At 60.6% G+C, this 57671-nt stretch carries 51 protein-coding genes (1 of these 51 cut by a window edge); 41 read left to right on the top strand and 10 right to left on the bottom strand.

Annotated features, from left to right (window positions below; genetic code table 11):
• The 3 genes in view from FBY04_RS14710 to FBY04_RS14700 are tightly spaced (each overlapping or abutting the next) and all read left to right on the top strand, a layout consistent with a single transcriptional unit that may run on beyond the window.
• Window positions 1–444, top strand: the final stretch of a protein-coding gene (locus FBY04_RS14710) for an efflux transporter outer membrane subunit (RefSeq protein ID WP_145315652.1). Its footprint begins 1083 nt before the window's first position; 444 of the gene's 1527 nt are visible here — the last part of the coding sequence; its start codon lies beyond the left edge, outside the window; its stop codon occupies window positions 442–444.
• Window positions 437–1573: an HlyD family secretion protein gene (locus tag FBY04_RS14705; protein WP_145315651.1), complete on the top strand. Its 1137-nt coding sequence runs from the start codon at window positions 437–439 to the stop codon at window positions 1571–1573. Before FBY04_RS14710 ends, FBY04_RS14705 begins: the two co-directional genes overlap by 8 nt.
• Entirely contained in the window at window positions 1563–2588 is a 1026-nt protein-coding gene (locus FBY04_RS14700) for a DUF2955 domain-containing protein (RefSeq protein WP_145315650.1), read from the top strand. Before FBY04_RS14705 ends, FBY04_RS14700 begins: the two co-directional genes overlap by 11 nt.
• On the opposite strand, the gene FBY04_RS14695 is transcribed toward FBY04_RS14700, so the two are convergent.
• Window positions 2573–3025 (bottom strand): YMGG-like glycine zipper-containing protein, encoded by a 453-nt coding sequence (locus FBY04_RS14695; RefSeq protein ID WP_084322935.1) that lies wholly within the window; start codon window positions 3023–3025, stop codon window positions 2573–2575. The genes FBY04_RS14700 and FBY04_RS14695 overlap by 16 nt on opposite strands.
• 64 nt (window positions 3026–3089) lie before the next feature.
• Window positions 3090–4001 (bottom strand): helix-turn-helix domain-containing protein, encoded by a 912-nt coding sequence (locus tag FBY04_RS14690; protein ID WP_145315649.1) that lies wholly within the window; start codon window positions 3999–4001, stop codon window positions 3090–3092.
• 161 nt (window positions 4002–4162) lie between these two features.
• Between FBY04_RS14690 and FBY04_RS14685 the strand changes: the two genes are divergently transcribed.
• The 17 genes from FBY04_RS14685 to FBY04_RS14605 all read left to right on the top strand — a co-directional run bounded on the left by FBY04_RS14685 (window position 4163) and on the right by FBY04_RS14605 (window position 24132).
• On the top strand, window positions 4163–5521 hold the full coding sequence (locus tag FBY04_RS14685; protein ID WP_084322910.1) for a glutamine synthetase family protein: 1359 nt from the start codon (window positions 4163–4165) through the stop codon (window positions 5519–5521).
• 150 nt (window positions 5522–5671) lie between these two features.
• Window positions 5672–6760, top strand: a complete 1089-nt coding sequence (locus tag FBY04_RS14680) for a polyamine ABC transporter substrate-binding protein (protein WP_145315648.1) — start codon at window positions 5672–5674, stop codon at window positions 6758–6760.
• On the top strand, window positions 6757–8058 hold the full coding sequence (locus FBY04_RS14675) for an FAD-binding oxidoreductase (protein WP_145315647.1): 1302 nt from the start codon (window positions 6757–6759) through the stop codon (window positions 8056–8058). The genes FBY04_RS14680 and FBY04_RS14675 overlap by 4 nt, the downstream gene beginning before the upstream one ends.
• A gap of 244 nt (window positions 8059–8302) precedes the next feature.
• On the top strand, window positions 8303–8899 hold the full coding sequence (locus tag FBY04_RS14670; protein WP_084322913.1) for a paraquat-inducible protein A: 597 nt from the start codon (window positions 8303–8305) through the stop codon (window positions 8897–8899).
• A complete protein-coding gene (locus FBY04_RS14665) occupies window positions 8896–9546 on the top strand; it encodes a paraquat-inducible protein A (RefSeq protein WP_084322914.1) in 651 nt (216 codons plus the stop codon). The genes FBY04_RS14670 and FBY04_RS14665 overlap by 4 nt, the downstream gene beginning before the upstream one ends.
• Window positions 9527–11182, top strand: a complete 1656-nt coding sequence (locus FBY04_RS14660; protein ID WP_084322915.1) for an intermembrane transport protein PqiB — start codon at window positions 9527–9529, stop codon at window positions 11180–11182. The genes FBY04_RS14665 and FBY04_RS14660 overlap by 20 nt, the downstream gene beginning before the upstream one ends.
• 17 nt (window positions 11183–11199) lie before the next feature.
• Window positions 11200–11760: a membrane integrity-associated transporter subunit PqiC gene (locus FBY04_RS14655; protein ID WP_145315646.1), complete on the top strand. Its 561-nt coding sequence runs from the start codon at window positions 11200–11202 to the stop codon at window positions 11758–11760.
• Window positions 11761–11850: 90 nt separating this feature from the next.
• The gene (locus tag FBY04_RS14650; protein WP_145315645.1) at window positions 11851–13095 is read left to right on the top strand and encodes an MFS transporter; all 1245 of its coding nucleotides are present in this window, start codon (window positions 11851–11853) and stop codon (window positions 13093–13095) included.
• Window positions 13096–13171: 76 nt separating this feature from the next.
• The gene (locus FBY04_RS14645; RefSeq protein ID WP_145315644.1) at window positions 13172–13687 is read left to right on the top strand and encodes a sigma-70 family RNA polymerase sigma factor; all 516 of its coding nucleotides are present in this window, start codon (window positions 13172–13174) and stop codon (window positions 13685–13687) included.
• The gene (locus tag FBY04_RS14640) at window positions 13688–14665 is read left to right on the top strand and encodes a FecR domain-containing protein (protein WP_145315643.1); all 978 of its coding nucleotides are present in this window, start codon (window positions 13688–13690) and stop codon (window positions 14663–14665) included.
• A 102-nt stretch (window positions 14666–14767) separates the two neighbouring features.
• A complete protein-coding gene (locus FBY04_RS14635) occupies window positions 14768–17197 on the top strand; it encodes a TonB-dependent receptor (protein WP_145315642.1) in 2430 nt (809 codons plus the stop codon).
• A gap of 65 nt (window positions 17198–17262) precedes the next feature.
• Entirely contained in the window at window positions 17263–18450 is a 1188-nt protein-coding gene (locus FBY04_RS14630; protein WP_145315641.1) for an ABC transporter substrate-binding protein, read from the top strand.
• Complete coding sequence (locus FBY04_RS14625) at window positions 18447–19508, top strand: iron ABC transporter permease (RefSeq protein WP_145315640.1); 1062 nt, start codon at window positions 18447–18449, stop codon at window positions 19506–19508. The genes FBY04_RS14630 and FBY04_RS14625 overlap by 4 nt, the downstream gene beginning before the upstream one ends.
• Window positions 19502–20257: an ABC transporter ATP-binding protein gene (locus FBY04_RS14620; protein ID WP_145315639.1), complete on the top strand. Its 756-nt coding sequence runs from the start codon at window positions 19502–19504 to the stop codon at window positions 20255–20257. The genes FBY04_RS14625 and FBY04_RS14620 overlap by 7 nt, the downstream gene beginning before the upstream one ends.
• Window positions 20258–20448: 191 nt before the next feature.
• Complete coding sequence (locus tag FBY04_RS14615) at window positions 20449–21462, top strand: iron ABC transporter substrate-binding protein (RefSeq protein ID WP_145315638.1); 1014 nt, start codon at window positions 20449–20451, stop codon at window positions 21460–21462.
• A gap of 4 nt (window positions 21463–21466) precedes the next feature.
• The gene (locus FBY04_RS14610; protein WP_145315637.1) at window positions 21467–23065 is read left to right on the top strand and encodes an iron ABC transporter permease; all 1599 of its coding nucleotides are present in this window, start codon (window positions 21467–21469) and stop codon (window positions 23063–23065) included.
• The gene (locus FBY04_RS14605) at window positions 23062–24132 is read left to right on the top strand and encodes an ABC transporter ATP-binding protein (protein WP_145315636.1); all 1071 of its coding nucleotides are present in this window, start codon (window positions 23062–23064) and stop codon (window positions 24130–24132) included. Before FBY04_RS14610 ends, FBY04_RS14605 begins: the two co-directional genes overlap by 4 nt.
• Here the strand turns inward: FBY04_RS14605 and xerC are convergent.
• Window positions 24129–25019, bottom strand: coding sequence for a tyrosine recombinase XerC (gene xerC / locus FBY04_RS14600; protein WP_084322920.1), 891 nt, complete (start codon window positions 25017–25019; stop codon window positions 24129–24131). The two genes, FBY04_RS14605 and xerC, sit on opposite strands and share 4 nt — an antisense overlap.
• Before the next feature lie 403 nt (window positions 25020–25422).
• Between xerC and arnB the strand changes: the two genes are divergently transcribed.
• From arnB to FBY04_RS14555, 9 genes are read left to right on the top strand one after another with little or no spacing between them, the layout of a single operon-like run.
• Complete coding sequence (gene arnB, locus FBY04_RS14595) at window positions 25423–26571, top strand: UDP-4-amino-4-deoxy-L-arabinose aminotransferase (protein WP_145315635.1); 1149 nt, start codon at window positions 25423–25425, stop codon at window positions 26569–26571.
• Complete coding sequence (gene arnC, locus FBY04_RS14590; RefSeq protein ID WP_145315634.1) at window positions 26568–27587, top strand: undecaprenyl-phosphate 4-deoxy-4-formamido-L-arabinose transferase; 1020 nt, start codon at window positions 26568–26570, stop codon at window positions 27585–27587. The genes arnB and arnC overlap by 4 nt, the downstream gene beginning before the upstream one ends.
• On the top strand, window positions 27584–29575 hold the full coding sequence (gene arnA / locus FBY04_RS14585) for a bifunctional UDP-4-amino-4-deoxy-L-arabinose formyltransferase/UDP-glucuronic acid oxidase ArnA (protein ID WP_145315633.1): 1992 nt from the start codon (window positions 27584–27586) through the stop codon (window positions 29573–29575). Before arnC ends, arnA begins: the two co-directional genes overlap by 4 nt.
• A complete protein-coding gene (arnD, locus tag FBY04_RS14580; RefSeq protein WP_145315632.1) occupies window positions 29575–30459 on the top strand; it encodes a 4-deoxy-4-formamido-L-arabinose-phosphoundecaprenol deformylase in 885 nt (294 codons plus the stop codon). The genes arnA and arnD overlap by 1 nt, the downstream gene beginning before the upstream one ends.
• Window positions 30456–32105: a lipid IV(A) 4-amino-4-deoxy-L-arabinosyltransferase gene (gene arnT / locus FBY04_RS14575; protein ID WP_145315631.1), complete on the top strand. Its 1650-nt coding sequence runs from the start codon at window positions 30456–30458 to the stop codon at window positions 32103–32105. Before arnD ends, arnT begins: the two co-directional genes overlap by 4 nt.
• Window positions 32102–32446, top strand: coding sequence for a 4-amino-4-deoxy-L-arabinose-phosphoundecaprenol flippase subunit ArnE (gene arnE, locus FBY04_RS14570; protein ID WP_084322926.1), 345 nt, complete (start codon window positions 32102–32104; stop codon window positions 32444–32446). Before arnT ends, arnE begins: the two co-directional genes overlap by 4 nt.
• Complete coding sequence (arnF, locus tag FBY04_RS14565) at window positions 32443–32844, top strand: 4-amino-4-deoxy-L-arabinose-phosphoundecaprenol flippase subunit ArnF (protein ID WP_145315630.1); 402 nt, start codon at window positions 32443–32445, stop codon at window positions 32842–32844. Before arnE ends, arnF begins: the two co-directional genes overlap by 4 nt.
• Entirely contained in the window at window positions 32841–34220 is a 1380-nt protein-coding gene (locus FBY04_RS14560; RefSeq protein ID WP_145315629.1) for a UDP-glucose/GDP-mannose dehydrogenase family protein, read from the top strand. The genes arnF and FBY04_RS14560 overlap by 4 nt, the downstream gene beginning before the upstream one ends.
• A 56-nt stretch (window positions 34221–34276) precedes the next feature.
• A complete protein-coding gene (locus FBY04_RS14555; protein WP_145315678.1) occupies window positions 34277–35806 on the top strand; it encodes a glycosyltransferase family 39 protein in 1530 nt (509 codons plus the stop codon).
• A gap of 141 nt (window positions 35807–35947) precedes the next feature.
• Here the strand turns inward: FBY04_RS14555 and FBY04_RS14550 are convergent, their stop codons facing one another.
• A complete protein-coding gene (locus FBY04_RS14550) occupies window positions 35948–36913 on the bottom strand; it encodes a LysR family transcriptional regulator (RefSeq protein WP_084322930.1) in 966 nt (321 codons plus the stop codon).
• 296 nt (window positions 36914–37209) lie between these two features.
• Between FBY04_RS14550 and argH the strand changes: the two genes are divergently transcribed.
• The 11 genes from argH to FBY04_RS14490 all read left to right on the top strand — a co-directional run bounded on the left by argH (window position 37210) and on the right by FBY04_RS14490 (window position 49348).
• The gene (argH, locus tag FBY04_RS14545) at window positions 37210–38637 is read left to right on the top strand and encodes an argininosuccinate lyase (protein WP_084322931.1); all 1428 of its coding nucleotides are present in this window, start codon (window positions 37210–37212) and stop codon (window positions 38635–38637) included.
• 144 nt (window positions 38638–38781) lie between these two features.
• Window positions 38782–39660 carry an amino acid ABC transporter permease gene (locus FBY04_RS14540; RefSeq protein WP_084322932.1) on the top strand — a complete coding sequence of 293 codons (879 nt, stop codon included), beginning with the start codon at window positions 38782–38784 and terminating at the stop codon, window positions 39658–39660.
• 10 nt (window positions 39661–39670) lie between these two features.
• Window positions 39671–40435, top strand: coding sequence for an amino acid ABC transporter ATP-binding protein (locus FBY04_RS14535; RefSeq protein ID WP_084322933.1), 765 nt, complete (start codon window positions 39671–39673; stop codon window positions 40433–40435).
• A 38-nt stretch (window positions 40436–40473) separates the two neighbouring features.
• Window positions 40474–41298 carry an ABC transporter substrate-binding protein gene (locus FBY04_RS14530; RefSeq protein WP_084322934.1) on the top strand — a complete coding sequence of 275 codons (825 nt, stop codon included), beginning with the start codon at window positions 40474–40476 and terminating at the stop codon, window positions 41296–41298.
• A 267-nt stretch (window positions 41299–41565) separates the two neighbouring features.
• Window positions 41566–42414 carry a polysaccharide deacetylase gene (locus FBY04_RS14525; RefSeq protein WP_145315628.1) on the top strand — a complete coding sequence of 283 codons (849 nt, stop codon included), beginning with the start codon at window positions 41566–41568 and terminating at the stop codon, window positions 42412–42414.
• On the top strand, window positions 42407–43294 hold the full coding sequence (locus tag FBY04_RS14520) for a polysaccharide deacetylase (RefSeq protein WP_145315627.1): 888 nt from the start codon (window positions 42407–42409) through the stop codon (window positions 43292–43294). The genes FBY04_RS14525 and FBY04_RS14520 overlap by 8 nt, the downstream gene beginning before the upstream one ends.
• Window positions 43291–44640 carry an MmgE/PrpD family protein gene (locus FBY04_RS14515; RefSeq protein ID WP_145315626.1) on the top strand — a complete coding sequence of 450 codons (1350 nt, stop codon included), beginning with the start codon at window positions 43291–43293 and terminating at the stop codon, window positions 44638–44640. The genes FBY04_RS14520 and FBY04_RS14515 overlap by 4 nt, the downstream gene beginning before the upstream one ends.
• Window positions 44641–44791: 151 nt before the next feature.
• Window positions 44792–45970 (top strand): MFS transporter, encoded by a 1179-nt coding sequence (locus FBY04_RS14510; protein ID WP_145315625.1) that lies wholly within the window; start codon window positions 44792–44794, stop codon window positions 45968–45970.
• 159 nt (window positions 45971–46129) lie between these two features.
• Window positions 46130–46837 (top strand): HPP family protein, encoded by a 708-nt coding sequence (locus FBY04_RS14505; protein ID WP_145315624.1) that lies wholly within the window; start codon window positions 46130–46132, stop codon window positions 46835–46837.
• 249 nt (window positions 46838–47086) lie between these two features.
• Window positions 47087–48193 carry an enoyl-CoA hydratase/isomerase family protein gene (locus FBY04_RS14495; protein WP_145315622.1) on the top strand — a complete coding sequence of 369 codons (1107 nt, stop codon included), beginning with the start codon at window positions 47087–47089 and terminating at the stop codon, window positions 48191–48193.
• A gap of 3 nt (window positions 48194–48196) precedes the next feature.
• Complete coding sequence (locus FBY04_RS14490; protein WP_145315621.1) at window positions 48197–49348, top strand: acyl-CoA dehydrogenase family protein; 1152 nt, start codon at window positions 48197–48199, stop codon at window positions 49346–49348.
• Between the two features lie 124 nt (window positions 49349–49472).
• Here FBY04_RS14490 and FBY04_RS14485 read toward each other — a convergent pair whose 3' ends face one another.
• The 6 genes from FBY04_RS14485 to FBY04_RS14460 all read right to left on the bottom strand — a co-directional run bounded on the left by FBY04_RS14485 (window position 49473) and on the right by FBY04_RS14460 (window position 56515).
• Entirely contained in the window at window positions 49473–50246 is a 774-nt protein-coding gene (locus FBY04_RS14485) for an enoyl-CoA hydratase (RefSeq protein WP_145315620.1), read from the bottom strand.
• Window positions 50247–50369: 123 nt separating this feature from the next.
• Complete coding sequence (locus FBY04_RS14480) at window positions 50370–51497, bottom strand: acyl-CoA dehydrogenase (RefSeq protein WP_145315619.1); 1128 nt, start codon at window positions 51495–51497, stop codon at window positions 50370–50372.
• A 101-nt stretch (window positions 51498–51598) separates the two neighbouring features.
• Window positions 51599–52792, bottom strand: coding sequence for an acetyl-CoA C-acyltransferase (locus FBY04_RS14475; RefSeq protein WP_084320698.1), 1194 nt, complete (start codon window positions 52790–52792; stop codon window positions 51599–51601).
• Window positions 52793–52804: 12 nt separating this feature from the next.
• Window positions 52805–53566 (bottom strand): SDR family NAD(P)-dependent oxidoreductase, encoded by a 762-nt coding sequence (locus FBY04_RS14470; RefSeq protein WP_145315618.1) that lies wholly within the window; start codon window positions 53564–53566, stop codon window positions 52805–52807.
• A 16-nt stretch (window positions 53567–53582) separates the two neighbouring features.
• A complete protein-coding gene (locus FBY04_RS14465; protein ID WP_145315617.1) occupies window positions 53583–55247 on the bottom strand; it encodes an AMP-binding protein in 1665 nt (554 codons plus the stop codon).
• Window positions 55248–55498: 251 nt separating this feature from the next.
• A complete protein-coding gene (locus tag FBY04_RS14460; RefSeq protein WP_145315616.1) occupies window positions 55499–56515 on the bottom strand; it encodes an AraC family transcriptional regulator in 1017 nt (338 codons plus the stop codon).
• A 235-nt stretch (window positions 56516–56750) separates the two neighbouring features.
• Between FBY04_RS14460 and efeU the strand changes: the two genes are divergently transcribed.
• Complete coding sequence (efeU, locus tag FBY04_RS14455; RefSeq protein ID WP_145315615.1) at window positions 56751–57590, top strand: iron uptake transporter permease EfeU; 840 nt, start codon at window positions 56751–56753, stop codon at window positions 57588–57590.
• Window positions 57591–57671: the final 81 nt, after the last annotated feature.

Here is a 57671-nt window from a genome sequence, read left to right as displayed (position 1 = left end):
GTGCGTGTGCAGGATGCGCGATTGCAGCAGTTGATCGAAGCCTACCGCGACAAGGTTCGCCAGGCCGCGCGCGAGGCCGATGATGCTGCCAGCGGGTTGATCAAATCCCTGGAGCGAGAACGCATCCTGAGTCAGGCCGAAATCGCTGCCAAACGCTCGCTCGTGCTGGCCAGCGCGCAATATCGCGAAGGTTATTCGGACTTCCAGCGGGTGCTGGATGCGCAACGCGCTTTGCTGGAGCAACAGGACAATTACCTGGTCAGCCGCAGCAATGCCGTGAGCAATGTGATTGCCCTGTACAAAGCCTTGGGCGGTGGCTGGTACAGCACGCTGCCGAAAATCGATGCGGCGACCCGCCGGCAAATGGAGCAACGCACGGACTGGGGCGATCTGCTGGATGAGCCTTCAGCTGTGGAAGCCAAAAAGGTAAAAGACCATGAGTGAAGCCGCCCCGCCCTCCCCCAAAGAGCCCGAATCGCCAGCCAAGCCGTCCGCTGATCCGGCGAAAAAAGGCATCAAATGGGTGTTGCTGGTCATCGTCCTGAGCCTGGCATGGTACCTGTCGGCGGACCGGTTCACGCCTTACACCCAACAGGCTCGAGTGGGCGCCTTTGTCATTCCGGTGGCGGCGGAAGTGGCCGGTCGGGTCATTCATGTCAACGTGCGTAACAACCAGGACGTCAAGGCCGGAGACGTCCTGTTCGAGGTGGATCCCCAGCCATATCAAATCGCCGTCGACCGTGCACGCGCGGACCTCGAATCGACACGCCGACAAATCGGCGCCAGCACCGCCGGCATTGCCTCGGCACAAGCCAATTTGCGCGCCGCCCAGGCTAACGAAGTCAAGGCGCGCCAGGACAATCAGCGTCTTGAAGGGTTGTACCGTGATGACCCCGGAACCATTTCCGTGCGCCTGCTCGAAGTGTCGCGTGCCAACCATGAACAAGCCGTCAGCCAGGTCGCCGCCGCCCGGGCCGAAGTCCAGCGTGCCCGTGAACAAGAAGGTGGCAGCGAGGAAGATAACGCTCTGCTGCGCAGTGCCGCGACGGCGTTGTCGAAAGCCCAACTGGACCTGGCCAATACGCAGATTCGCGCGCGTTCGTCAGGCTTGATCACCGACCTGCGCACCGACGCCGGACAGTTCGCCGCCGTCGGCAGTCCGGTCATGACCCTGATCGCCATCCACGATGTATGGATCAGTGCCGACATGACTGAGAACAATCTCGGTCTGGTCAGGCTCGAAACGCCGGTGTCGATCATTCTGGATGCGCTGCCGGGCGAAGTGTTCGACGGCCGCGTGCGCAGCGTCGGCTACGGCGTCAGTGTCGGTCAGACACCGGCACCCGGTACGTTGCCCAGCGTGCAGAACAGCCGCGACTGGTTGCGTCCGGCCCAGCGTTTTCCAGTGATCATCGAGTTTTCCCAGGATTCCAAAGCGCGGCTACGCGACACTCGTGCGTTGCGTGCCGGCGGCCAGGCTGAAGTCATGGCCTTCCCTACTCAGGGCAATCCGTTGAACCCGCTCGGCCGTCTGTTTTTTGGCCTGATGAGCTGGCTGTCCTATGCCTACTAAACGCACGCCCCGGGTTCAACGCGCACTGCGTCTGGCCACGGGCACTGCGTTGTGTCTCGCAGCGAGCTTCGGTTTGGGCCTGCCGATTCCCTTTATCGCGCCGGTGCTTGCGTTGTTGCTCCTCGCCACCGTCAATCGCCCATTGCCCTTCAAGGCCGCAATTGTTCTGGCCATCGTTGCGATGTTGACCACCGGCCTCGGCCTGTTGTTGATTCCGATCCTGCGTTATTACCCGGTCAGTGGCGTACTGCTGATCGGCGTCAGTCTGTTCCTGGTTTTTCGTTTTGGATTGCGCGGCGGCAACAACCTGATCGTCACCTTCCTGGTGATCGGCCTGACCATGATCTCCTCGGCCGGTGTCGCCGAGTTCGACCTCGCGGCGATGGTTATTGGTGCCCTGGTCAAAGGATTGCTCCTCGCCGTTATGATGGTGACGGTGAGTCACTGGCTGTTTCCCGACCCGCCCAACGCGCCGTCGCCACCCGCTGCCCCGCTGTTACCGGCGGAAGAAGTCAACCGGGTTGCGGTGCGTGCAACCCTGATCGTGCTGCCGGCGTTTTTGCTGGCACTGATCGATCCGGCAAGCTACCTGCCGATCATTCTGAAGGCGGTGGGCCTGGGTCAGCAGAGTTCCACCACGGCCCGCAATGCCGGTCGCGAACTGGTCGGTTCGACCCTTCTGGCCGGTGTGCTGGCGGTGCTGTTCTGGAGTGCGCTCAGCCTGTTCGTACACCTATGGATGTTTTTTCTGTGGATGCTGCTGTTCGGTCTGATCCTGGCGCGCAAATTGTACGCCCTGAGCCCGACCCGCTTGAGCCCGGGGTTCTGGCTCAACAGCCTGATCACCATGATCATCCTGCTCGGTCAGTCGGTACAGGACAGCCTTGCGGGCAAGGACGTCTACACGGCATTTGCCGTGCGCATGGGTCTGTTCATCCTGGTGACGCTGTATGCCTGCCTGATGGTTTATCTGCTGGACCAGCGACCGCCAAGACGCGTTCAGGGATTAACCTGATACCCCTTTCCTTGCAGGCAACTGGTGTAAGCCGTCGAAGTGGTGGAAGCGGCGGTTTTCTCTTGCGCCCGGCGCTCCTGGCGTTGACGCGACGCACCCACTACCGCACCGGCGGCGGCCGTCTCTTTGGCCCGGTTCTGCCGATAATCCTGCTTCACATCGTCATCCACACGGTCATAAAACTCATCGTGTTGACGCCCGCGAACCTGAGCTCCAGCCGCCCCGGCAGCGGCACCGACTGCCGCTCCTTTCAGGCGGCCACCGGATGCTGGCGGCGTGGTTGAAGTCTGACTGGCGGCGATGTTGTGGCAGGCGTCGATGTCCAGTTGGGTTTGTTGCGAAGTCTGGCCCTTCATCGGGACCACCGTTTCGGCCCATGCCTGTGTGGCGGCAATCGACAGCGCGGCGCACAGACCAAGGGAAGACAAGCTGTTCATGATGACCTCCGAGGATTCCTCAGCCATCAAGAGTGTAGATCAGTCCCGCTCGCCCTCCTCCGACTTATGACTGACGGCCTGCACGCTTCAGCGTTTCACTCGGCAACTCTTTGAACAGTGCTCGATAGCTGCTGGAAAACCGCCCCAAATGCCAGAACGACCATTGCATCGCGACTTCGGCCACAGTGGTTTCCATCGGCGAGCGGCTGAGCAGTTCGCGGTGGGCGCTGTTGAGGCGGCGCAGGCGCAGCCAATGGGTCGGCGTCATGCCGGTGTACGCCTTGAACGCGTGCTGCAACTGACGCAGTGAAACCCCGGCGACCTGGGACAGTTCCAGCAAATTCAAGGTTTCTTCCGGGGAATCCGCCGCCCATTCGCCGATGCGTTTCATCACCGCCCGCTCTTCAGTGCGACGCTGCAAACCGCCGCGGTCCAGGCAAACACAAGCGTTGTCGAGGATGTACAGACAGTCTTCCAGTAACTGCTGGGTCAAGGCCTCTTTACTCGGCGGATCGAGGGTCTGCGCCAACCGGGTCAAGGTCCCGCTCAGCCAGCGACAGAACAGCGCGTTCTGCTCCGAATTCAGCGGCGCCATGAACAGCCCTTCGAGCCTGGCGACATTCAGCCCGTGGCGCTGAACGAATTCAGACCCGAACACCACGGCAATTTCCTGGTAGTTCTCCGGCGTGATCCAGATGTTGCGGCTTTCTTCATTCAACACATACAGCGCGTTGTCGCTGCGATCGAAACAGAACGCCAGCGAACCCTCGGGCGCGCTGAAATTCTGCTCGACCCGGGTGTTCATGTGTTCCTCGTAAATCTCTACGCCTTGCAGGTCGAGGTAACGCACCCGCCCGGCGAAATGCCCCGGCGACATTTGCTGGTAATGCTGGACCCAACCGGGTGTGGCGCGGATTTGCTCGGCGACATCGGCGGTGTTGAACGCTTGGACCTGTAATGGATTGCACGTTGTCATGGGTGACCTTACGCACTCGTTTGGTGCGTTTTGGCGCTGCTGAAAGTGGATAGATGGAACTTCAAGGCTCGCCCAAGATAGTCGTCAACGCGTCCCAGGGGAAGTGTGTGGCGGATGAAACCACCCTCCCCGGCGTTAATGAAACCAATAACGAGGTCTTTATGAATGCCCCTTTCGATCAGCTGTTCACGTGGCTGAAAGATCACAAGATTACCGAAGTCGAGTGTGTCGTCAGCGACCTGACCGGCATTGCACGCGGCAAGATTGCACCCACCAACAAGTTCCTGCATGAGCGAGGCATGCGCCTGCCGGAAAGTGTGCTTTTGCAAACGGTAACCGGGGACTTTGTCGACGACGACATCTACTACGACCTGCTCGACCCGGCCGACATCGACATGGTGTGCAAGCCGGTTTCTGATGCGGTCTACGTGATCCCGTGGGCCATCGAGCCTACCGCGATCGTGATCCACGACACCTTCGACAAATTCGGTAACCCGATCGAGCTGTCGCCGCGCAACGTGCTGAAAAAAGTCCTGCAGCTGTACACCGATAAAGGCTGGAAGCCGATTGTCGCGCCGGAAATGGAGTTCTACCTGACCCAGCGTTGCGAAGACCCGGACTTGCCGCTCAAGGCGCCGATGGGCCGTTCGGGCCGGGCGGAAAGTGGTCGTCAGTCGTTTTCCATCGACGCCGCCAACGAATTCGACCCGCTGTTTGAAGACGTCTATGACTGGTGCGAGTTGCAGGGCCTGGACCTCGACACGCTGATCCACGAAGACGGCCCGGCGCAGATGGAAATCAACTTCCGCCACGGCGACGCGCTGGACCTGGCCGACCAGATCACCGTGTTCAAACGCACCATGCGCGAGGCCGCGCTCAAGCACAACGTCGCGGCGACGTTCATGGCCAAGCCCATTGGCGACGAGCCGGGCAGCGCCATGCACATCCACCAGAGTGTGGTGGACATCGCCACCGGCAAGCCGATCTTCGCCAATGCCGACGGGCAAATGAGCGAGCTGTTCCTGCACTACATTGGCGGCCTGCAGAAATACATCCCCAAAGTGCTGCCGATGTTCGCGCCCAACGTGAACTCGTTCCGCCGCTTCCTGCCCGACACCTCCGCACCGGTGAACGTCGAGTGGGGCGAGGAAAACCGCACCGTGGGCCTGCGTGTGCCCACCTCCAGCCCTGAAGCGATGCGTGTGGAAAACCGTTTGCCGGGCGCGGATGCCAACCCGTATCTGGCCATCGCTGCCAGCCTGTTGTGTGGCTACCTCGGCATGGTCGAGCGCATCGAACCGAGCGCTGCGGTGCAGGGCCGGGCCTATGAGCGACGCAACCTGCGTTTGCCGATCACCATCGAAGATGCGCTGACGCAGATGGAAGAGTGCGAAACCATCGGCCGTTATCTGGGCGACAAGTTTGTCCGCGGTTATGTCGCGGTCAAGCGAGCGGAGCACGAGAACTTCAAGCGGGTGATCAGTTCCTGGGAGCGGGAGTTTTTGTTGCTGAGTGTCTAGCAACTCGCAGCCACATTTGATCGCACTCCCCCTGTAGGAGCCGGCTTGCTGGCGATAGCGGTGTGTCAGTTGTCATTAAAATTGATGACACGCCGCCATCGCCAGCAAGCCGGCTCCTACAGAAATCCGACAATTCCAAGAGGTGTCCATATGCGTCTATTGAAATCCGTGGTTCCGGTCGCGCTGGCCATGCTGTTCAGCGCCGTTGCACAGGCCCAGCCAACCGTCAGCGTCTACAACTGGACCGATTACATCGGCGAAACCACCCTCGCCGACTTCCAGGCGAAAACCGGGATCAAGGTGATCTACGACGTCTTCGATTCCAACGAAACCCTTGAGGGCAAACTGCTCGCTGGTCGTACCGGGTATGACGTGGTGGTGCCTTCCAACCACTTCCTCGCTCGCCAGGTGAAGGCCGGTGCGTTCCTCAAGCTCGATCGCGCGCAGTTGCCGAACTTCAAGAACCTCGACCCGAAATTGCTGGCGCTGCTGGAGAAGAACGACCCGGGCAACGAACACTCCGTGCCTTATCTGTGGGGCACCAACGGCATCGGTTACAACGTCGACAAGGTCAAACAGGTGCTGGGCATTGATCACATCGATTCCTGGGCCGTGCTGTTCGAGCCGGAAAACATCAAGAAGCTCAGTCAGTGCGGCGTGTCGATGATGGACTCGGCGGACGAAGTGTTCCCCGCCATCCTCAATTACATGGGCATGGACCCACGCAGCGAGAACCCGGAAGACTTCAAGAAAGCCGAAGCCAAGCTGTTAAGCATCCGTCCTTACATCACCTACTTCCACTCCTCCAAGTACGTGTCTGACCTGGCCAATGGCGACATTTGCGTGGCCTTCGGTTATTCGGGTGACGTGTTCCAGGCCGCCAACCGCGCCAAGGAAGCGAAGAACGGCGTGAACATCGCTTACGCGATCCCCAAGGAGGGCAGCAATTTGTGGTTCGACTTGCTGGCGATTCCCGCCGATGCCAGCAACCCGAAAGAAGCTCACGCCTTCATCAACTATCTGCTGGACCCGCAAGTCATCGCCAAGGTCAGCGCCTCGGTCGGTTACGCCAACCCGAACCCCGCCGCCAAGCAATACATGGACGCTGAACTGGTCAACAATCCCGAGGTTTACCCGCCGCAGGCGGTGCTCGACAAACTCTACATCTCGACCACCCCGCCCCAGGCGATCATGCGTCTGATGACCCGTTCGTGGAGCAAAGTGAAGTCCAACAAATGAACCAGTACAGCAACGAACATGCGCGCTCCTATTACGCCGCGTCGGCCAATGCGTTGGTGCCCTTCCCCGCGTTGACCGAAGACCTTGCGGCCGATGTCTGCGTGATCGGCGGCGGGTTTACCGGGGTCAACACCGCCATCGAACTGGCGCAGCGCGGGCTCTCGGTGATTCTGCTGGAGGCCCGGCGGATCGGCTGGGGTGCCAGCGGACGCAACGGTGGTCAATTGATTCGTGGCATCGGGCATGACGTCAGTGGTTTCACCCGACATGTCGGCCAAGAAGGTGTGCACTATCTGGAGCGCGCCGGGACCGAATCGGTGGAACTCGTGGGCAAGCGCATCCGTGAGCACAACATCGATTGCGACCTGCGTTGGGGTTTTTGTGAACTGGCGAACACCAAGGCGCAATTCACGGCGTTCAAGGCGGAGCAGGAAAGCCTTGCCGAGTCCGGCTATGCCCATGAAACCCGACTGGTCGGGCCAGAGCAGATTCGAGAGCAAGTGGTCAACTCGGGCGTGTATGCCGGTGGTCTGGTCGACATGGGCTCGGGGCATTTGCACCCGCTGAACCTGGTGCTGGGCGAAGCGCGGCTGGCGCAATCGCTTGGGGTGAAGATCTTCGAACAAAGCCCGGTACTGGAACTGATCCATGGCAGCACGGCGCAGGTTCGTTGTGCCGGCGGCACGGTGCGTGCCGGCAGCCTCGTGCTGGCGTGCAATGCGCATCTGGACGGGCTGGAACCGAAACTCAGCGGCAAGGTGCTTCCGGCGGGCAGCTACATTATCGCCACCGAACCATTGGCGCCGGAGGTTGCCGCACAATTGATCCCGCAGAACCTGGCGCTGTGCGACCAGAAAGTCGGCCTGGATTATTACCGGCTCTCGGCAGACCGGCGTTTGCTGTTCGGCGGCGCCTGTCATTATTCCGGACGCGATCCGGCGGACATCGCGGCCTACATGCGTCCGCAAATGCTCAAGGTCTTCCCGCAGTTGGCGGATGTGCGCATTGATTATCAATGGGGCGGCAAGATTGGCATCACGGCCAATCGTTTTCCGCAGGTCGGCCGCTTGCGCCAGCACCCGAACGTGTTTTATGCCCAGGGTTACTCCGGCCATGGGCTGAACGTGACCCACTGGTGCGCGAAACTGCTGGGCGAAGCGATTCATGCCGGACACAGCCAAGGCTTTGACGTGTTCAGCGCCGTGCCGCATATGACCTTTCCTGGCGGCCCGATGTTGCGTTCTCCGCTGTTGGCGCTCGGTATGTTCTGGTACCGGCTGCGTGAAGTGCTCGGCTGAAACACAAAACCTCTGTAGGAGCCGGCATGCTGGCGACGGCGGTGTGTCAGGCGTCATCAATGTTGATTGATACGCCGCCATCGCCAGCAAGCCGGCTCCTACAAAATTGTGTTGCGACTCAAATGACTGCCAGCCACCCCGGCCCTTCCTTTGCGGTTGACCCGCCTTTTAATTTGCTCATTTGCAAGGCACTTCTATATTGAGGAGGTGCTCTGACTTTCCTGTGTCCTGGCGAGTGCGGCCTATGGCTACGACTGACCAACTGATCATCTGCGAGCACTGCGACTGCGTGTATCAAAAAGTCACGCTCGCCAAACATCAGAAAACCCTGTGTACGCGCTGTGGCGGCGTGCTTCAGCGCTATAACGGCCTGTCAGTGGAACAGCGGCTGGCGCTGACTGTTACTGCATTGATGCTGTGGATTTTCGCCAATTTCTATCCGGTCATGAGCATCAGCCTCCAGGGCTTGAAAAACAGCGCAACGCTGTGGGATTCCGTCATGGCCCTGACCCTGGGCCCGATTACCTTCATCGCCCTGGTGGCGGCGATCTCCATGATCATCGCGCCGATTGTCCAGTTGTTGCTGCTGATCTGGGTCCTGAGCTTCGCCCTCGCTTCCCGTCGCAGCCCGGGTTTCAGATTCTGCATGCGCTGGCTGGAAACCCTGCGGCCCTGGAGCATGCTGGAAGTCTGCCTGCTGGGGGCGATGGTCGCGGTGATCAAGCTCGCCGGGTTACTCGACGTGCTGCCCGGCATCGGTCTGTTCGCCTTGGCCATTCTCAGCCTGATGATGATCCGCATTGCCGGACGCGATGTGCGTGAACTGTGGGATGTTTTATGACCACGCCTCCGGTCGCGAGCGAACTCAACCTGTGCCTTTGCCACAGCTGCGGCCTGGCCTGTGACATGACCGGCGAACCCCACGAATGCGAGCGTTGCGGTGCACCGCTGCATCGGCGCAAAGCCAACGCGCTGACCCGCACCTGGGCCTACCTGCTCACGTCCCTGGTGTTTTACATCCCGGCCAATGTGTTGCCGGTGATGAACACCAAAATGGTCGGCAACGGCGCCGACAGCACAATCATGGGCGGTGTACTGGACTTCTGGCAGCACGGCGCCTGGGACATTGCTCTGATCATTTTCATCGCCAGCATCGCGGTGCCAGGCATCAAGTTCGTCGCCCTGACGTTACTGCTGGTGACCGTTCAGCGCGACAGTGATTGGGCGCGCAAGGAGCGCTCGAAAATGTACCGCTTTGTCGAGCTCATCGGTTATTGGTCGATGCTCGACGTGATCGTCGTGGCCCTGGTGGCTTCACTGGTGAAATTTCAAGCCCTGGCCGATATCGAACCGCGCGCGGGCATTCTGTTCTTTGGTCTGGTTGTGGTGTTCACCATGCTCTCGGCGATGAGTTTCGACCCGCGTCTGATCTGGGACCAGCACCATTCGAAAAACGAGGAGGTCATGGATGAAGTCGCAAGCCACTGACGGGCCGCAAGCCCCCGGGCAGGCCCCGATCAAGACCCGCCGTTTCAGCGTTTCATTGGTCTGGATCGTGCCGATTGTTGCGGTGCTGGTGGGTATTTCGCTGGTGGTGCACAGCATCCTGCAGGAAGGACCGACCATCACCGTGACCTTCAAGACCGGCAGCGGCCTGACGGCCAACAAGACCGAGGTCAAATACCGCAACGTGGTGATCGGGCATGTGTCCGATGTCGAACTGAGCAACGACCAGAAGAGCGTCAACGCCACCATCAAGCTGGCCAAGCAGGCAGAGAGCTTCACCCGTGAAGATTCGCAATTCTGGGTCGTGCGACCGCGTATCGGAGCCGGCGGCGTATCGGGCATCGATACCCTGTTTTCCGGGGACTACATCGGTGCCGATATCGGCCAGTCCAATGCCCGATCGAAGAACTTCACCGGGTTGGAGAATCCACCGCCCATCACCTATGGCGAGCCCGGCAAGCGCTTCACGCTGCACACCGAGGATCTGGGTTCGCTGGACATCGGCTCTCCCGTTTACTACCGCAAGATTCCCGTCGGCCAGGTCGTCGCGTATGCCCTGAATGCCGACGGCAAAGGGGTGAACATCGAAGTCTTCATTCACTCACCCAACGATGCCTACGTCACCGAAAACACCCGGTTCTGGAACGCCAGCGGTATCGATGTGAATGTCGGCGCCAACGGCTTTGCAGTGAAGACCGAGTCGCTGTCCTCGCTATTGGTGGGCGGCATCGCCTTCCGCGCCCCGGAATACAGCCCCAACGACAAACCAGCCATCGAGGATAAAGCTTTCGACCTGTTCGAAGACCAGCAAACCGCCCTCGCCCCGCCCAACGGCAAGGCGCAATACCTGAGTTTGCGTTTCGATCAGGCCTTGCGCGGGCTCAAGGTCGGTGCGCCGGTGGAATTCCTTGGCATCGAGTTCGGCAGAGTGGTATCGGTCAATCTGGACTTCGATGCAAAAAAACGCAGTTTCCCGGTCAACGTCGGCATCGTGATCTATCCGCAACGGCTTGGTCAGGCGCACGTCAAGATGCTTGAGGCCTTGAAGCATGACCCCAATGACGAAGTGGCCGGCGTTCGTCTGATGGGAACGTTCATTGAGAATGGTCTGCGCGCTCAGGCCCGCAGCGGCAACCTGTTGACCGGCCAACTGTACATCTCGCTCGATTTCTACCCGAAAGCCGAGAAGGTCGTGTTCGACCCGTCCGCCCGCCCCGTCACCATTCCGACCATTCCTGGCAGCCTCGAACAGTTGCAGGAAAAACTCGAAGGCATGGTCAACAAGATCAATCAACTGCCTATCGAGCGCATTGCCGGCAACCTCGACAGCAACCTCGTCGAGTTGCGTAAAGGCCTCGCGCAATTCAACGCCAAGACGCTGCCTGGCGTACAAACCACCCTGGCGGATGTCAGCAAGACCTTGCAATCGGCCAGTTCGACCCTCGCCGAAGACTCGCCGCAACGCGAGCAATTGACCCAGACCCTGGACGAACTCGGGCGCATGTCGCGCTCCTTGCGTGAGCTCTCGGATTATCTAGGCCGGCATCCGGAGTCGCTGATTCGCGGTCGCCCCGACAACGCCGCACCAATGGACTTGAAGGCGCCACCGCGCAACTGACCACAGGAGCAACACCCATGGTTTCTTCGCTGAAGATAACGTTGGTCACTGCGCTATTGCTGCTCGCCGCATGCCGCAGTGAGCCGATTCAGTTCCATACCCTGACGCCAGCGCAATTGAGCGGAACGGCGCGCGCCAATGGCGGGGAAATCCTGATCGAAGGCCTCAGCGTGCCGCCTCAGGTTGATCGTCCGCAGATCGTCATTCGTCAGGGCAACGCGGGCCTGGCGATTCTGGAGACCGAATGGTGGGCCGCGAGCCTGGTGGATGAGTTGCGCAGCGCCTTGGTCGATCAACTGGCCAACAGCAATCCCCAGCGCAAAGTGTCGGTGCGCGTGGAGGTTCAGCGTTTTGATTCGGTTCCTGGTCAATACGCGCTGATGGACGTCAAATGGCGCCTGCGCAGCCCCGGTGAAAGCGACACCACGCTGGTCAGCTGCCGAAGTACATTGCAAACACCTTCAGGACCCTCCATCGACGATTTGGTCATTGCCCAGCAGAACAACGTCAAACGCCTGGCCGCGTTGATCAGCCAGGCAGCAGCCTCTGCGCAGCGAGGCTGTCCTTCGGCCAACTGACAGGCGTCTGCCGGGGATACCTATCGCCCGGTGTAGTTTTCCCTCGATGGTAAAGCACGTAGGATGCCGGCCAACCACCGAGGCTGACCGATGTTCCATTCAGGCACTTTTCAGGGTTCCAGCGTCAGAATCCTGATTTATCTTCTGTTCACGATCCAGCTCATCTCCATGGGGGCGATGGAAATGAGTGGCCCGTTCTGGCCCGTTTACCTGCGTGGGCTGACCACGTCAGATTCGCTGTTCGGTTTCGCCAGCATCGCCGTGTACGTCGGCCCAATGCTGGGAATCATGCTGACCAGCGCCTTCTGGGGCCGAATCGGCGACCGTTATGGCCACAAGTTGATGATGATTCGTGCCTTGGCCGGTCTGTCGTTGACTCAGCTGGGGTTGGCGCTGTGCAGTGATATCTGGGTGATTCTGCTGCTGCGCTTCTTACAAGGCGCCTTTGCCGGGTACATCGCGCCGGCCCAGGCTTACGGGGTGAGTATCGAGGCGCCCTCACGGCGTGCACGGCTGTTTGCGATCCTTCAAATCTCCACCAACGTTGGCTCGTTGCTCGGCGCAGTGGTCGGTGGTCTGATTCTCGATTACGCGACCTTCTTCTGGATCAATCTCATCGCCTCGGCGCTCTGTGCGGTGTGCACCGTGGTCGCGGCCGTGACGTTGCCGGATGTGCCACCCGTGAAAAAAACGCCGGTGACGGACACGGCACCGCAGGCGGGACGGGCACGTGGCGTGTGGCAGGGTTCACCGCTGATGTCATTGCTGGGTGTGATGGGTATTCTGCTGTTGGCGCGGATGCTGCCGCAGACTTCGTTTTCGTTGTACGTCAGCTTGGTGTTCGAGGTCGGTAACTCGGTCACAGGCCTGTGTTATGGCTTGCTGGCACTGGGCTTCATTCTTTCGGCAACACGCTGGGCACGCTATTTCGAACACCGGACTCAACAGCAGACCCTGCAGCGAATGTCCTGGATTGTCATTGGCTGCATTGGCCTGACCGCCGTCGCCGGCATGACCCGAAGCCCAACCGTATTTGTCGTGGCCTACTTCCTGTGGGGTGTGCTGCTGGGTGCCACGACACCGGTGCTGATGGCGCTGATTTCCAAAACAGTCGACAGTTCACAGCAGGGTTACGTGCTGGGAGTGGCTCAGAGCACCGCGCAACTGGCCTCCATCGCAGGTATTTCCCTAGGCGGTCTGCTCAGTCAGGTCTACGGCCTGCAATACACCTATCTGATCGTTTGCCTCGCCTACACAATGGCCTTGGTGCTCATCGTCGCCCTGCGCTATCGATCGGTGCTTGTGCAACCGGACGAAGCGCCACGCTGCGACTGATCAGCCTCCCCCTTGCGTCGCAGGTTGCAGTCACTTAGGATTGGGAATACTTCTCAATCGCTAAAAGTTATCATCCATGAGCGATACGCTGCCCGCGACTCATAACAATCATCTGCGCGCGATCGAGGCCCTTTATACCGGCCATCACGGCTGGTTGTACGCAACCCTGCGCAAGAAACTGGGCAACGCCATGGATGCGGCGGACCTGGCGCAGGACACTTTCACACGCATACTGGCCTCCAGAGTCGCAGTCATTGAACAGCCCCGGGCCTACCTCAGTTGTGTGGCCAAAGGCATTCTGGTCAATTGGTACCAGCGCAAGGCGCTTGAACGCGCCTACCTGGATGCCCTGGCGCGATTGCCTGCCCCTGAAGTGCCCTCGCCCGAATTGCGTTTCATCGTGCTGGAAACCCTGCATGAGATCGACGCGATGCTCGACGCCCTGCCACCGCTGGTCAAACGCGCGTTCCTGCTGTCGCAGATCAGCGGGCTCAAATACGATGACATCGCCACGCAACTGGACGTGTCGCTGATCACCGTCAAGCGCTACATGAAACAGGCCTTCGTTCAATGCCTGATGCTGGTGGAATGAATGTCGACGTACGCCACTCACGCACAGATTGATCCGACAGTGCTCGACGAAGCGGCCGAGTGGCTGATGCGTATCAGCGAAGGCGACCTTGACGATGCCGAGCGCGCCGAGTGGGAATGCTGGCGCGTCAGCAGCCCCGAGCGCAGTCGCGCCTGGGGGCGGGCGCAACTTCTGCAAAGCAAGCTGGGTGGTCTGCCCCCTTCATTGGCGATGTCGGCGCTGGATCGCCCAAGCAATCCCGAACGCCGTATGGCCCTGGGTAAACTGGCGATGATTCTGGCCGTGTTGCCCGCCGGTTGGGGCAGTTGGAAGCTGGTTGAGTCGCAGCAATGGTCGGCCGACTACCGGACTGCGGTGGGCCTGCAACGCGAGTTGACACTGGCCGACGGCTCGCGCATTACACTCAACACCGACTCAGCGATCGATGTGCTGTTCGACGCCCGTCAACGGCTGATCAATTTGCGTGAAGGTGAAATCCTGGTGCAGACCGCACCGGATGTCGCCCCCCAGTCCCGACCGTTTCTAGTGACCACACGCCAGGGGCGAATGCAGGCATTGGGCACGCGGTTTACGGTGCGGGAACTGCAAACCCGCACTCAGCTCGCGGTGCTGGACGGCGCTGTCAGGGTTGAACTGCCCAGTAACGACGGCTTATCGCCCTTGATCGTCAATGCCGGGCAGCGCACCGACTTTTCGTCACAGGCCTTCGGCCAGCTAAACCCGGTGGATCGCTCCGTCAATGCATGGACCCAAGGCATGCTGATGGCCGACAACATGCGTCTGGCCGACTTCATCGCGGAACTGGCGCGTTACCGCAAAGGCTTCGTGCGCTGTGATCCGGCCATTGCCGCTCTGCGCATATCCGGCGCGTTCCCCATCAGCGATACCCAACGCACCTTGAACATGCTGGTGCAAACCTACCCGGTGATTGCTACCGGCCACTTGAGCGGCTATTGGGTGACGCTCTCCCCCGCCTGAACCTCGCGCAAAAAAAAATGGCTGAGCGCGTGATACTTTTTTTGATCTCGACTGGCAACGAAAGGAAGAACTTCTCAACCTCGTCGAAAGGGTCATCATTCCATGTTCGTTGCCCGACCTCTGCATTCGGATCGCTCACTCAAGCTGGCTATCCGCAGCGCGCTGCTAAGCCTTGCCCTGTCCGGTGTCGCCAGCCCCTTTGCCATCGCCGCGCCAGCTCCGCTGGATGCCACCGTAACCCGCGCCTACAGCATCGCCCCCGGTCCATTGGGTGCAATATTGTCGAAATTCGCGGTGGACGCGGGCATTGCATTGTCATTCCAACCATCGATGACCGAGGGCTTGATGAGCCCAGGCCTTTCCGGTACTTACTCGACCCAGGAAGCGATCAGCCGACTGTTGTCCGGCAGTGGTCTGGAAATGGTGCCGCGTAGCGACGGCAGCTACACCCTGGCGCCTATCCCGGCCAACAGCGAGGCTGACTTGACCCTTGCCGAAACCACGGTCAACGGCACCGACGGTCGTCAGGGCAGCTTGCCGCCAGCCTACCTGGGAGGTCAGGTCGCCCGGGGCGGGCGTCTCGGCATGCTGGGCAACAAGGACGTGATGGACGCACCGTTCAGCGTCAGCAACTACACCTCGACGTTGATGAAAGATCAGCAGGCCGTGACGGTGGCCGACGTTCTGGAGCGCGACTCTTCGGTACGCTCCACTGGCCAGACTGGTGGCATTGTCGATTCCTTCTTTATTCGCGGTTTCCCGGTGGGCGAAGGCAACCTCGGCGAACTGGCTTTCGACGGAGTCTACGGCGTTGCGCCCAACTACCGGGTATTCACCGAGTACGCCGAGCGCATCGAAGTGATCAAGGGTCCTGGCGCCTTGCTCTACGGCATGTCACCCAACAGCGGCGTTGGTGGCGTGATCAACGTAGTCCCCAAGCGTTCCCTCGACGAGGACCTGACCCGGTTTACTGCCAGTTACGCCATGGATTCGCAGATCGGGGGCCACCTCGATGTCAGCCGGCGATTCGGCGAAGAACGCCGTTTCGGTGTGCGCGTCAACGGCAGCACCCAGCAAGGCGACACAGCCATCGACGATCAATCCCGGGACGTCGATATCGGCGCCATCTCCCTGGACTATCAGGGTGATCGCCTGCGAACCACCCTGGACCTGATCAGCCAGAAAGAACAATTCGACGCTGCATCCCGTCCGTTCCTCATTGCCTCAGGCGTAGAGACTCCCTCCGCTGCCAACGGTCGCACCAACGTAAGCCAGGACTGGGGCTGGGCCGAAACCCATGATAAATCGGCCCTGCTCGGTGCCGAGTACGACCTCAACGACGCATTGACCGTGTTCGCCCACGCGGGTGGCGGGCAATCGGATGTGAAGCGGATGTCTGATCAGACCCCGACCATTCTCAACAGCGCAGGCAACACCTCTTCAATCCCGGGTTACTACAAATTCGAAGTCGAGCGCTACACCGTCGACGCCGGCGCCCGCCTGCGCTTCGACACCGGTCCGATCAGCCACAGCACCACGTTGCAGGTCACCCGTTACCGCGATGAACTGAAGCGCGGCATCATCTCCGGCCCGGCCGTACTGTCGAATATGTACCACCCGATCGATCGTCCGAAACCCTCCATCGCCGAACCGGATGCACTCAAAGTCTCCGAGACCGAGCTGTCGGGCGTGGCGTTGGCCGACACCCTTTCGGTACTGGATGAACGCTTGCAGGTCACTGTCGGCCTGCGCAAGCAGAACATCGAATCCGATAACTTCAATGCAGCCGGCGTCGTCACTACGTCCTACGACGAAAGCGAAACCACGCCGCTGTTCGGGGTGGTGGTCAAACCCTGGGACCATGTGTCGCTCTACTACAACTACATCGAGGGCTTGAGCAAGGGTGACATCGCGCCGGCCACTGCGTCGAACTCCGGCGAGATCTTCGCACCGTACATTTCCCGACAGCAGGAAGTCGGGGTCAAGGTCGACTACGGCACCTTCACCTCCACGCTCAGCCTGTTCCAGATCAAGAAACCCAGCGGCGAACTGGTCTCCGGTGTGTTCTCGGTACAAGGTGAGCAACGCAACCGGGGCGTAGAGTTGAACGTTTTTGGCGAGATCGCCCAAGGCACTCGCCTGCTCGGTGGCGTCACCGTCCTCGACGCGGAACTGACCAAGACCGGTACCGCAGCCAATCGCGGCAACAAGCCAGTGGGCGTGCCTGAAGTCCAGGCCAATCTCTGGGCCGAGTGGGATACGCCGTGGATCGAAGGTTTGACGCTGACCAGCGGTGCGATCTACACCGGTAGCCAATACGTCAACCAGGCCAACACCCAGGAGCTCGACCCTTGGACCCGTTTCGATGTCGGTGCACGTTACGCCACGCGCATCGCGGAGCGTCCGACCACCTTTCGCGCCACGGTGCAGAACGTTTTCGACCGCGAGTACTGGTCCGGTGTCGCGTCCTATGGCGCCTTCTCACAGGGTTCGCCGCGCACCTTGCAACTGTCGGCCACCATCGACTTCTGAAACGTTCAGCCCCGGGCAACGGTCTTGGCCGTTGCCCGATCAGGCCACCTGCAAAGGTTTCAACCATGGCATCTGTTCATCCACGCCGCTACGCCTTCGCGCCCCTGCTACTGGCGGGCCTGCTGGGCGTGATGTGGTTTTCTCTGGCGCCACGCACCGCGCTCGCTGCGAATCCGGATTCCGCAGCCGTCACGGTCACTGACCTGCTGGGCCGCAAGGTCAAGGTTCACATCCCGGTCAGACGGGTGATTCTCGGCGAGGGTCGCCAGCTATACCTGGTCGCCGCGCTGGATACGCAAAACCCCATCGAACGCATCGTCGGTTGGCGCAAGGATTTGATCCAGTCCGACCCGGACACTTACGGCGCGTACCTGCGCAAATTCCCTGACATCGCCAGGATTCCCACTTTCGGTGGCTTTGAGGACGGCACGTTCGACATCGAGCAAGCAATCTCGCAACAGCCAGACGTCATCATCCTGAACATTGAAGCGCAACACGCCACCGAAGATGCGCGCTACATCGAGAAGCTCGACGCGCTGGGAATCCCGGTGGTCTACGTCGACTTCCGCAACAACCCCATGCAAAACACTGAGCCGACCATGCGCCTGTTCGGCCAGCTGTTTGGCAAGGATGATCGCGCCGAGGCGTTTATCGCTTTTCGCAATCAGCAGATCCGTCGCGTCACGGACGTCATTGCGGCCAATCAGCCTTTGCGCCCCAGCGTGTTCATCGAGCGAATCGGTGGCTACACCGAGGATTGCTGCCTGAGTTTCGGCAACGAAAATTTTGGCCTTTTTGTCGACATGGCCGGTGGCAACAACATTGCCAGAAGCATCATTGCGAACACCTTTGGCCAATTGAACCCCGAACAGGTGATCGTCGCCAACCCGGATCAAGTGGTCGTCACCAGCGCCAACTGGCAAGCCTTCGCACCCGGTGGTCGCTGGGTAGGTGTCGGACCCGGGGCGGACCTGACACAAGCCCGGCACAAACTGGCCTGGTACACCCAGCGCCCGGCCTACGCGGGTATCAAGGCGCAGAACGATCAAGCGTTTCATGCCATCTGGCATCAGTTCTATAACAGTCCCTATCAGTTTGTGGCCATCCAGCAATTGGCCAAGTGGTTTCATCCGGCGTTGTTTGCCGATCTGGATCCTGACGCCTCGTTTCGCGAACTCCACGAGCGCTTCCTGCCCCTGCCCTACCAACCGGGCTACTTCGTCAGCCTGAAGAAAACCGAGGACAAACCATGAGTTCGCTAGGCGAAGTTTCTATTGCGCAGAGCGCGACATACCGCCAACGGGTCCTGCGAAAACGACTGATCCTTGTTGCGCTTGCGGTGTTGCTGGTGTTCAGCGTGTTGCTTGACCTGGCACTGGGGCCCGCCAGTTACAGCCTGACGGAGGTGCTCGGCGCCCTGTTCTCGCCGAACACCGCCTCGGCACAAGTGCGGGTGGTGATGTGGGATATCCGCCTGCCCGTGGCGCTGATGGCCGTTGCGGTCGGCGCGGCGCTGTCGCTGGCCGGTGCGCAGATGCAGACGATCCTTAACAACCCGCTGGCCAGTCCGTTCACCTTGGGCCTTTCCGCCGCCGCCAGTTTTGGCGCGGCCATGGGACTGGCTTTCGGGGTGGCGCTGTTCCCGCTGGCGGCGCAGTACATGGTGCCGGTGAACGCGTTCATCATGGCCATGCTTTGCGCGCTGCTGATCCACTTTCTGAGCATGCGCCGCGGCGTAACGGCCGAAACCATCGTGCTGCTCGGCATTGCTCTGGTGTTTACGTTTAACGCGCTGTTGGCACTGGTGCAGTTTTTTGCCACCGAGCAAGCCGTGGCGGCAGTGGTGTTCTGGACCATGGGCAGCCTGACCAAGGCCACCTGGCCAAAGCTCGGGATTATTTGCGTTGTCATCCTCATCACCCTGCCGATCTTCGCCAAACGGGCCTGGGCTCTGACTGCCCTGCGTTTGGGCGATGACAAAGCCGCAAGTTTCGGGATCAACGTGCGCAGCCTGCGCTTTCAGACATTGATCATGGTCAGCCTGCTCGCCTCGTTTCCAGTGGCCTTCGTCGGCACTATCGGCTTTATCGGGCTGGTCGGCCCGCACATCGCCCGGATGCTGATTGGTGAAGATCAACGGTTCTTTTTACCGGCGTCACTGCTGACCGGTTCGCTGATTCTGTCCGCCAGTTCGGTCGTCAGCAAAACCCTGATCCCGGGCGCGATTTTTCCCATCGGCGTGGTCACCTCGCTGATCGGTGTGCCGTTCTTCATATCCTTGATCCTTGGCGGGAAGAAAAACGCATGGTGAAGCTCCAGCTTGAAAACCTTGGTGCCCGCTATGGTCAGCGCGAGATCATTCGCGGCGTGACCACGGCAACGTTTATCGGTGGCCAGGTGGTGGCGGTGGTCGGGCCCAATGCCGCGGGGAAATCCACCCTGTTCAAACGGATGGCCGGGCTGATCGACGGCCCGGGAAAGGTCAACTTGCAGGGCTCGGAAAAAGGCCCGCAGGGCATCAGCTACATGCCTCAGGGCCTGAATGCCAGTGCGCGGCTGACCGTCTACGAATCCGTGCTGCTGGCACGTAAACAACTGACGCCGGGCTGGGTCGTGCGCGACGACGAACTGAAACTCGTGGACCAGATTCTCGACGCACTCGGCATCACCGAACTATCCTTTCGCAACCTCGGTGAACTCAGTGGCGGACAGCAGCAATTGGTATCGATCGCCCAAACGCTGGTGCGCGAGCCGGAAATCCTGCTGATGGACGAACCGACCAGTGCGCTGGATATGCATCGCCAGGTGCAAGTGCTGAATTTCATGCGCGCTCTGGCGCGCAAACGCGAGGTCATTGTGTTCATTGCCATCCATGACCTGAATCAAGCGCTACGCTTTGCCGATCAGGTGTTGGTCATCGCCAATGGAACGTCCCACGGGAGCGGCTCCTGCGATGAAGTGATCACCGAACAAATGCTGCGTGATGTCTACGGAGTCGAGGCCAGGATCGAGACCTGCAGCCGCGGCCAACGCCATATCCTGATCGACGACATCGTTTGAACCATGTCGACGGGGCAAAGGGCCGAGTCACTGCTAATCTGAATGAAAATGACATGTATTAACGGTTTATTTAACGTTTTTTTCTCATTGTGCTCTCTACATTCCAGCGACTCGAAATATGCAAATGATTCGCATTGGTTCGACCCGCGAATTCCTGTACATGACGCCAAAAAACAGGAGCTGTCCAAAGAATGAATCGCCATATCCCTGCTTTCCTGAAAACCGCACTGCTGGCCACTGCCCTGCTCAGCGCCAGCCACGTGTACGCCGCCGACTCCGACGGCATCGTGGTCTACAACGCCCAGCATGAAAGCCTGACCAAAGCCTGGATCGAGGGTTTTACCAAGGAGACCGGAATCAAGGTCACGGTGCGCAACGGCGACGACACCGAAATGGGCAATCAGATCGTGCAGGAAGGTGCCGCCTCCCCCGCTGACGTGTTCCTGACCGAAAACTCCCCGGCCATGGTTCTGGTGGATAACGCGGGACTGTTTGCCCCCGTAGCGCCGACCACCCTGGAACAAGTCGACGAGGCCTGGCGCCCGGCGCATGGCAAGTGGGTGGGCATCGCCGCGCGCTCCACGGTGTTTGTCTACAACCCGAGCAAACTGCCTGAAACCGAGTTGCCGAAGTCGCTGATGGACCTCGCCGAGGCTAAATGGAAAGGTCGCTGGGCGGCGTCACCGGCTGGCGCCGACTTCCAGGCCATTGTCGCCGCCGTGCTGGAACTCAAGGGCGAAGCCGCCACCCTCGAGTGGCTCAAGGGGATGAAAACCAACTTCACCGCGTATCGGGGCAACAGCTCCGTGTTGAAAGCGGTGAATGCCGGGCAGATCGACAGCGGCGTGATTTACCACTATTACCGCTTCGGCGATCAGGCCAAAACCGGCGAAAACAGCAAGAACACCGCCCTGCATTACTTCAAACACAAGGACCCGGGTGCGTTTGTGAGCATTTCCGGTGGCGGCATTCTGGCGTCCAGCCAACACAAGGAACAGGCCCAGGCGTTCCTGAAATGGATCACCGGCAAGGATGGCCAGGCCATCCTCAAGACGGGCAATTCGTTCGAATATGCCGTGGGCAAAAACGCTGAGTCCAACCCTCAACTGGTGCCTTTGCAGCAGCTCGATGCGCCGAAAGTCGATGCCTCAAAACTCGACAGTAAAAAAGCCGTGGAGCTGATGACTCAGGCCGGGGTGCTCTGAATTGATGCCTGAAACGCTACCGGCGGAAGTCGCTGCGGCGATACCCGCACCTTTACGCCACCGCTCCCGCGGAGTGTTCGCGGGGCGCGGCGGTGCGTGGGTGATCGGCTTGTCGGTGCTGATGTCATTGCTGGCCCTGATGCCAATTGCCTTCATCATCGGCGTTTCGGTACAGACCGGTTGGGCCACCCTGGCAACGCTGTTGTTCCGGCCACGGGTTGGCGAGCTGTTGATCAACACCGTGTTGCTGGTAGGGATCACGATTCCCTTGTGCATCGCGCTGGGCGTGGCACTGGCCTGGCTGACCGAACGCAGCAATCTGCCGGGACGACGCTGGTGGTCATTGTTGTCGATCGCGCCGCTGGCGGTCCCGGCCTTCGTTCACAGCTATGCCTGGGTCAGCCTGGTACCACCGATTCACGGTCTGTTTGCCGGGGTGCTGGTGTCGGTCATCGCCTACTTCCCCTTCCTTTACTTGCCGATTGCGGCCACTTTGCGCCGGCTCGATCCGGCCATTGAAGATGTCGCGGAATCGATGGGACTCAAGCCTTGGGCGGTGTTTTTCCGGGTGGTGCTGCCACAGCTGCGCCTGGCCGTCTGTGGCGGCGCGTTGCTGGTCGGGCTGCACTTGCTGGCCGAATATGGTCTGTACGCGATGATCCGTTTCGACACGTTCACCACGGCGATCTTCGATCAGTTCAAATCCACCTTCAACGGCCCCGCCGCCCACATGCTGGCCGGTGTGCTCGCCCTGTGCTGCCTGGCGATGCTGACCGTCGAGTCGGCGGCGCGTGGCCATGCGCGGTATGCGCGGGTCGGCTCGGGCAGTGCCCGGGAACTGCGCATCGTGCACTTGAAAACCGGTTCGACCGTCCTCGCGCTGACCTTGTTCACGGTGACCTGTGCCCTGTCGCTGGGGGTGCCGTTGATCACCTTGGGCAAATGGCTGATCGCAGGGGGAGCGAATGTCTGGCAGATGGCCGAACTGATGCCGGCGTTGCAACAGACACTGCTGCTCGGCGTTGCGGGGGCGTTGCTCACCACCTGCGCCGCCATCCCGATTGCGTGGTTGTCGATTCGCTCGCCGGGTCGGCTGCAACGGGTGCTGGAAAGCTGCAACTACATCACCAGTTCATTGCCGGGCATTGTCGTCGCCCTGGCCCTGGTGACGGTCACGGTGCATTTCGCCCGGCCGATTTACCAGACCACGATCACCGTGTTGCTGGCGTATCTGCTGATGTTTCTGCCTCGCGCCCTGGTGAGTTTGCGTGCCGGCATCGCGCAGGCGCCGGTGGAGCTGGAAAATATCGCCCGCAGCCTCGGTCGCTCGCCCGGTCGGGCGCTGTGGCTGATCACCTTGCGGCTGGCCGCGCCCGGCGCTGCCGCGGGCGCCGCACTGGTGTTTCTCGCGATCAGCAATGAATTGACCGCCACATTGCTGCTGGCCCCGAACGGCACACGCACGCTGGCGACCGGGTTCTGGGCGTTGACCAGCGAAATCGACTACGCCGCCGCTGCGCCCTACGCCTTGCTGATGATTTTGCTGTCACTTCCGTTGACCGGACTTCTCTACCACCAATCCAAACGAACGGCTGGCCGATGAACACGCTTGAACTGCATTCGATCTGCAAATCCTACGGCCCGCAAAGGGCCCTTGAAGACATCAATCTGTCGGTGCCGACGGGCAGTCGCACCGTGATCGTCGGCCCTTCCGGTTCCGGCAAATCCACCTTGCTGAGAATGATCGCCGGTTTCGAATTCCCGGACTCCGGGCGCCTCACGCTGAACGGGCAGACGTTGGTCGACCCTACTCATGAAGTGCCCGCCCACCAACGACAGATTGGCTATGTGCCTCAGGACGGTGCCTTGTTTCCGCACATGACCGTGGCCGCCAACATCGGCTTCGGCTTGTCGCTCAAGGGCCTCGAAAAACGCGAGCGTATCGCCCAGTTGATGGACAGCGTTGCCCTCGACGCGAACATGGCCGACCGCTGGCCCCATGAACTGTCTGGCGGTCAGCAACAACGGGTGGCACTGGCGAGGGCCCTGGCGCAACAGCCGCGCCTGATGTTGCTGGATGAACCGTTTTCCGCGCTCGATACCGGCCTGCGCGCGGCCATGCGCAAACTGGTCGCGCGGTTGCTGGCGGACGCCGGTGTCACCACCATTCTGGTCACCCATGACCAGAGTGAAGCGCTGTCGTTTGCCGATCAGCTTGCGGTCATGCGCGAGGGGCGTCTGGTGCAGTCCGGGCATCCGCTGGACCTCTACCGCTATCCCGGCGACGAACAAACCGCGATATTCCTTGGCGATGCCGTGGTCATGCCCGCCCGGATCGAAGCCGGCTGGGCCCATTGCGATCTGGGGCGGATCCCGGTCAACAACCATCGCAACAACCGCTGCGCGCAGATCATGCTGCGGCCCGAGCAGTTGCAACTGGTCGGTATCGTTTCTGATTCGGTCGAGGCCACCGGTTGCCGCGCCGTGGTGACCGAGCGGGATTTCAGCGGCAATACCTGCACATTGACCGTGGAACTGGAGCCTTCGGCATCCGCCGACCAACCCGGTCGGTCATTGATGGTGCGCAGTTCGGGCCTGTACGCGCCACCGACCGGCAGCGCGGTTCACGTCTCGACCATCGGCCATGCCCACGTGTTGAGCGAATCCTAGAGATCGAAGCGGTCCACCGCCCGCCGCCGCTCATTGTCGTCGCGCACGTCGTAGTTGGCCGTCGTCTGGATATTGCTGTGATGGGCGAGTTTCTGCGCAATCGACAAGTCATGCTCCTCGATCACCCGGGTAATGAACGAACGCCGGAAATCGTGAGGCATGATTTTCACCCCGACCTGTGCGCCGCGTTGCCGGGCGATGTAATAGATCGCGTGCTTGGTGATGCGCTCGCGGGTGATGTGACTGCCACGGCGGATGCGATTGAACAGGAACGAATCGTCCACCTCGCCTTCCTTGAGTTGCGAGCGGCGTAGCTCCAGCCAGGCATCCAGTTTGGCGAATGCCCAGGCCGGTGCGTACTTGATCAGCTGTTTGTTGCCTTTGGCGGTCACCCGCAGGCTGCGTTCGGTGAAGTCCACCTGATCGAGGTCGAGGTTCACCGACTCGGATTTGCGCATGCCCGAGCCGTACAAAATCCCGATGATCGCCGCGTCCCGCAGGCCTTGTGGTCGTGGGTCGGCGGCACAGACCGCCATCATTTCCTGGATCAGCGAGCGGCGCAGATTGCGTCCCTGGGACAGTCGTGTGCCGGCAATGCCCTTGACCGAGCGCATTTTCAGCAAGTGTTCCTGGCTGATCAGGCTCATGCGCCACGCTTCATTCATCACCCCGCGCACGGCGTTGACGTACAGCGAAGACGTATTGGGCGCGTAGCCGTCCGCGCGCAACGCCGCCACCAGCGCAATCACATCCTCGGGCTGCAGCTGGTGCCAAGGAATTTCCTCGACGTTCATGTCTTCGAAGCCCAGGCGGTCGGCGGCGTCCTGCAACACATAACGCATGGTCAGTTGGCTGGACGGCGCCAGTCGCGCCAGATACAGGGGCATCGGATTGGTCTTTGCAACACTTGAATCAGTAACAGGTAAGTCAATCAAAACAAAACGGCCTTGAGTGGTAACAGATCAATAAAACAACTAAGGATTGAAACATTCTTCATATAACGCAGGACACTTCGGTAAGACTTTCTACTAAAGAACGCGATGAACGGCAGAAGTCTGAACATTGGCTTAATAACGTTCAGATAAACGATTCCACTACCGGGTTTTGATGTTCCTTTGACAAAAAACGGCCTAACCTCATCTCTACCCGGTGAGCCTCGATGGGCTCCCAACCTGCCGGCCGTGGCTGCAAAAGTCAAATAAGGCTCGTGCCCGACAGGTCACTAAACCGTTGAAATCCCGTTTATTTCGGCACTCATGCCGAAGGACGGCCTACGCCCCGAGGTTTTCCATGAACGAGGCTTTTCTCCCCTTTTCCCGCCCCAGTATCGGTGACTTGGAAATAGCCGCCGTAGAGCAAGTATTACGCTCCGGCTGGATCACTACCGGGCCGAAAAACCAGCAACTCGAAGAACACTTCGCCAACTATGTCGGATGCCGCCATGCCGTGGCATTGTCCTCGGCCACCGGCGCCATGCATGTCACGTTACTGGCATTGGGCATCGGTCCCGGCGATGAAGTCATCACACCGTCCCAGACCTGGGTCTCCACCGCAAATATGATCTGCCTGCTGGGCGCGACGCCGGTGTTTGTCGACGTCGACCGCGACACCCTGATGAGCAGCGTCGAGCATATCGAAGCGGCCATCACCCCGCGCACCCGGGCGATCATCCCGGTGCATTACGCCGGCGCGGCGTTCGATCTCGATCCGCTCTACGCGTTGGCCTGCAAACATGGCATTCCAGTGATTGAAGACGCCGCCCACGCGGCGGGCACCTTTTACAAAAACCGTCACGTCGGCGCGAAAGGCACGGCGATCTTCTCGTTTCACGCGATCAAGAACATGACCTGCGCCGAGGGCGCGATGTTCGTCGGCGACGATGAAGCGCTGGCCAACCGTGTGCGCATGCTCAAGTTCCACGGGCTCGGCGTCGATGCCTACGACCGCATGACCCACGGCCGCAAACCCCAGGCCCAGGTGATCGAACCCGGTTTCAAATACAACCTGGCCGACATCAATGCCGCCATCGCCCTTGTGCAACTGGAACGCCTGGATGAAATCAACGCCAAGCGTGCCGCGTTGGCCAGACGCTATTGGCAGCGTCTGGAAGGCTTGCCGGTGCAACCGCTGGCCATTCCGCTTTACCCGCAGCAGCACGCCTGGCATCTGTTCATCCTGCGCATCGACGCCGAGCGCTGCGGGCTCGACCGTGAAGCGTTCATGAAAGCCCTGCAGGCGCAGAACATCGGCACCGGCATCCACTTCATCGCCACCCACCTGCACACCTGGTACCGCCAGCGCTTCCCCAACATTTACCTGCCCAACACCGAATGGAACTCGGCACGCCTGTGCTCGATACCGTTGTTCCCCGACATGACCAACGATGACGTCGACCGCGTCGTCAGCGCCATCGAACTCACACTGGACACACGCCTGTGAAACCTTATCCGATCCGTTGCGTGTCGATCGTCATCCCGGTCTACAACGAGCAAGACAGCCTGCCCGAATTGCTCAGGCGCACCGAAGCGGCGTGCCAGCAATTGCACCATGACTACGAAATCGTGATGGTCGATGACGGCAGTCGCGACAACTCCGCGCAACTCCTCGAAGAAGCCGCCTGCCGCGAGTGCAGCCCGGTGGTGGCGGTCATTCTCAACCGCAACTACGGCCAGCACGCGGCAATCATGGCCGGTTTCGAGCAGTGCAAGGGCGATGTCGTCATCACCCTCGACGCCGACCTGCAAAACCCGCCCGAAGAGATCTCGCGCCTGGTGGCCCAGGCTGAACTCGGCTATGACGTGGTCGCCACGGTGCGTAGCAATCGGCAGGATTCGGCCTTGCGCCGCTGGCCGTCGAAGCTGATCAACCTCGCCGTGCAGCGCTCCACCGGCGTTGCCATGAGCGACTACGGCTGCATGCTCCGCGCCTATCGACGCAGCATCGTCGACGCCATGCTCGCCTGTCGCGAACGCAGCACCTTCATCCCGATCCTCGCCAACAGCTTCGCCCGGCACACCACGGAAATCCTGGTGACCCACGCCGAACGCGAACACGGGGAATCGAAGTACAGCCCGATGCGCCTGGTCAACCTGATGTTCGACCTGATCACCTGCATGACCACCACGCCGTTGCGGTTGTTGAGCATCGTCGGCTTTGCCATGGCCGGACTGGGCGTGGCGTTCGCCACCGCGCTGATTGTCCTGCGGTTGGTGTTCGGCGCCAGTTGGGCAGGCGACGGGACGTTCGTGCTGTTCGCCGTGCTGTTCGTGTTCACCGGTGGCCAGTTCATCGGCATGGGCCTGTTGGGCGAATACCTGGGGCGGATGTACAGCGATGTCCGTGCGCGTCCGCGTTTTTTCATCGAAAAAGTCCTGCGCAGCCAGCCCGCCATACCCGTTCCCGTTGTCACCGTTGACGGTCTCACTTCCACTTCTTCAGATCAGGTTCTCTCATGAGCGCAAAAGCTGTTGTTTTCGCCTATCACGATATTGGCTGTGCCGGCATCGAGACGCTGCTCGACAGCGGTTATGACATTGCCGCCGTGTTCACCCATGCCGATGATCCCAAGGAGAACGCTTTTTACGCCTCCGTCGCGCAACTGTGCGCGCGCCGGGGTATTGCGGTGCACGCCCCGGAAGACGTCAACCACCCGTTGTGGATCGAGCGCATCAGCCAGCTCAACCCCGATTACCTGTTCTCGTTTTACTACCGCCAGCTGCTGAGCGAACCGCTGCTGGCCACGGCACGCAAAGGCGCATTCAATCTGCACGGTTCGTTGTTGCCGCGCTATCGCGGTCGTGCGCCGGCCAATTGGGTGCTGGTCAACGGCGAAAGCGAAACTGGCGTCACCCTGCACCGCATGGTCAAGCGCGCCGATGCGGGTGCCATCCTCGCGCAGAAGCAGGTTGGAATCGAGCGCAGCGACACCGCGCTGAGCCTGCACGGCAAACTGCGCGTGGCCGCGACCGACCTGTTGCGTGACACCTTGCCGGCACTGCTCGCAGGCAAGACCAGCGAGATCCCTCAGGACGAATCCAGGGCCACGACGTTCGGTCGCCGCACGCCCGCCGACGGCAAGCTGATCTGGCAGAAGCCGGCAGAAGAACTGTTCAACCTGGTGCGCGCCGTCACGCAACCTTATCCCGGCGCGTTCTGCGCGGTGGGCGAGCACAAATTGATTGTCTGGAGCGCTGAAGTCGTCAAAGGCAACGAAGGCCAGGCACCGGGCCGGGTCATCAGTGTCGACCCGCTGCGCATTGCCTGCGGCGAAGACTCGTTGGTGATCAACGCCGGCCAGCGTAACGACAACGGCTTGTACCTGAGCGGGCCGCAACTGGCCGGCGAACTCGGTCTGGTGGACGGCTCCTTGCTGCGCGGTGCCGAATCCGGACGCACGCCACGCCGCACGCGCGTGCTGATCCTCGGCGTCAACGGCTTCATCGGCAATCACTTGTCCGAGCGTTTACTGCGCGATGACCGCTACGAGGTGTACGGCCTCGACATCGGCTCCGATGCGATCGGGCGTTTGCGCAGCCATCCGAATTTTCATTTTGTCGAAGGCGACATCAGCATCCACTCCGAGTGGATCGAGTACCACATCAAGAAGTGCGACGTGATCCTGCCGCTGGTGGCGATCGCCACGCCCATCGAATACACCCGCAACCCGCTGCGCGTGTTCGAGCTGGATTTCGAAGAGAACCTCAAGCTGGTTCGCTACTGCGTCAAATACAACAAGCGGGTGATTTTTCCGTCGACGTCGGAAGTCTATGGCATGTGCCAGGACGGCAAATTCGACGAGGACACGTCCAACCTCGTGGTCGGGCCGATCAACAAGCAACGCTGGATCTACTCGACCTCCAAGCAACTGCTCGACCGCGTGATCTGGGCTTATGGCCAAAAAGGCTTGAACTTCACCCTGTTCCGCCCCTTCAACTGGATGGGCCCACGCCTGGACCGTCTGGATTCGGCACGCATCGGCAGTTCCCGGGCGATTACGCAACTGATCCTCAATCTGGTGGAAGGCACGCCGATTCGTCTGTTTGACGGCGGTGAGCAAAAACGCTGCTTCACCGACATTGCCGACGGCGTGGAAGCGCTGGCGCGAATCATCGACAACCGCAACGACGCCTGCAACGGCCAGATCATCAACATCGGCAACCCGGACAACGAAGCCAGCATCCGCCAATTGGGCGAAGAGCTGCTGCGCCAGTTCGACGCGCACCCGCTGCGCCACAACTTCCCGCCGTTCGCCGGGTTCCGCGACGTCGAAAGCAAGGCGTTCTACGGTGCTGGGTATCAGGACGTGTCGCACCGCAAACCAAGCATCGACAACGCCAAGCGGTTACTGGACTGGACGCCGACCGTGGAGATGAGTGAAACCATCGGCAACACGCTGGATTTCTTCCTGCGGGAAGCGATGCTCGAAATCGCGGACAACGTTTGATGCAAGCGGGTCTCAGGATTGATGTCGACACCTACCGCGGCACCCGTGAGGGCGTGCCGCGGTTGCTGGAAATGCTCGATGAAGCCCAGGTCAAAGCCACGTTCTTTTTCAGCGTCGGGCCGGACAACATGGGGCGGCACTTGTGGCGCCTGATCCGCCCGCAGTTTCTCTGGAAGATGCTGCGCTCCAACGCCGCCGGCCTGTACGGCTGGGACATTCTGCTGGCCGGCACTGCGTGGCCGGGCAAGCCGATTGGCCGCGACCTCGGGCACCTGATGCGTCGGACCCGAGATGCCGGGCATGAAGTCGGCCTGCACGCCTGGGATCACCACGGCTGGCAGGCCAATGCCGGGCGCTGGAGCGACGCGCAACTGATCGAGCAGATTCGTCAGGGCGTGGACACGCTGAGCGATATCCTCGGACAAACTATCGACTGCTCCGCGGCCGCCGGTTGGCGGGCGGACGAGCGTGTGATCGAAGCCAAGCAGAGGTTCGGTTTTCGCTACAACAGCGATTGTCGTGGCCGCAGCCTGTTCCGGCCGACATTGGCCGAGGGTGGCCTGGGCGCGCCACAGATTCCGGTGGACCTGCCCACCTTCGATGAGGTGGTCGGCCCGATCGTCGCCGCCAGGGATTTCAACGCGTTCATCCTTGACCGATTCACTGTGCAAAACCTCAACGTCTATACGATCCACGCCGAAGTGGAAGGGATTCTAATGGCCAACGATTTCCGTCAACTGCTGGCCGACGCGCGCCAGCGTGATATCCGCTTCCAGCCTTTGGGCGATTTGCTGCCCGAAACACTGGATGCCTTGCCCAGCGGTCGGGTCGTGCGCGGTGCGCTCGACGGTCGCGAAGGCTGGCTGGGAGTGCAAGGCGTATGAGCAAACGTTGGGCATTGCCGTTGTTGCTGGGCCTTTGTCTGTTGGCTTATCTGCTGCCAATGGGCAGCCACGGTTTGTGGATTCCGGACGAAACCCGCTACGCGCAAATCAGCCAGGGCATGCTCTTGAGCGGCGACTGGGTGTCGCCGCACTTCATGGGCCTGCGCTACTTCGAAAAACCGGTGGCCGGTTACTGGATGATCGCTCTGAGTCAGGCGGTGTTTGGCGACAACCTGTTCGGCGTGCGTTTCGCTTCAGCCCTCAGCACCGGGCTCAGCGTGATGCTGTGTTACCTGATTGCCCGCCGGCTGTGGAACGAGCCGCGCAAGAGTTTTGCCTGCGCGCTGCTGTACATGAGTTTCGCCGTGGTTACCGGACAGGCCGGCTACGCCAACCTCGATCCGCAATTCACCTTTTGGGTCAACCTGAGTCTGGTGGCTTTGTGGTTTGCGCTGGACAGCGTCAGCCGTGACCGGCGCCTGATCGGTTGGGCGCTGCTGGGCCTGGCGTGTGGCATGGGGTTCATGACCAAGGGATTTCTGGCCTGGGTGTTGCCAGTGCTGATCGCCCTGCCCTGGATGATCTGGCAAAAACGCTTACGCGAGTTGTTGATTTACGGTCCGGTGGCGATTGCCGTGGCCATCGCCGTGAGCCTGCCCTGGGCCTTGGCGGTGCACGCGCAAGAGCCTGATTACTGGCGGTTCTTCTTTTGGCACGAACACATTCGCCGTTTTGCCGGTGACGATGCGCAGCATGACGCGCCGTGGTGGTTCTACCTGCCATTGCTGGTGGCGTTCAGTCTGCCGTGGGCCGCGTTGTTGCCGTCGGCGCTGAAGCAGGCGTGGCAAACACGTCGTCAGGCCAGCATCGGCTTTCTGCTGCTGTGGTTGCTGATGCCGCTGCTGTTTTTCAGCCTGAGCAACGGCAAGTTGCCGACCTACATCCTGCCGTGCCTGTTGCCCCTGGCCTTGCTGTTGGGCAACGCACTGGCGGACCGCTTGCGACTGGAACAAGGCCGGGTGTTGGGCATCAATGGCTTGCTCAACCTCCTTCTGGGCCTGACCACCCTGCTCGCCCTCGTCTACCTGCAACTGAAAAAACCACTGTACGACCACGAACTGCACAGCCTGGTGCTGGTGTTCATCGGTCTGCTCGGCTGGATCATGACCAACCTGCTGCAGGCGTTCCGGCCGTTGCAATGCTGGGCGGCGCCGGCCTTTGGCAGCCTGTTGCTGATCGGTGTGCTACCGGCGGCGATGCCCGAAGCGGTGGTGGCGAACAAGATGCCCGACCAGTTCGTCCTTGAGCATGCACAGGAACTCGGCCAGGCCGGCACGCTGTTAAGCAACGATCTGGGCGCCGCTTCGGCCCTGGCCTGGCGCCTGAAACGCACGGACGTGGCGTTGTACAACACGATAGGCGAATTGAAATATGGCCTCGCTTATCCTGACGGCGCACAGCAGCGCGTCGACCCCGATCGCGTGCAGCAGTGGATGCGCGACGCCCGCCAGAACGGTTCAGTTGGCGTGCTGATGCGGGTTAAAGGGGAGGCCGAGCTGCGTGAAATCGAACGACTGCCCAAGGATGGCAAACGCTATGAACAAGGCAACCTTGTGATTCTGATTTTTCCTCAGGGTGCGTCATGAGTCTGTTGCTGGTGTTGGCAGCCTGCCTGCTCACCTGCCTGGGCCAGATCGCCCAGAAAAAAGCCGTGGAAAACTGGAGCGGCCTGCCGCCGGGCTGGGGCACAAAACTGCGCTCGCCATGGTTGTGGCTGGCAATCGTCGCGTTGGGCGCGGGCTTGCTCGTGTGGCTGCTGGTGTTGCAGCGCCTTGAAGTCGGCGTCGCGTATCCGATGCTGAGCCTGAATTTTGTGCTGATCACCCTGATTGCCCGCTTCGTCTTCCACGAAAACATCGACCGTCGACACTGGTTGGGCGTGGCACTGGTGATGGGCGGCGTGATGTTGCTGGGGCTGCACACATGAGCCTGCGCCGTGGCCTGACCTTCGCCCTCGGCAGTGTACTGCTGGGCAGCGCCGCGCAGTTGGGCATGCGCTGGAGCATGACGCGCCTGCCGTCACCCGATCACTGGCTGGCCGCTGCGATTGATCCGACCGCTGTGGTCGTGGTGCTGGCCGCCATCCTCGCCTATGCCCTGTCGATGTTCAGCTGGCTCGCCGCCCTGCGCGATGTGCCGCTGGGCCGGGCTTATTCGCTATTGAGCATCAGCTACGCGCTGGTGTACGTGCTCGCCGCCGCGCTGCCGGTGTTCAACGAAGATTTCAGCCTTTCCAAAAGCCTCGGGGTGGCCCTGGTCATCCTTGGCGTCATCACCATCAACTCTCGACCTGCTCATGCGTCCAACCTCAGGAGCGACCTATGAAAATCAGTGTATTTGGTAGCGGTTACGTGGGCCTGGTGCAGGCCGCTGTGCTGGCTGAAGTCGGCCACGACGTGGTCTGCATGGACATCGACGAGAAAAAAGTCGAGTTGCTGCAACAAGGCCACGTGAGCATTTTCGAACCGGGGCTCGCCAGCCTGGTGCGCGAAAGTCTCGAAGCCAGGCGACTGCAGTTCACCACCGACGAAAAACTCGCTGTGCAACACGGTCAGGTGTTGTTCATCGCGGTGGGCACGCCGTCCCGGGACGATGGCTCGGCGGACCTGCGTTACGTGCTGTCGGTGGGCGAAGCGGTGGCCCGTCATCGCGAACAGCCGGTGATTCTGGTGGAGAAATCCACGGTTCCCGTGGGCACTGGCGATACCTTGCGCGCGCACATCGACAAATGCCTGATCAAGGTCGGGCGTTTGTTGCAGTTCGAAATCGTCTCCAACCCGGAGTTTCTCAAAGAAGGCTCGGCCGTGGCCGATTGCCGGCGTCCGGACCGTATCGTCATCGGCTGCGAAAGCGATGACGTGCGCGACGTCATGCGCGATCTCTATGCGCCATTCAACCGCAACCATGACCGGATCATGTTCATGGACCTGCGCAGTGCCGAACTGACCAAGTACGCCGCCAACTGCATGCTGGCGACCAAGATCAGCTTCATCAACCAGATCGCCGAACTGGCCGAACACCTCGGTGCCGACATCGAATCGGTGCGCCTGGGCATCGGCGCGGATTCGCGCATCGGCTATCACTTCATCTACCCCGGCTGCGGTTACGGCGGTTCGTGTTTCCCCAAAGACATGCGCGCCCTGATCCACAGTGCCGAAGAAGCGCATTGCTCCAGCGACCTGCTGCAAGCGGTGGAAGCAATTAATCAGCGGCAGAAACACAAGCTGTTCGAACGCATCAACGCGTTCTACAAGGGCGATCTGCGCGGCAAGACCTTCGCCGTGTGGGGCCTGGCGTTCAAACCCAACACCGATGACATGCGCGATGCACCGAGCCGCGTGCTGCTTGAATCGCTGTGGGCTGCTGGCGCCAGCGTGCGGGCGTTCGATCCGGAAGCGATGCAGGAAACCCAGCATTTGTACCCCGACGAAGCAAAGCTGATGCTCATGGGCACCCCAGAATCGGTGCTGGCCGGCGCCGATGCATTGATCATCTGCACCGAATGGCAGCAGTTCAAGGCGCCGGACTTCAACCTGATCCAGCAGCGGCTCAAAGCCCCGGTGATCTTTGACGGACGCAACCTGTACGACGCTGATCGCCTGACGCGCAACGGGTTCATGTACTACCCGATGGGTCGCGGTGACTCGCGCAAGTTACCGATTCCGTACCAGCAATGGCCGGCGGCTTCGGATGTCGCTTGATCGTTAACGCACCGAGCATTCGCCGGCAGTCCCTGGGCATCGGGCTGCTGGCGTTGATGTTGTTCAGCGCCGGGGTTTATCAGCAGGCGGTCATCGGCTTCGATTCGCGGTTCGTGCTGTTTGCCCAGGAGATGCTGCGCCATGGGCCATCGGTGTTTCCGACCACTTACGGTGAGCCCTACGCCGATTACTCGGCGGTCTCGACGCTGTTCATATGGCTGCTGTCCTTGCCGTTCGGGCAGGTCAACAGTCTCAGTGCCTGGCTGCCCAGCGCCTTCGCCGGTGCAGTAATCGTCACGTTGATGTTCCGCTTGCTGGCGCCGCATTCCCCACGTTGGGCGCTGCTGAGCATCGCACTGATGCTGATGACCAACACCTTCATCACCGAAACCCGCGCCGTGTCTCTGGACTTGATGCTCGCCGCTGTCGCGTTTGCCGTTTTCTACCTGGGTTATGCCGCCGACCACTTTGAGGCAAGGCGCCGCTGGTGGCTGATTCTGCCGCTGTTGCTGCTGGGCTTCGGTATTCGTGGGCCTATCGGCCTGGTGATTCCGACCGGCATGCTGTGCAGCTACTTCCTGATCAACCGTCAATGGCAACGGCTGTTCGGCTTTGGCCTGAGCGCGGCATTGCTGCTGACGGTGTGCGTCGGCGCGCTGTTGTGGCTGGCCGACACCAGCGGCGGCCCGGCGTTCATGCACGACGTGGTACGCATGCAGTTCATGGGGCGCATGGACGGCAGCGAAGGTGCGAGCGGTTCGCTGTATTACTTCACCGGTTCACTGGGCAACTATGCACTGGCGTATCCCTTGGCATTGCTGGTGTTGGTGGTGGTCTGGTTGACGGATGCGCGCCAGCCAGGCCCGGCACTGCGGCTGGTGCACTACTGCACGGCTGCTGCGTTGATCGTGATGGTCGGGTTGTCGATTCCACAGGCGAAGAAAGCCCGCTACGTGTTGCCCATGTTGCCGATGCTGGCAATCATCGCGGCGTATCCGTTTCAGGTGGCGCAAGGTCGGGTGTTTGCCTGGTTGCGAGGGGGAATGCAGGGTTTGTGGCTGGTGATGCCGGCGGTTCTGGTCGTTGGATTGCTGATCGTGCAACGACAACTGACCGAGCCATTGACTTCGATTTTCATCATCCTCGGTACGCTGCAGGCCATTGCCTTCGCCTTGCTGTTCAGGTCGCAATGGCGCGCGCAGGCACTGGCAATATGCGCGGTGTTGGCGCTGTGGCTGGTTTACATACTGGTGTTCGAGCCGGTAGAACGCAGGCTCTACGACACCCGCACATTCAGTCGCGAGGCCTTCGCGTTCGTGCAGAAAGATCCGGCACCGCTGGTGTTGCACGGCATGGGCAAAGACGCGAAGGCGATCAAGTTCATGGTCAATATCAGGCAGGATCTGCAACCGGTGTTTACCGAGTCGATTCAGGCGCTGGAAAGTGTGGCGGGACCTGCGTGGTTGATGATGGACCAAAGCGATTACAACGCACTGCATGGCACTGTTTTGGGTTCGCTACCGCCAGTATTGAGCGGACGCTTCGATAAAAACGATTTCGTGTTGATTCACCTGCAAAAACCTTGAACTTCAATCATACAGAAGACCTGTAGGAGCGAGCTTGCTCGCGATGGACGTTAACGAAAACGCATACTTCCTGAATAAACACGTGGCTCTCAAGTCAATCGCGAGCAAGCTCGCTCCTACAGGGGCCGGTCCGTCTGTTAGTTAAACCGACGACTTCAAATCTACACCCAACGCCTGGGCGAACGCCTTGACCAGCGGACTGCGTACGGTGTTGTGCCGCAAGATCAGATTGAACGGCGTGCTGATGTGGATCAGGTCCGGGCGCAACGCGCGAAATTGCCCTTGGGCGACCATCGAAGCGGCGTAATGCTGCGGTAGAAAACCAACGAAGCGCCCGGTCTTGATCAGCAGCGCCACGGCTTCCACCTGGGTCGCCGAAGCAGAAAAACTGTCGTACCGGGCAAAATTCAATTTGTCGCGGTGGATCGCGTAGCGGTGGTTGATGCACTCGTAATCCTTGAGCACCTGACTGTCGATTTCTGCCTCCGGCACCGCGAACAACGGGTGACCGACCGCGCAGTAAACCTCCGAGCGTTCTTCATACAGCGCGTAATAATCGAACTCTTCACGTTTCTGATAAACAGGAACAATACCGGCCACTAACCGTCCCTCTACGACGCCTCTTTCCACTTCATCCAGTTGCGACGCTTGAAGTTGAAACCTTACTTTGGGTGACGTTTCATTTATTCGTTTAATCGCTGCAACTAACGGTGAATTATCATCGGAAATCGTATTGTCAATAACACCCACACCAAGGTCGCCGATAAGTTCGTTCTGCGCTGAACTAAGCCGGTCTCGAAAGTTGTCGACCGACGCAAATAAATCAATCGATGCTTGATACACCAGACGGCCTTCTTCGGTCAGATGAAAGCCCTCGCGGCCTCGGGTACACAGGCGCATGCCGATACGGATCTCGAGGTCGGAGATCTGTTTGCTGATGGCGGCCAGCCCCACATTCAGCTCGTTCTGAGCCGCACTGAAACCTCCGGCCTCGACCACGGCCTTGAACACTTTGAGCAGTTTGAAATCCAGCCCGCTGAGGGCCAACGGTGCCCGTTGCACCGTTTTTGGCGCGGGGTTTCCGGAATTGGAAAGTGGGGTTTCCATAATGCTTATTTACCTCTGGCGCGCTATTCAACAACCTGTGTCCAACAACAAAAACATAGCTGGCCAATAATAATGAACACAGAAAACCAGGCTTGGCAACCGCTAATAATTCCCGTACTTCAGTGCCAACTCACTGATTTCGAACTACTAAAAGCTGACACTTCGATCAGCTCTCGCAACACTGCAACTGCCCTCTTGAAAACTGCTTAGGCCGAACCACGCCCGAATGATTTCCGGCGGGTCTTCCCGGCTCTGCGCATTAATTTCAGTTCGCTTTACCGACGAGGAAAACAACAATGTCTCAAACCACCGACCGTCTCTGGGGTGCACGCTTCAAAAGCGGCCCGTCCGAAGCCCTGGCGGCCCTGTCCCGTTGCCCCGAGCGCTACTTCCGCCTCACCCCGTATGACCTCGCCGGTTCCAAGGCTCATGCCCGTGAACTGCAGCGCGCCGGGTTGCTGAGTGAGCAGGAAACCCTGACGATGCTCGCCGCGCTGGAAGGTATCGGTGCTGACTTCAACGCCGGCCGCATCGCACCAACCCTCGACGACGAAGACGTCCACACCTTCATAGAACGTTTGCTGACCGAACGCCTCGGCGCCCTGGGTGGCAAGTTGCGCGCCGGCCGTTCGCGCAACGACCAGACCGCCAATGACCTGCGTCTGTTCCTGCGTGATCATGTGCGCACCCTGGCCGTTGAAGTACTGGCCCTGCAACAGGCGCTGGTGGATCAGGCCGAACAACACATCGAAAGTATCTGCCCGGGTTTCACCCACTTGCAGCAAGCGCAGCCGATCGTCTTCGCTCACCACTTGCTGGCCCACGCCCAATCGATGCTGCGTGACGTACAAAGACTGGTGGACTGGGACGTTCGCACCTCGCTGTCGCCACTGGGTGCCGCCGCCATGGCGGGCTCCGCCATCGCGCGCCTGCCGCAACAGTCGGCCAAGGAAATGGGCTACAGCGGTGTCTGCGAAAACTCCATCGACGCCGTGGCCAGCCGCGATCACGTCGCCGAGTTCCTGTTTATCGCCAGCATGCTGGGCATCAACATTTCCCGCCTCGCCGAAGAATTCTGCCTGTGGTCGTCGCGGCAGTTTCGCTGGGTCGCCCTGGATGATGCCTACGCCACCGGCAGTTCGATCATGCCGCAGAAGAAAAACCCGGACATCGCCGAACTGGCCCGGGGCAAGGCGGGTCGCCTGATCGGCAACCTCACCGGTCTGCTCTCGACGCTCAAATCCCTGCCGCTGTCGTACAACCGCGACTTGAGCGAAGACAAGAACGGCGTGCTCGATAGCGTCGACACCTTGCTCCTGGTACTGCCGGCCATGGCCGGGATGGTCGCGACCATGAAGGTCAACGTCGAAGAACTGCGTCGTCAGGCACCGCTCGGCTTTACCCTCGCCACTGAGGTCGCTGACTGGTTGGCGATGCGCGGCGTGCCGTTCAAGGAGGCCCATGAAATCACCGGCGCCTTGGTTCAAGCCTGTGAGAAGCACGACATCGAATTGTGGGAAGCCTCCCCGGCGCTGCTGGCCGAAATCGATCCGCGCCTGACCCCGCAAGTGCGCGACAGCCTGACCCTCGAAGCCGCCATCGCCGCTCGCAGTGGCTGGGGCGGTACGGCGCCGCAGCAAGTGCGCGAGCAGATCGGTCGGTTGAAGACCGCCCTCGCCGCGCAGCATGAATGGACCCAAAACTATCAGGGCTTCCGCCTCTGACAGACAACGCAACCCCCTGTGGGAGCCGGCTTGCTGGCGATGGTGTGTCAGTCGACATCCATTTAGCTGACACACCATCGCCAGCAAGCCGGCTCCTACAAAGGGAATGTGTTTGACCTGAAATACCAGTGTTCGGAGAACAACATGAGCCAGACTCAGGCAGAACGACTCCAGGCGGAGCGCAAACTGGCGGAAAACCAGTTCGATATCACCCAGTACGATCACGTGCCACGGCGTTATTACGGGCGGATCTTTTTCGCCACCGTGATTGTCATCGCGATCGTCGGCCTGGTGCGGGCCTTCGCCGAAGGCAAGATCGAATGGTCGTACATCGGCCAGTTCCTTACGTCCCAGGCGATCATGTGGGGCTTGCTCAACACCATCGTCATGGCGGTGCTGGCGATGGGGCTGGGCATTGTGTTCGGGGTGATCACGGCGATCATGCGCATGTCGGCCAACCCGATCCTGCGTTACGTAGCGGTGACCTACACCTGGCTGTTCCGCGGCACGCCACTGATCCTGCAACTGCTGTTGTGGTTCAACCTGGCGCTGATCTTCCCCACCATCGGCATCCCCGGCCTGTTCGAAATGGACACCGTGAGCCTGATGACGCCCTTCGTCGCCGCCCTCCTCGGTTTGAGCATCAACCAGGGCGCCTACACCGCAGAAGTGGTGCGTGCCGGTCTGTTGTCGGTGGACACCGGACAGTACGAGGCGGCCAAGTCGATCGGCATGCCGCGCCTGCAGGCACTGCGGCGGATCATCCTGCCCCAGGCCATGCGGGTGATCATTCCGCCGGTCGGCAACGAATTCATCGGCATGGTGAAAATGACCTCCCTGGCGAGCGTCATCCAGTATTCGGAACTGCTCTACAACGCCCAGAACATCTACTACGCCAACGCCCGGGTGATGGAGTTGCTGATCGTCGCCGGCATCTGGTACCTGGCCACCGTCACCGTCCTGTCCTTCGGTCAAAGCCGTCTGGAGCGTCGTTTCGCTCGCGGCGCCGGCAAGCGTTCTTGAGGAGCCCCACATGAGAAGCATCGTCAAGGCCGTGAGCCTGAACAAATACTACGACCATTTCCACGCGCTCAAGGACGTCAACATCGAAGTCGAGCAAGGCGAAGTGCTGTGCATCATCGGCCCGTCCGGCTCCGGCAAAAGCACCTTGCTGCGTTGCGTCAACCAGCTGGAAAAAATCGACAAGGGCGGCCTGTGGGTCGACGGCGAACTGGTGGGTTACCGCATCGCCGGCAATAAACTGCACGAACTCAACGAAGCGCAGATCGCCCGACAACGCCTGGCCACCGGCATGGTGTTCCAGCGTTTCAACCTGTTCCCGCACATGACTGTGCTGCAAAACATCATCGAAGGGCCGTGCCAGGTGCTCAAGCGTTCGCCCAAGGAGGCGCACGAAGAAGCCCTGGAACTGCTCGCCCGTGTCGGCCTGGCCGACAAGCGCAACAGCTACCCGATCGAGCTGTCGGGTGGTCAGCAACAACGCGTCGCCATTGCCCGGGCACTGGCCATGCGGCCCAAGCTGATGCTGTTCGATGAACCCACTTCGGCACTCGACCCGGAGCTGGTCGGTGAGGTGCTGTCGGTGATGCGCGATCTGGCGCAAACCGGCATGACCATGATCGTCGTCACCCATGAACTGGGCTTCGCCCGTGAGGTTTCCAACCGCATGGTGTTCATGGACGGCGGGCAGATCGTGGAGGCAGGAAGCCCCGAAGAAATTCTAATAAGTCCGCAAAACCCACGCACCCAAAGCTTCATTTCTGCCGTTCGAACCTAAGCGCCGGCTGGCGTAACAACACTCATAAGAGAACGACCATGAAGAACTTCGTAATCCCAGCAGTACTCGCAGGCCTGATGGCATCCAGCGTCAGCTTCGCCGCCGAATTGCCGGCCAGCATCAAGGAAAAAGGCGAGATCGTCGTCGCGATCATGCCGAACTATCCGCCAATGGATTTCAAGGACCCGGCCACCAACACCCTCACCGGTCTCGACTATGACCTGGGCAACGCCCTTGCCGAACGTCTGGGCGTGAAGATCAAATGGCAGGAAACCGGCTTCGAGCAAATGATCAACGCGCTCACCACCGACCGCGTCGACATGGTGCTGTCGGGCATGACCGACACCGTCGAGCGGCAGGCCAGCGTGACATTCGTTGACTACTTCACCAGCGGTCCGCAGTTCTACACCCTGCAGAAGAACAAGGACTTCAACGAAATCACCGACCTGTGCGGCAAGAAAGTCGGCACCAGCCGTCGGACCACGTTCCCGGCTGAAATCGCTGAATACAGCAAGGCCAACTGTGAAGCCGCCGGCAAACCGGCCATCGTGGTGATCGGCACCGAAGGTTCGGCGGATGCCCGCGCGCAACTGCGTCAGAGCCGTATCGATGCGGCGATGCAAGGCAGCGAAACCCTGTCGTACCTGAAAACTCAGGAAAAGGACATGTACAAAACGGTCGGCCAGCCGATTTCCGTGCAGTTCTCCGGCATGGGGCTGAGCAAGAAAAAGCCTGAGCTGAGCGAAGCGGTGAAGGTCGCGTTGCAGAGCATGATCGATGACGGCAGCTACGCCACCATCCTGAAAAAATGGGACCTGGAATTGGGTGCGATCAAGACAGCGACCATCAACGCCGGCAAGTAATGCTTGCCCTGTAGGAGCCGGCTTGCTCGCGATGGCGGCGCGTCAATCAACATACATGGCGCCTGACACACCGCCATCGCCAGCAAGCCGGCTCCTACGGGGTTATGGGAGTCGCAATAATTGCGTTCGACCGAGACCTAATGTGGGAGCGGGCTTGCTCGCGAAGACGGCGCGTCAATCAACATACATGGCGCCTGACACACCGCCATCGCCAGCAAGCCGATTCCCACACGTTGCGTTTCGACTATTGAGTACGGAGCACCACCAATGTCCTCCTCACCCCAGCCCACCTGGCCCGACCAGCACAAAGCCTGCCTCGCCCTGGCCTTCGACCTCGATGGCCCGACCGGCGATGCGATGCTCAACGGCTCGATCTGGCACAAGCCCGAATACTTCGGTTTCGGCGGTTACGGCCCTTACCGCGCACTGCCGCGGATTCTCGATCTGCTCGATGAGTTCCGGATACCGACCACCTTCTTCGTCCCGGCCTGGGTCGTGGAGAACTGGCCGAAACAGTGCCAGGCGATCGTCGAACGCGGGCATGAGGTGGCGTACCACGGCTACAAACACGAATCCTTTTACGCCCTGACGCTGGAACAGCAAAAGGACGTGATGAAAAAATCCCGCGAGGTGTTCTGGAAACACCTGAATATCCGCGCCGAAGGTTTCCGCACGCCGTCCGGCGACTGGCGGGCCGAGACGCCGGCGATGCTGGTAGAAGCCGGCGTGACCTATTCCAGCAGCATGCGCGGCGATGACCGTCCTTATCTGGACAATGTCCCCGGCTTCGAAACGCCGCTGGTGGAAATCCCCGGTCGCTGGGAAATGGACGACTACGCCTCCCTCGCCTACACCCGTGCGCCGAACTTCCCTTCCGGGCTGGACCGCACCGCCAGTTATGAGCTGACCCTGGACAACTGGTGCCGCGAATACGACGGCGCCATGAATGAAGGGTTGTGCCTGACCACCCTGTTCCACCCCAAGATCACCGGCAAACCGGGACGCATCCTGTTGCTGGAAAAACTCTTCGAACACATGCGCCAGCGCGACGACGTGTGGTTCGCCACCTGCCGCGATGTCGCCCAGTGGTGGCTGAAGGAGCATCACCATGGCTGATTCCACTCTCTGGCCCAAAGGCTACCGCTGCGCCGTGGTGCTGACCGTCGACTATAACGACATCCACGGCATTCTCACCCAGGCGCCGGAAGTCGCCGGGCGCGACAAGACGCTCTCAGTCTGGCGTTACGGCACGCAACGCGGTGTCGACCGCTTGCTGGGCCTGTTCGAAGAACTGGGTGTGCGCAGCAGCTGGTTTGTCCCCGGCATCGTTGCCGAGGAAAACCCGGAACACATCCGGGCGATTCAGGCAGGTGGGCATGAGATTGCCTGCGCCGGGTATCGTCACCAGCACTACGACACCCTCGATCTGCAGCAGCAGAGCGCCGAAATCGCCCGTGGCTGCGAAGCGTTGAAAGCGCTGACCGGCCAGCGTCCGACCGGGTTTCGCATTCCCGCTGGCAACGGTGCGCCGGGGTTCATCGAGGCACTGCGGGATCAAGGCATTTGCTGGTCGTCTTCATGGCGTGGCGACGATTTGCCATTCGCTCACCCCACCGCGCACGACGTGATCGAGCTGCCCTTGCACTACGAACTGGAAGACGAACCTTACTTCGCCTTCAACCTGAGCCCGGCGGTGCCGCCGGCGCAATCGCGGATCGCTTCCTATAGCCACACCCTGGGCAATCTGCAAATGGACTTCGTTGGGTTTCACCGTTTCGGGCTCTGTTACGTGCTGCGCCTGCACCCCGAGATCATTGCCACGCCGGGACGGATTGGCGTGTTGCGCGAGTTGCTGCAAAGCATTCAGCAGCACGACGACGTGTGGATCGCCACCGGCGCCGACGTCGCGCAATGGTGGGCTGAATCCGCGCCGCCCGTGGCCGAGGATCACCCGGCGTCGGTGTACGAGCGGCACTACCGGGATTACCTCCTATGACCGAACGCCTGCAACGACTGGCGCAGTTTTGCGTCGACACACGATTTGAAGACTTGCCACCGGCACTGGTGGAGCAAGCCACGCGGCACATCCTCGACACCTTTGGCGCGACGCTGGCCGGGGCTGGAAGCGACGTGGCAAAGCAGGCGCGTCAGGTGTTCGAGGGCGAAAGCGGCACCACGCGGGTCTGGGGCTCGGAGGTGCGGGTCGGCGCCGCTCAGGCTGCCATGCTCAACGGCGTCGCGGCCCATGCGCTGGAACTGGATGACACCGGTGGCTGTGATCATTCCGGTGCCGTGGTGCTGCCGGCGGTGATGGCTGCGGTGTCGATGTGTGCAAGGCCTGTCAGCGGTCGTGAGTTGATCACCGCCGTGGTCATCGGCTACGACGTCGGCCGCCGCGTGCTCGAAGCCTGTGGTGGATATTCGGCGCACAACGGTGCCGGCTGGCACTCCACAGCGACCTGCGGCGTCTTCGGCGCAGCGGCCGCGAGTGGGCTCATTCTGGGTTTGAACGCCGAACAAATGGTATCGGCACTGGGCATCGCCGGCAGTTTCAGCGGCGGATTGTGGGCCTTCATCCACGATGGCTCGCAAAGCAAAAAACTGCACAGCGGTCGCGCGGCAGAGGGTGGACTGCTCGCAGCGCGGTTTGCGCTGCAAGGCATCACGGGGCCGACGAAGTTATTCGATGACGTCTGGGGCGGATTTCTCAAGACCCTGGCCGTTGAAACGGCTCAACCAGAGGCGCTGGATGCAGATCTCGGGATCGTGTGGAAACTCGCCCGCTGTTCGATCAAGCCTTACGCCTCATGCCGAGGGACGCATTCGGCAATCGACGCGCTGGGGCTGTTGCTGGAACAACTGCAGGTCAGCGTCGATCAGGTCGAGGACATCCAGGTGTCGCTGTGCGGTTTCCTGCAGGACATGTGCGGCGCTCAGGACGTGAGCGCGCTGGCAGCGGCGCAGATGAGCCTGCCGTACGCCCTCGCCGCCCGGCTGGTGCATGGCCACTGCCGACTGGAAGCCTATGACGATCAACAGCGAGGTGATCCGCGGATTGCCCAGTGGATGTCGCGCATTCGCCTTGAAGTGGACCTGCAACTGTCAGAGGATGGCGAGCCTGTTGTCAGCGTGCTGACCGTGGACGGTCGGCGGGCGAGTCTTTGTGTCGATCCACCGTTGGGAGCGCCGGGGAATCCGTTGAGTGACGAGGCGCTGGAGGAGAAGTTTTTCAGTCTGGCGACGCGGGTGATGCCGAGGTCTCAGGCTGAGGAACTGATCGGGCAGTTGTGGCGGTTGGAAGCGCTGGAATCGGTTCGGTCGCTGGATCGGTGGCTGACTTGAATCTTGCGTTGTCTGTGCGGACATCTTCGCGAGCAAGCCCGCTCCCACATTTTGGAATGCGTTCCCTGTGGGAGCGGGCTTGCTCGCGAATGGCAGCGACTCGGTGTCGCGACGAACACTACAGAATCTGAATAAGGACATTTGCCCCGCCGTGGCCACTTACTCGCTCGTTATCCGCCGTTTGATGATCGTCTCGCTGACCATCGTCGTCAGCCGCGCCATCACCAGCCCGTTGCTCACGTTGTTCCTGAGCAACAAACTCGGGCTCAACCAACAGGACGTTGGCTTGCTGCTGGGTATCGCGGTGTTTATCGCCACCCTGCTCGCGCTCTACGGCGGCTACATCATCGACCGGCTCGAAAAGCGCCGGCTGCTGATCCTCGCCATGCTTTCCAGTGCCATTGGTTTCGTGCTGCTGACCTTCGCCGAAAATCTGTATTTGACCACCCTCACCCTGGTGATCACCGAAACGGCGTCGGCGCTGTTCCTGATCGGGTCCAAGGCGATCCTCAGCGAAAACCTGCCCGTGGGCCAGCGCGCCAAGGCCTTTTCATTGCGCTACACCCTGACCAACATCGGCTACGCCACCGGTCCGATGCTCGGTGTGGTGATTGCCGGGGTGTACCCGATCGCGCCTTTCCTGATTGCCGGCGCCATCGCGTTTTTCAGCATCTTTTTAATGAGCGGAATCCCCAGGGACTCGGCGCAGACACCCGCGATCGGTCAGCCACAGAGTTTCCTGAAAACCCTGATCACCCTGAAAAACGACCGTACGCTGATCATGTTTACCTGCGGCTGTCTGCTCAGCACCGTGGTCCACGGGCGTTTCACCCTGTACCTGTCGCAATACCTGCTGGTGACCCAAGACTCCAAGCGCGCCCTGGAAACCATGGCCGCCCTGCTCGCCTGCAACGCCATCAGCGTGATCCTGCTGCAATACCAGATCGGGCGTTTCCTCAAGCGCGAACAACTGCGCTATTGGATTGCCGGCGGTACCAGCCTGTTCATTCTCGGCCTGATCGGCTTCAGCCTGGCCGATAGCCTGGTGTCATGGTGCGTGGCGATGTTCATTTTCACCCTCGGCGAAATGATCATTTATCCCGCCGAATTCCTCTTCGTCGACACCCTGGCTCCAGAGGATTTGCGCGGCAGCTACTATGGCGCGCAGAACCTCGCGGCCCTCGGCGGCGCACTGAGCCCGGTGATTTGCGGTTTCCTGCTGATGCACACGCCGGCACCGACGATGTTTTATGCCCTGAGTGCACTGACCGCCATGGGCGGGTTCCTGTGTTTCATGAGTGGTCGCCGGGTCGGCTTACAGCATAAATAATGCACTCAAACTGCATTAATATGAATTTGTCAGCATCCGGAATGAACGGCACACTGTGCCCCGTTCCTCCCCCAATTGCTGGAACACCTTCAAGGGCTTTCTGGGTATCCCAGGTAAGCCTTTTTTTTGCCTCGATTTTTTCAATGGGTCGTCTGCCAAATGCTTGCTCGCTGGTTACCTGCCGCCGTCAACACCCGCCCTTCCGAATGGAGCCGCGCCGCCATCGGCATGGCCTTGGGCACGATGTTCAGCGTCTGGCTCTGCTCCCAGGTATTCGGCATCGAAGTCGCGCAGCACCTGATCGGACCGTTGGGTGCTTCGGCGGTGCTGTTGTTCGCGGTGTCCTCCGGGGCGCTGGCACAACCCTGGTCGATACTCGGCGGCTACTTGAGCGCCGGGGTGATCGCGCTGCTGGTCGCTCATGTGCTCGGACGAACCCTTGGCAGCGCGTGCCTCGCCGCGGGCATGGCGCTGATCCTGATGTGCTGGCTGCGCTGCCTGCATCCGCCGGCCGGCGCATTGGCCCTGACGCTGGTGCTGGCCGATCCGGCGACCATCGCCCTGGACTGGAAAGCCCTTGCCCCGGTAATGCTCGGCGCCTCGACGATGCTGTTCAGCGCCCTGGTTTATAACAACCTGACGCGCATCCGTTACCCCAAGCGCGCCAGCGAACCGGTGGCCGTGGTGCCTGCCGATCATCCGCCGATCGATCGGCGGGCCATCAACGCCGAAGACCTGAAGCTGGCCCTGGCGGACATGGAAGCCTTCTTCGACGTCACGCCGGAAGACCTTGAGCAACTGATCCATGCGAGTGAATTGCACGCCAAGCGCCGCAGTATTGGTGAAGTGCTGAGCAGTAGAACCTGACATAACACCGAACCCTGTGGGAGCGGGCTTGCTCGCGAAGAGGCCGGCTCATCCAGCATTAATGTTGACTGACACGCCCCCTTCGCGAGCAAGCCCACTCCCACATTCGGTATTCGTGTCAGCCCTTGCAAATTTGCAGAAAGAACCTGCACGTATCCCGGTTGTACATCACAAATTTGCACTGTTACGATCCTGCATCGCTCGCGCGCGAGCTTCTTTATAAAGAACAATAAAAGCAGGGAGTTAGTGATGACTGCTCAGGTTTCATCGAAGGGAATTTCGCCCGTGGATGCCACGCAAAACGAAGTGCTGGCCGAGGTTCGCAACCACATCGGTCACCTGACCCTCAATCGCCCCGCCGGTCTCAACGCCATTACCCTGGACATGGTCCGCCACCTGCAGCGTCAGCTCGATGCCTGGGCTCAGGATGCGCAGGTGCATGCGGTGGTCCTGCGCGGGGCCGGCGAGAAAGCCTTCTGTGCCGGTGGCGATATCCGCTCGCTGTATGACAGCTTCAAAAGCGGCGACACCCTGCACGAAGATTTCTTCGTCGAGGAATACGCCCTCGACCTCGCTATTCATCACTACTGCAAACCGGTGCTGGCCCTGATGGACGGATTTGTCCTCGGCGGCGGCATGGGTCTGGTGCAAGGCGCCGATTTGCGGGTGGTCACCGAGAAAAGCCGTCTGGCGATGCCTGAAGTCGGCATCGGTTATTTCCCGGATGTAGGCGGCAGTTACTTCCTGCCGCGGATTCCTGGCGAGCTGGGTATTTACCTCGGGGTCAGCGGTGTGCAGATTCGGGCGGCGGATGCGCTCTATTGCGGGCTGGCCAACTGGTATCTGGACAGCGACAAACTGGTGGAGCTGGACGAGCTACTCGATCAACTGGCGTGGCACGACACGCCGCTAAAAGACCTGCAAAGCCTGCTGGCGCAACTCGCGGTGCAGCAATTGCCCGATGCGCCACTGAGCAAGTTGCGTCCGGCCATCGATCACTTCTTCGCCCTGCCCGACGTGCCGAGTATTGTTGAGCAACTGCGCGAAGTCACGGTTGCCGACAGCCATGAGTGGGCCACGACCACGGCAGATCTGCTGGAAAGCCGTTCACCGCTGGCCATGGCTGTAACCCTGGAAATGCTGCGCCGCGGTCGGCACTTGAGCCTGGAAGACTGCTTCGCCCTTGAGCTGCACCTGGACCGTCAGTGGTTCGAGCGCGGCGACCTGATCGAAGGCGTGCGCGCCTTGCTGATCGACAAAGACAAGAGCCCGCGCTGGAACCCGCCGACCTTGCAGGCGCTGGATGCCGGGCATGTCGCGAGTTTCTTCACAGGGTTTGACCGGAGCGGGAGCTGAGCCATGCACGATATCGAATTGAGCGAAGAACAAGTCATGATCCGCGACATGGCCCGGGATTTTGCCCGCGGCGAAATCGCGCCCCACGCGCAAGCCTGGGAAAAGGCCGGCTGGATCGACGATGGTCTGGTGGCGAAGATGGGCGAACTGGGGCTCCTGGGCATGGTGGTGCCCGAAGAATGGGGCGGTACCTATGTTGATTACGTCGCCTACGCGCTGGCGGTGGAAGAAATTTCCGCTGGCGACGGTGCCACGGGCGCACTGATGAGCATCCACAATTCCGTGGGCTGCGGACCGGTCATGAACTACGGCACCGACGAACAGAAACAGACCTGGCTGCCGGATCTGGCCAGCGGCAACGCCATCGGCTGCTTCTGCCTGACCGAACCACAAGCCGGCTCCGAAGCGCACAACCTGCGCACCCGTGCCGAACTGCGCGACGGCCAGTGGGTGATCAACGGCGCCAAGCAATTTGTCAGCAACGGCAAGCGGGCGAAACTGGCCATCGTGTTTGCCGTGACCGATCCAGACCTGGGCAAGCGCGGTATTTCAGCGTTTCTGGTGCCCACCGATACCGCCGGTTTCATCGTCGATCGCACCGAACACAAGATGGGCATCCGTGCTTCCGATACCTGTGCGGTGACCCTGAGCAACTGCACCATTGCCGAAGCCAATCTGCTCGGCGAACGCGGTAAAGGCCTGGCCATTGCGCTGTCCAACCTCGAAGGCGGACGCATCGGCATCGCCGCGCAGGCGTTGGGCATTGCGCGTGCCGCGTTCGAGGCGGCGCTGGCCTACTCCCGTGATCGCGTGCAGTTCGACAAGCCGATCATCGAGCATCAAAGCATCGCCAACATGCTGGCCGACATGCACACACGCCTGAACGCGGCGCGGTTGCTGATCCTGCATGCCGCGCGGTTGCGCAGTGCGGGCAAGCCGTGTTTGTCAGAGGCTTCGCAGGCCAAGCTGTTTGCGTCGGAAATGGCGGAGAAGGTCTGCTCGTCGGCGATGCAGATCCATGGCGGGTATGGGTATCTGGAGGATTACCCGGTGGAGCGTTATTACCGGGATGCGCGGATTACGCAGATTTACGAAGGGTCGAGCGAGATACAGCGGATGGTGATTGCCCGGGAGCTGAAGCATTACCTGGTGTGAAGCTTTAAAAGCTTAAAAGCATCGCGAGCAAGCCCGCTCCCACATTCAATCGCGTTCCCTCAGGAGAAATGCGATCAAATGTGGGAGCGGGCTTGCTCGCGATAGCGTCAGTAAGAACGCCGCATTACTTCCCGACGAACTCCGCCTCACGCTTGGCAATAAACGCCGCCATTCCTTCCTTCTGATCCTGCGTCGCGAACGCCGCATGGAACACCCGACGCTCAAAGCGCACGCCTTCCGACAAGGTCACCTCAAACGCGCGGTTGACGCTTTCCTTGACCATCATCGCAATCGGCAACGACTTCTTGGCGATCAGCGCCGCGACTTTCAGTGCTTCCTCCAGCAACTCATCCGCCGGCACGATCCGCGCGACAATCCCGCAACGCTCCGCTTCCACCGCATCGATCAAACGCCCGCTCAGGCACATTTCCATCGCCTTGGCTTTACCGACTGCGCGCGTCAGGCGCTGGGTGCCGCCCATGCCCGGCAGCACGCCGAGGTTGATTTCCGGTTGACCGAACTTCGCGTTGTCACCCGCCAGGATGAAATCGCACATCAACGCCAGTTCGCAGCCGCCGCCCAAGGCAAAACCGTTAACGGCGGCAATAATCGGCTTACGGCGGTTAGCCACGCGATCACTGTCGCTGAACAGATCATCGAGGTAGATCTGCGGGTAAGTCAGCTCAGCCATTTCCTTGATGTCGGCACCGGCGGCAAAGGCTTTTTTCGAGCCGGTCAGTACGATGCAACCGATGTCCGAATCGGCTTCCAGGCCATCGAGGGCGTGGTTCAGTTCGCTGACGATCTGCGCGTTCAGCGCGTTCAGCGCCTGCGGACGGTTCAGGGTGATCAGGCCGACACGGCCGTGGATTTCCAGCAAAATCGTTTCGTAACTCATAAACAACTCCTGTTTTGCATAACGCTTGATCCCCCGTAGGAGCTGCCGAAGGCTGCGATCTTTTGACTTTGATTTTCAGGATCAAAAGATCGCAGCCTGCGGCAGCTCCTACAGAGGTTCTTTTTAGAGACTGCGCGAAATGACCATGCGCTGAATATCACTCGTGCCTTCGTAGATCTGGCACACCCGCACGTCGCGGTAAATCCGCTCCAGCGGGAAGTCGTTCAGGTAACCGTAACCACCGAGGGTTTGCAACGCGGCAGAGCAGACCTTTTCAGCCATTTCCGAGGCGAACAGCTTGGCCATGGAGGCTTCGACCAGCGCCGGTTTACCGCTGTCACGCAACGCCGCGGCGTAATGCACCATCTGCCGGGCGACGGCAATCTGGGTCGCCATGTCCGCCAGGCGGAACGCGACGGCCTGGTGTTCGATGATCGGTTTGCTGAAACTCTCGCGCTCACGGGCGTAATCCCGAGCCGCTTCAAACGCGGCGCGGGCCATGCCCACCGATTGCGAGGCGATGCCGACGCGGCCGCCTTCGAGGTTGGCCAGGGCAATCCGGTAGCCTTCACCCTCCTCGCCCAGTCGGTTGGCCACCGGCACTTTGACGTCTTCGAACAGAATCTGGCAGGTGTCGGAAGCGTGCTGGCCGAGTTTGTCTTCGACGCGGGCGACTTTATAGCCCGGCGAATCGGTCGGCACGATCAGCGCGGTGATCCCGCGTTTGCCGGCACTCGGGTCCGTCACCGCAAATACGATCACCACCCCGGCGTTCTGCCCGGAGGTGATGAACTGCTTGCAGCCGTTCAACACGTAATGATCGCCTTCGAGACGTGCACGGGTTTTCAAACCGCTGGCATCGGAACCGGCTTGCGGTTCAGTCAATGCGAAAGCGCCAAGCATCGCACCGCTGGCCAGCGGTTTGAGGAAGCGCTCTTTCTGATCGTCGTTGCCGTAGTTGAGGATCGGCACGCAACCCACCGAGTTGTGCACGCTCATGATGGTCGAGCAGGCGCCATCGCCGGCGGCGATTTCTTCCAGGGCCATGGCGTAGGCCAGGTAACCGGTGTCACAACCGCCCCACTGCTCCGGCACCAGCATGCCGAAGAAACCCAGTTCGGCCATCTCGCCGATGGCTTCCTTGGGGAAACGGTGCTCGCGGTCCCATTCGGCAGCGAACGGTTTCAGCCGTTCCTGGGCAAATTGCCGGGCCATGTCGCGGATCTGTTGTTGGTCGTCATTGGGAATCATGGTGAATCCTTAAAAAGGTGATTGCCCTTGTAGGAGCCGGCTTGCTGGCGATGGCGATTTCAAGGACGCCATCGCCAGAAAGCCGGCTCCTGCAGGTCAGATCAGTACAGGCATTCCACGGCCATCGCCGTCGCTTCACCGCCACCGATGCAGATCGCTGCAACACCGCGTTTCAGGCCTTTCTGGCGCAAGGCCGAGAGCAAGGTCACCAGAATCCGCGCACCGGACGCACCGATCGGGTGGCCCAGGGCGCAGGCACCACCGTGAACGTTGAGTTTCTCGTGGGGGATTTCCAGGTGGGTCATCGCCGCCATGCCAACCACGGCGAACGCTTCGTTGACTTCGACCAGATCGACGTCGTTCAGCGACCAGCCGGTTTTCTTCATCAGCCGCTTGATCGCGCCGATCGGTGCCACCGGGAACAGGCCAGGCGTGTCGGCGAATGCCGCGTGACCATGGATCACCGCAAGCGGTTTCAAACCGCGTTTTTCAGCTTCGGAACGGCGCATCAGCACCAGCGCCGCCGCACCATCGGAAATCGAACTGGAGTTGGCCGCTGTAACGGTGCCGCCTTCACGGAACGCCGGTTTCAGCGAGGCGATCTTGTCCAGTTTGGCTTTCGGTGGCTGTTCGTCATTGCTGATCACCACCTGTTCTTTGCCGACGGTCACGGTCAGCGGCACGATTTCGTCCTTGAAGCTGCCGTCCTTGATCGCTTGCTGCGCGCGGGTGGTCGACGCGATGGCAAACGCATCCTGGGCTTCGCGACTGAAGCCGTTGGTTTCAGCACAATCCTCGGCGAAGGTGCCCATCAGGCGGCCCTTGTCGTAGGCGTCTTCCAGGCCATCGAGGAACATGGAATCGAGCACACGACCGTGACCCATGCGGTAACCGCTGCGGGCGCGGTCCAGCAGGTACGGCGCGTTGGACATGCTTTCCATGCCGCCGGCGACGACAACATCGGCGCTGCCGGCGATCAGCATGTCGTGGGCCAGGATGGCCGCTTCCATGCCGGAACCGCACATCTTGTTCAGGGTGGTGCAGCGGGTCGATTTATCCAGCCCGGCGCCCAGTGCAGCCTGACGGGCCGGGGCCTGGCCGAGGCCGGCGGGCAGCACGCAGCCGAACAGCACTTCTTCAACGGCATCCGGCGCCACACCGGCGCGTTCAACAGCTGCACGAATGGCGGCAGCGCCCAGTTGTGGCGCGGTCAGGCTTTTCAGTTCGCCCTGGAATCCACCCATCGGGGTGCGGACGGCGCTGACGATAACAATGGGATCGTTGGAAAGGGTCATGACAAATCCTCCTTACTTGGCGGCCATGCGCAAGGCACCGTCGAGACGGATCACCTCGCCATTGAGCATGCTGTTTTCAATGATATGCCTGACCAGCGCGGCATACTCGCCCGGTTTGCCCAAACGTGGCGGAAACGGCACGCCAGCGGCTAGGGAATCGCGAACTTCCTGGGTCATGCCGGCCATCATCGGCGTCTCGAAAATGCCCGGTGCGATGGTCATTACACGAATACCGAAGCGCGCCAGTTCACGGGCGGCGGGCAAGGTCAGGCTGACGATCGCGCCTTTGGACGCGGCATAAGCCGCCTGGCCGATCTGTCCGTCGTAAGCCGCAGCCGACGCGGTGTTAATGATCACCCCGCGCTCGCCATCGGCATCCGGTTCGGTTTCGGCGATGGCCGCCGACGCCAGACGCAGCATGTTGAAACTGCCGATCAGGTTGACGTTGATCACCTGGCTGAAACTGGCCAGCGCATGCGGACCGGTCTTGCCGAGGATCTTCTCGCCACGGACGATGCCGGCACAGTTGACCAGACCGTTGAGGCCGCCGAAAGCTTTGACTGTCGCCTGCACCGCCGCTTCAGCTGCCGCTTCGTTGCTGATGTCCGCCACCACGCTTTGCGCCCCCAGACGTTCGGCCTGAGCGGCAACAGCGTCGGCGTTCATGTCCACCAGCATCACTTTGGCGCCGCCCGCAACCAGCATTTCAGCTGTGGCCGCGCCGAGCCCGGAGGCACCGCCGGTGACGAGAAAAACCTTGTTTTCGATCTGCATCGTTGTTTCCTTGGATTCAAGCTGAAACGTTCTTCGCCGCAGCCTCTTGAGCCTTGGCGATTTCCTGGTTGCGCAAGATAAAGCGCTGCAATTTGCCGCTTGGGGTTTTCGGCAACTCGCTGACAAATTCGATTTCACGGGGGTACGAGTGCGCGGCCAGACGCTTGCGCACATGCTGACGCAGTTCTTCGGCCAACTCCGGTGCGGCACGGTATTGCGCGCTGAGCACGACGAACGCTTTGACCAGCTCGGTGCGCTCCGGGTCGGGCTTGCCCACCACCGCCGCTTCGACCACGGCCGGGTGTTCGATCAACGCGCTTTCGACGTCGAATGGGCCGACGCGGTAGCCGGAGGTGGTGATCACGTCATCACTGCGGCCGACGAAGCTGATGCTGCCGTCCGGGTTCCACTCGACGGTGTCGCCACTCAGGTAATAGTTGCCGACGAAGGCCTTGGTGGGCGCACCCTCGTAACCGGCGAACCAGCACATCGGCGACTGAGTGCGGTCGATGGCCAGGATGCCTGGCTGGCCGACGCCCAATTCCTTGTTCTCGTCGTCGAGCACCACGATGCGGTGGCCCGGCGAAGCAAAACCGGCGGCGCCCATGTGAATCGGATGTTCAAGGCCATGGTGATTGCACAGGACCATGCCCAATTCGGTCTGGCCGTAATGGTCATGAATCACCACGCCGAGGTTGTCGGCGAACCAGCGGATCACTTCCGGATTCAACGGCTCGCCGGCGCTGCTGACGATGCGCAGCTTGCCCTTGATCGATTTCGCGAACTCGTCACCACCGGCAATCAGCAAGCGATAGGCCGTCGGTGAACCGGTGAGGTTGGTAATCCCGTATTTGTTGATCACCCGGCAAGTGCTTTCGAGGGTGAACGGACCATCGTAAAAAGTGATCGGATGCCCCATCGCCATCGGCCCGGTAACCCCGAAATAGATGCCGTAGGCCCAACCCGGGTCGGCGACGTTCCAGAAGGCGTCTTCCGGGCGCAGGTCCACGGCGTCACGGGTGTAGCTCTGGAAGGCGACGATGGCCTTGAGCGGCACGGACAATGCTTTCGAGGGACCGGTGGTGCCCGAGGTGAACATCAGCAGGAACGGGTCTTCGCCGGTCAGCAGCACCGGTTCGCACTCGGGGGAATAGTTGGCCAGTTCGGCCCAGAAGCTGAAATCGCCACGGACAATGCCCTGGCCTTTCGCGCCGCCGACGGTGACGATGGTCGGGCAGTCGGCGACTTCAGCGAGTTTGGAGCGGTTGACCGCATCGGTCACCACCAATTTGGCGCCGGAACTGCTCAGGCGATGCTCGATCGCTTTGGGGCCGAACGCGGTGAACAGCGGCTGATACACCGCGCCGATGCGCCAGGTGGCAAGCACGGAGATCAACAGTTCGATATTGCGCGGCAAGAGGCCGGCGACCTTGTCGCCTTTCTTCACGCCTTGGGCCAGCAGGAAGTTGGCGAAACGCGCAGCCTTGTCCTGCAGGTCGCTGAAGGTATACGTCGCGCTGGTGCCGTCTCGGCCTTCCCAGAACAGCGCGATGCGGCCTGGCAATGCATGCCGGTCGCAACACTCGGCGCAGGCATTGAGGGCCGTCAGGTTGCCCGCGAGTGCGGCGTCGACGGTGTGCTGATAATTGAACTGTGACGTGGCAGACAAGTAATCGCGCATTGCCAGAATCCCTGTGTATTTTTATTAGGTTGGGGGAACCGTAACCAACAGGGAAATACTCGCTCCGCGCGGGGGGTGGGGCAATGGTCAAAGCTATCAAGTTGTCTGACTGGTTTGGCCAAGGTTTGAGAGGTGTGGTGCCTGGACAGATGCCATCGCCAGCAAGCCGGCTCCTACAGTTTGGAACGCATTCCCCTGTAGGAGCCGGCTTGCTGGCGATGACGGCCGCCCAATCACAAAAAAAAACCGGCTCAGCTCGCTTCGTTCAGAATCAAACTCCGGTAATGCCCCGGATTCGACCCCGACCACTTACGAAACGCCTTGTAGAACGAACTCGCATCGGCAAACCCCAGCCGCGTGGCGATTTCGGCAAAACTGATACTCGGTTCAGCCAGCCAGACGATGGCCAATTCCTTGCGCACGCTATCCTTGAGCCCCTGATACGTCTGCCCCTCTTCCGCCAGCCGCCGACGCAAGGTCGAGGCCGACATGCACAGTTGTTGCGCCAGAGGTTCAGTCTCCGGCCACTGTTCGGCGGGCAACTGCCGCAAATCGTGCTTGATCCGGCTCGCCAGGCTCTCCGGGTCGCGGTACTTGACCAGAATGTTGGCCGGCGCATGGGCCAGGAATCGCTTGAGTTCTTCGGCGCTGCGCTTGATCGGCAAATCCAGGCACTCGGCCGAGAAGATCATTCGGGTGCGCGGCCGGTCGAAACGCAGGTTTTCGGAGAACATCACCTGATAGTCGTCACAGAAATCCGGCTGCGGGCAGCGCAACTCGATGGCCAGAATCGGAATCCGTCGCCCCGCCAGCCAGCAGGCCACGCCGTGAACGATCATCCAGTAGGTGAAGTAGGTAAAGGCGCGACGCGGGTCCTGGTCGTCTTCCAAAAGCACGATCTCCGCCAGACTTTGCTGGCGAACCAGCTGCGCGGGCAAGTGTTCGAGCATCAACGACAGAAACCCCAGCCCTGAGGTCAGGCCGGCAGCGAGGCTCGGCTGGACCATGGAGCAGCGGCACAGAAACGCCAGACTGCCGGATTTGAGCTTGCGTGGGTCCATGCCAAAAAACTCATCGTCCCGACGCCGGGCCAGCAAGCGCCAAAGCCGTGCGTACGCGGTGGCCGGCACTCGGGCCGTGGACGATTCGAGCAGCGCCGGATCGATGCCGACCTTGTTCAACACCTCGTCGGTGGCAGCACCCGGGGCGCAACTTTGCAACAGCGCTTCACGCACCAGTTGAATGGAGATGGTGTCTTTTTCCGACATTACGCAGAGAGTGCCGTGTTGTTATCAGTGGTGCGCATATTAGCCCGATAAGATCAAAAGATCGCAGCCTTCGGCAGCTCTTACAGGGTATGCATTTCAAATGTAGGAGATGCCGAAGGCTGCGATCTTTTGATCTGTTCAGCTTAGGTTCAGGTAAATGCCAATGATTGCCATTTGGGAATGAGTGTCATTATGTTACAAATTAGCACCCTATCTAATTCCGAGACGGTGCTGAATGCTTGTTCCTTTTCTGATCATGCTGCGCGAAGGCATTGAGGCTGCATTGATCGTTGGCATTATCGCCAGCTACCTCAAGCAAACTGGCCGCGGCCAGTGGATGCCCGCCGTATGGATTGGTGTATTCCTCGCCGCTGCACTGGCCCTGTTGGTGGGCGGGGGCCTGGAGCTGGTCAGCGCCAAATTTCCGCAGAAACAACAGGAGCTGTTTGAAGGTGTGGTCGGCCTGGTCGCGGTCGGCATCCTCAGTTCCATGGTGTTCTGGATGCGCAAGGTGGCGCGTTCGATCAAGCATTCGTTGCACGTCTCCCTCGATCACGCATTGACCGGTTCCAGGCATCAGGTGACAGCGCTGATTGCCATGGTGTTTTTCGCCGTCGCCCGGGAAGGCCTGGAAACGGTGTTCTTCCTGCTCGCGGTATTCCAGCAAAGCGAAGGTCCGGCCGCACCGATCGGTGCCCTGCTCGGCCTGATCCTGGCGATCATCGTCGGTTTCCTGATCTACACCGGCAGCATGCGCCTGAACCTCGGCGCGTTCTTTCGCTGGACCGGTCTGTTCATCCTCGTGGTGGCCGCCGGCATTCTCGCCAACTCGGTGCAGGCGCTGCATGAAGCCGGGGTCTGGAATCACCTGCAAACCGTGCTGTTCGATTTCAGCGCCACGCTGCCGATGGACAGCCCGCTGGGTTCGGTGCTGGCCGGCATGTTCGGGTATCAGGATGCCCCGACTGTCAGCACCCTCGGCGCTTATCTGATTTACCTGGTGGTGGCGCTGGCGATGTTCTTCATGCCCGCCCCGCCCCCTTGCAGGAGCGAGCTTGCTCGCGATGGTCGTTAACGATAACGCGCAAAACCAGATGTACAGCGGCGCCTGTGGTGTTTTCGCGAGCGACTTCGCGCCCACAGGATTGTGATTTCC

It is taken from the genome of Pseudomonas sp. SJZ080, from assembly GCF_007828295.1.
Classification (GTDB): domain Bacteria; phylum Pseudomonadota; class Gammaproteobacteria; order Pseudomonadales; family Pseudomonadaceae; genus Aquipseudomonas; species Aquipseudomonas migulae_A.
Note: the sequence above shows the minus strand (reverse complement) of the source record. Positions and strands in the feature narration are given on the sequence as shown.

What these genes read in the sequence shown, in the direction of transcription:
- FBY04_RS14630 (WP_145315641.1), top strand. Translation starts at nt 17,263, where the DNA reads ATGGCATCTGTTCATCCACGCCGCTACGCCTTCGCGCCCCTGCTACTG.
- FBY04_RS14525 (WP_145315628.1), top strand. Translation starts at nt 41,566, where the DNA reads ATGTCCTCCTCACCCCAGCCCACCTGGCCCGACCAGCACAAAGCCTGC.
- FBY04_RS14650 (WP_145315645.1), top strand. Translation starts at nt 11,851, where the DNA reads ATGTTCCATTCAGGCACTTTTCAGGGTTCCAGCGTCAGAATCCTGATT.
- FBY04_RS14695 (WP_084322935.1), bottom strand. Translation starts at nt 3,025, where the DNA reads ATGAACAGCTTGTCTTCCCTTGGTCTGTGCGCCGCGCTGTCGATTGCC.
- FBY04_RS14480 (WP_145315619.1), bottom strand. Translation starts at nt 51,497, where the DNA reads ATGATTCCCAATGACGACCAACAACAGATCCGCGACATGGCCCGGCAA.
- FBY04_RS14470 (WP_145315618.1), bottom strand. Translation starts at nt 53,566, where the DNA reads ATGCAGATCGAAAACAAGGTTTTTCTCGTCACCGGCGGTGCCTCCGGG.
- FBY04_RS14625 (WP_145315640.1), top strand. Translation starts at nt 18,447, where the DNA reads ATGAGTTCGCTAGGCGAAGTTTCTATTGCGCAGAGCGCGACATACCGC.
- FBY04_RS14675 (WP_145315647.1), top strand. Translation starts at nt 6,757, where the DNA reads ATGAACCAGTACAGCAACGAACATGCGCGCTCCTATTACGCCGCGTCG.
- arnB (WP_145315635.1), top strand. Translation starts at nt 25,423, where the DNA reads ATGAACGAGGCTTTTCTCCCCTTTTCCCGCCCCAGTATCGGTGACTTG.
- FBY04_RS14660 (WP_084322915.1), top strand. Translation starts at nt 9,527, where the DNA reads ATGAAGTCGCAAGCCACTGACGGGCCGCAAGCCCCCGGGCAGGCCCCG.
- FBY04_RS14505 (WP_145315624.1), top strand. Translation starts at nt 46,130, where the DNA reads ATGCTTGCTCGCTGGTTACCTGCCGCCGTCAACACCCGCCCTTCCGAA.
- FBY04_RS14640 (WP_145315643.1), top strand. Translation starts at nt 13,688, where the DNA reads ATGTCGACGTACGCCACTCACGCACAGATTGATCCGACAGTGCTCGAC.
- FBY04_RS14685 (WP_084322910.1), top strand. Translation starts at nt 4,163, where the DNA reads ATGAATGCCCCTTTCGATCAGCTGTTCACGTGGCTGAAAGATCACAAG.
- FBY04_RS14700 (WP_145315650.1), top strand. Translation starts at nt 1,563, where the DNA reads ATGCCTACTAAACGCACGCCCCGGGTTCAACGCGCACTGCGTCTGGCC.
- FBY04_RS14535 (WP_084322933.1), top strand. Translation starts at nt 39,671, where the DNA reads ATGAGAAGCATCGTCAAGGCCGTGAGCCTGAACAAATACTACGACCAT.
- FBY04_RS14620 (WP_145315639.1), top strand. Translation starts at nt 19,502, where the DNA reads ATGGTGAAGCTCCAGCTTGAAAACCTTGGTGCCCGCTATGGTCAGCGC.
- FBY04_RS14460 (WP_145315616.1), bottom strand. Translation starts at nt 56,515, where the DNA reads ATGTCGGAAAAAGACACCATCTCCATTCAACTGGTGCGTGAAGCGCTG.
- FBY04_RS14665 (WP_084322914.1), top strand. Translation starts at nt 8,896, where the DNA reads ATGACCACGCCTCCGGTCGCGAGCGAACTCAACCTGTGCCTTTGCCAC.
- FBY04_RS14560 (WP_145315629.1), top strand. Translation starts at nt 32,841, where the DNA reads ATGAAAATCAGTGTATTTGGTAGCGGTTACGTGGGCCTGGTGCAGGCC.
- FBY04_RS14540 (WP_084322932.1), top strand. Translation starts at nt 38,782, where the DNA reads ATGAGCCAGACTCAGGCAGAACGACTCCAGGCGGAGCGCAAACTGGCG.
- FBY04_RS14635 (WP_145315642.1), top strand. Translation starts at nt 14,768, where the DNA reads ATGTTCGTTGCCCGACCTCTGCATTCGGATCGCTCACTCAAGCTGGCT.
- FBY04_RS14465 (WP_145315617.1), bottom strand. Translation starts at nt 55,247, where the DNA reads ATGCGCGATTACTTGTCTGCCACGTCACAGTTCAATTATCAGCACACC.
- arnT (WP_145315631.1), top strand. Translation starts at nt 30,456, where the DNA reads ATGAGCAAACGTTGGGCATTGCCGTTGTTGCTGGGCCTTTGTCTGTTG.
- FBY04_RS14515 (WP_145315626.1), top strand. Translation starts at nt 43,291, where the DNA reads ATGACCGAACGCCTGCAACGACTGGCGCAGTTTTGCGTCGACACACGA.
- arnA (WP_145315633.1), top strand. Translation starts at nt 27,584, where the DNA reads ATGAGCGCAAAAGCTGTTGTTTTCGCCTATCACGATATTGGCTGTGCC.
- FBY04_RS14530 (WP_084322934.1), top strand. Translation starts at nt 40,474, where the DNA reads ATGAAGAACTTCGTAATCCCAGCAGTACTCGCAGGCCTGATGGCATCC.
- FBY04_RS14485 (WP_145315620.1), bottom strand. Translation starts at nt 50,246, where the DNA reads ATGAGTTACGAAACGATTTTGCTGGAAATCCACGGCCGTGTCGGCCTG.
- FBY04_RS14655 (WP_145315646.1), top strand. Translation starts at nt 11,200, where the DNA reads ATGGTTTCTTCGCTGAAGATAACGTTGGTCACTGCGCTATTGCTGCTC.
- FBY04_RS14680 (WP_145315648.1), top strand. Translation starts at nt 5,672, where the DNA reads ATGCGTCTATTGAAATCCGTGGTTCCGGTCGCGCTGGCCATGCTGTTC.
- FBY04_RS14670 (WP_084322913.1), top strand. Translation starts at nt 8,303, where the DNA reads ATGGCTACGACTGACCAACTGATCATCTGCGAGCACTGCGACTGCGTG.
- arnE (WP_084322926.1), top strand. Translation starts at nt 32,102, where the DNA reads ATGAGTCTGTTGCTGGTGTTGGCAGCCTGCCTGCTCACCTGCCTGGGC.
- FBY04_RS14705 (WP_145315651.1), top strand. Translation starts at nt 437, where the DNA reads ATGAGTGAAGCCGCCCCGCCCTCCCCCAAAGAGCCCGAATCGCCAGCC.
- FBY04_RS14645 (WP_145315644.1), top strand. Translation starts at nt 13,172, where the DNA reads ATGAGCGATACGCTGCCCGCGACTCATAACAATCATCTGCGCGCGATC.
- FBY04_RS14555 (WP_145315678.1), top strand. Translation starts at nt 34,277, where the DNA reads ATGTTGTTCAGCGCCGGGGTTTATCAGCAGGCGGTCATCGGCTTCGAT.
- FBY04_RS14610 (WP_145315637.1), top strand. Translation starts at nt 21,467, where the DNA reads ATGCCTGAAACGCTACCGGCGGAAGTCGCTGCGGCGATACCCGCACCT.
- FBY04_RS14550 (WP_084322930.1), bottom strand. Translation starts at nt 36,913, where the DNA reads ATGGAAACCCCACTTTCCAATTCCGGAAACCCCGCGCCAAAAACGGTG.
- FBY04_RS14520 (WP_145315627.1), top strand. Translation starts at nt 42,407, where the DNA reads ATGGCTGATTCCACTCTCTGGCCCAAAGGCTACCGCTGCGCCGTGGTG.
- FBY04_RS14495 (WP_145315622.1), top strand. Translation starts at nt 47,087, where the DNA reads ATGACTGCTCAGGTTTCATCGAAGGGAATTTCGCCCGTGGATGCCACG.
- FBY04_RS14690 (WP_145315649.1), bottom strand. Translation starts at nt 4,001, where the DNA reads ATGACAACGTGCAATCCATTACAGGTCCAAGCGTTCAACACCGCCGAT.
- FBY04_RS14490 (WP_145315621.1), top strand. Translation starts at nt 48,197, where the DNA reads ATGCACGATATCGAATTGAGCGAAGAACAAGTCATGATCCGCGACATG.
- efeU (WP_145315615.1), top strand. Translation starts at nt 56,751, where the DNA reads ATGCTTGTTCCTTTTCTGATCATGCTGCGCGAAGGCATTGAGGCTGCA.
- FBY04_RS14615 (WP_145315638.1), top strand. Translation starts at nt 20,449, where the DNA reads ATGAATCGCCATATCCCTGCTTTCCTGAAAACCGCACTGCTGGCCACT.
- FBY04_RS14605 (WP_145315636.1), top strand. Translation starts at nt 23,062, where the DNA reads ATGAACACGCTTGAACTGCATTCGATCTGCAAATCCTACGGCCCGCAA.
- arnD (WP_145315632.1), top strand. Translation starts at nt 29,575, where the DNA reads ATGCAAGCGGGTCTCAGGATTGATGTCGACACCTACCGCGGCACCCGT.
- FBY04_RS14475 (WP_084320698.1), bottom strand. Translation starts at nt 52,792, where the DNA reads ATGACCCTTTCCAACGATCCCATTGTTATCGTCAGCGCCGTCCGCACC.
- argH (WP_084322931.1), top strand. Translation starts at nt 37,210, where the DNA reads ATGTCTCAAACCACCGACCGTCTCTGGGGTGCACGCTTCAAAAGCGGC.
- arnF (WP_145315630.1), top strand. Translation starts at nt 32,443, where the DNA reads ATGAGCCTGCGCCGTGGCCTGACCTTCGCCCTCGGCAGTGTACTGCTG.
- xerC (WP_084322920.1), bottom strand. Translation starts at nt 25,019, where the DNA reads ATGCCCCTGTATCTGGCGCGACTGGCGCCGTCCAGCCAACTGACCATG.